45 protein-coding genes (1 of these 45 cut by a window edge) are annotated in these 57,671 nt (G+C 64.2%); 20 read left to right on the plus strand and 25 right to left on the minus strand.

Annotated features, from left to right (window positions below; translation table 11 throughout):
- The 11 genes from hutU to GGC65_RS08745 all read left to right on the plus strand — a co-directional run.
- A protein-coding gene (gene hutU / locus GGC65_RS08695; RefSeq protein WP_192646797.1) for a urocanate hydratase crosses the window boundary here: on the plus strand, positions 1 to 1,617 show its 3' portion. Its footprint begins 48 nt before the window's first position; only the last 1,617 of its 1,665 coding nucleotides appear in the window; the start codon falls outside the window, past its left edge; the stop codon is at positions 1,615 to 1,617.
- A 75-nt stretch (positions 1,618 to 1,692) separates the two neighbouring features.
- Positions 1,693 to 2,856, plus strand: coding sequence for an acyl-CoA dehydrogenase family protein (locus tag GGC65_RS08700; protein WP_192646798.1), 1,164 nt, complete (start codon positions 1,693 to 1,695; stop codon positions 2,854 to 2,856).
- On the plus strand, positions 2,856 to 3,692 hold the full coding sequence (locus tag GGC65_RS08705; RefSeq protein WP_192646799.1) for a MaoC family dehydratase N-terminal domain-containing protein: 837 nt from the start codon (positions 2,856 to 2,858) through the stop codon (positions 3,690 to 3,692). Before GGC65_RS08700 ends, GGC65_RS08705 begins: the two co-directional genes overlap by 1 nt.
- Positions 3,693 to 3,837: 145 nt before the next feature.
- Complete coding sequence (locus GGC65_RS08710; protein WP_318780143.1) at positions 3,838 to 4,440, plus strand: response regulator transcription factor; 603 nt, start codon at positions 3,838 to 3,840, stop codon at positions 4,438 to 4,440.
- Between the two features lie 145 nt (positions 4,441 to 4,585).
- Complete coding sequence (locus tag GGC65_RS08715) at positions 4,586 to 5,284, plus strand: response regulator transcription factor (protein WP_192646801.1); 699 nt, start codon at positions 4,586 to 4,588, stop codon at positions 5,282 to 5,284.
- 167 nt (positions 5,285 to 5,451) lie between these two features.
- Positions 5,452 to 7,110 (plus strand): ATP-binding protein, encoded by a 1,659-nt coding sequence (locus GGC65_RS08720; RefSeq protein WP_192646802.1) that lies wholly within the window; start codon positions 5,452 to 5,454, stop codon positions 7,108 to 7,110.
- A gap of 69 nt (positions 7,111 to 7,179) precedes the next feature.
- Positions 7,180 to 10,245, plus strand: coding sequence for a triple tyrosine motif-containing protein (locus GGC65_RS08725; RefSeq protein ID WP_318780144.1), 3,066 nt, complete (start codon positions 7,180 to 7,182; stop codon positions 10,243 to 10,245).
- A gap of 190 nt (positions 10,246 to 10,435) precedes the next feature.
- Positions 10,436 to 10,966 carry a hypothetical protein gene (locus tag GGC65_RS08730; protein WP_192646803.1) on the plus strand — a complete coding sequence of 177 codons (531 nt, stop codon included), beginning with the start codon at positions 10,436 to 10,438 and terminating at the stop codon, positions 10,964 to 10,966.
- An 83-nt stretch (positions 10,967 to 11,049) separates the two neighbouring features.
- Entirely contained in the window at positions 11,050 to 11,457 is a 408-nt protein-coding gene (locus GGC65_RS08735; RefSeq protein ID WP_192646804.1) for a hypothetical protein, read from the plus strand.
- 7 nt (positions 11,458 to 11,464) lie between these two features.
- Complete coding sequence (locus tag GGC65_RS08740) at positions 11,465 to 12,199, plus strand: C39 family peptidase (protein WP_192646805.1); 735 nt, start codon at positions 11,465 to 11,467, stop codon at positions 12,197 to 12,199.
- 8 nt (positions 12,200 to 12,207) lie between these two features.
- On the plus strand, positions 12,208 to 12,774 hold the full coding sequence (locus GGC65_RS08745; RefSeq protein ID WP_192646806.1) for a hypothetical protein: 567 nt from the start codon (positions 12,208 to 12,210) through the stop codon (positions 12,772 to 12,774).
- 111 nt (positions 12,775 to 12,885) lie between these two features.
- Here GGC65_RS08745 and GGC65_RS08750 read toward each other — a convergent pair whose 3' ends face one another.
- Both GGC65_RS08750 and GGC65_RS23710 read right to left on the minus strand, forming a co-directional pair.
- The gene (locus tag GGC65_RS08750) at positions 12,886 to 14,325 is read right to left on the minus strand and encodes a hypothetical protein (protein ID WP_225940735.1); all 1,440 of its coding nucleotides are present in this window, start codon (positions 14,323 to 14,325) and stop codon (positions 12,886 to 12,888) included.
- Positions 14,322 to 15,002, minus strand: a complete 681-nt coding sequence (locus GGC65_RS23710) for a helix-turn-helix domain-containing protein (protein ID WP_192646807.1) — start codon at positions 15,000 to 15,002, stop codon at positions 14,322 to 14,324. The genes GGC65_RS08750 and GGC65_RS23710 overlap by 4 nt, the downstream gene beginning before the upstream one ends.
- A gap of 306 nt (positions 15,003 to 15,308) precedes the next feature.
- Between GGC65_RS23710 and GGC65_RS08760 the strand changes: the two genes are divergently transcribed.
- A complete protein-coding gene (locus tag GGC65_RS08760) occupies positions 15,309 to 15,626 on the plus strand; it encodes a response regulator transcription factor (RefSeq protein ID WP_192646808.1) in 318 nt (105 codons plus the stop codon).
- A gap of 123 nt (positions 15,627 to 15,749) precedes the next feature.
- Here the strand turns inward: GGC65_RS08760 and GGC65_RS08765 are convergent, their stop codons facing one another.
- The 6 genes from GGC65_RS08765 to GGC65_RS08790 all read right to left on the minus strand — a co-directional run bounded on the left by GGC65_RS08765 (position 15,750) and on the right by GGC65_RS08790 (position 22,150).
- Positions 15,750 to 16,298 (minus strand): TetR/AcrR family transcriptional regulator, encoded by a 549-nt coding sequence (locus tag GGC65_RS08765; protein WP_192646809.1) that lies wholly within the window; start codon positions 16,296 to 16,298, stop codon positions 15,750 to 15,752.
- 31 nt (positions 16,299 to 16,329) lie between these two features.
- A complete protein-coding gene (locus GGC65_RS08770; RefSeq protein ID WP_192646810.1) occupies positions 16,330 to 17,490 on the minus strand; it encodes a thiolase family protein in 1,161 nt (386 codons plus the stop codon).
- Between the two features lie 111 nt (positions 17,491 to 17,601).
- On the minus strand, positions 17,602 to 18,261 hold the full coding sequence (locus GGC65_RS08775; RefSeq protein ID WP_192646811.1) for a response regulator transcription factor: 660 nt from the start codon (positions 18,259 to 18,261) through the stop codon (positions 17,602 to 17,604).
- 3 nt (positions 18,262 to 18,264) lie between these two features.
- Positions 18,265 to 18,648 carry a response regulator transcription factor gene (locus GGC65_RS08780; protein ID WP_192646812.1) on the minus strand — a complete coding sequence of 128 codons (384 nt, stop codon included), beginning with the start codon at positions 18,646 to 18,648 and terminating at the stop codon, positions 18,265 to 18,267.
- A gap of 70 nt (positions 18,649 to 18,718) precedes the next feature.
- A complete protein-coding gene (locus GGC65_RS08785) occupies positions 18,719 to 20,248 on the minus strand; it encodes a sensor histidine kinase (protein ID WP_225941098.1) in 1,530 nt (509 codons plus the stop codon).
- Positions 20,249 to 20,431: 183 nt separating this feature from the next.
- Positions 20,432 to 22,150: an arylsulfatase gene (locus tag GGC65_RS08790; protein ID WP_192646813.1), complete on the minus strand. Its 1,719-nt coding sequence runs from the start codon at positions 22,148 to 22,150 to the stop codon at positions 20,432 to 20,434.
- 226 nt (positions 22,151 to 22,376) lie between these two features.
- On the opposite strand from GGC65_RS08790, the gene GGC65_RS08795 reads away from it, so the two are divergent.
- Positions 22,377 to 25,187: a TonB-dependent receptor gene (locus tag GGC65_RS08795; protein WP_192646814.1), complete on the plus strand. Its 2,811-nt coding sequence runs from the start codon at positions 22,377 to 22,379 to the stop codon at positions 25,185 to 25,187.
- Positions 25,188 to 25,228: 41 nt separating this feature from the next.
- On the opposite strand, the gene GGC65_RS08800 is transcribed toward GGC65_RS08795, so the two are convergent.
- From GGC65_RS08800 to GGC65_RS08810, 3 genes are read right to left on the minus strand one after another with little or no spacing between them, the layout of a single operon-like run.
- Positions 25,229 to 26,704 (minus strand): sulfatase-like hydrolase/transferase, encoded by a 1,476-nt coding sequence (locus tag GGC65_RS08800; RefSeq protein WP_192646815.1) that lies wholly within the window; start codon positions 26,702 to 26,704, stop codon positions 25,229 to 25,231.
- A gap of 15 nt (positions 26,705 to 26,719) precedes the next feature.
- Positions 26,720 to 28,723 carry a sugar-binding domain-containing protein gene (locus GGC65_RS08805; RefSeq protein ID WP_225940736.1) on the minus strand — a complete coding sequence of 668 codons (2,004 nt, stop codon included), beginning with the start codon at positions 28,721 to 28,723 and terminating at the stop codon, positions 26,720 to 26,722.
- Positions 28,724 to 28,755: 32 nt separating this feature from the next.
- On the minus strand, positions 28,756 to 30,060 hold the full coding sequence (locus GGC65_RS08810; RefSeq protein ID WP_192646816.1) for an MFS transporter: 1,305 nt from the start codon (positions 30,058 to 30,060) through the stop codon (positions 28,756 to 28,758).
- 174 nt (positions 30,061 to 30,234) lie between these two features.
- Here GGC65_RS08810 and GGC65_RS08815 point away from each other — a divergent pair, with 174 nt between their 5' ends.
- Positions 30,235 to 31,389 carry a cellulase family glycosylhydrolase gene (locus GGC65_RS08815; protein WP_192646817.1) on the plus strand — a complete coding sequence of 385 codons (1,155 nt, stop codon included), beginning with the start codon at positions 30,235 to 30,237 and terminating at the stop codon, positions 31,387 to 31,389.
- Positions 31,390 to 31,400: 11 nt separating this feature from the next.
- Complete coding sequence (locus GGC65_RS08820) at positions 31,401 to 32,324, plus strand: family 43 glycosylhydrolase (RefSeq protein WP_318780145.1); 924 nt, start codon at positions 31,401 to 31,403, stop codon at positions 32,322 to 32,324.
- Position 32,325: 1 nt separating this feature from the next.
- Here GGC65_RS08820 and GGC65_RS08825 read toward each other — a convergent pair whose 3' ends face one another.
- Positions 32,326 to 33,057, minus strand: coding sequence for a FadR/GntR family transcriptional regulator (locus GGC65_RS08825; RefSeq protein ID WP_192646818.1), 732 nt, complete (start codon positions 33,055 to 33,057; stop codon positions 32,326 to 32,328).
- 136 nt (positions 33,058 to 33,193) lie between these two features.
- On the opposite strand from GGC65_RS08825, the gene GGC65_RS08830 reads away from it, so the two are divergent.
- From GGC65_RS08830 to GGC65_RS08840, 3 genes are all read left to right on the plus strand, one after another.
- A complete protein-coding gene (locus tag GGC65_RS08830; protein ID WP_192646819.1) occupies positions 33,194 to 34,717 on the plus strand; it encodes a sulfatase in 1,524 nt (507 codons plus the stop codon).
- Between the two features lie 101 nt (positions 34,718 to 34,818).
- Positions 34,819 to 35,739 carry a formylglycine-generating enzyme family protein gene (locus GGC65_RS08835; RefSeq protein ID WP_192649461.1) on the plus strand — a complete coding sequence of 307 codons (921 nt, stop codon included), beginning with the start codon at positions 34,819 to 34,821 and terminating at the stop codon, positions 35,737 to 35,739.
- 2 nt (positions 35,740 to 35,741) lie between these two features.
- Positions 35,742 to 37,304, plus strand: a complete 1,563-nt coding sequence (locus GGC65_RS08840; RefSeq protein ID WP_225940737.1) for a sulfatase — start codon at positions 35,742 to 35,744, stop codon at positions 37,302 to 37,304.
- A gap of 69 nt (positions 37,305 to 37,373) precedes the next feature.
- On the opposite strand, the gene GGC65_RS08845 is transcribed toward GGC65_RS08840, so the two are convergent.
- The 6 genes from GGC65_RS08845 to GGC65_RS08870 all read right to left on the minus strand — a co-directional run bounded on the left by GGC65_RS08845 (position 37,374) and on the right by GGC65_RS08870 (position 45,997).
- Positions 37,374 to 38,375, minus strand: coding sequence for a glycoside hydrolase family 43 protein (locus tag GGC65_RS08845; protein ID WP_225941101.1), 1,002 nt, complete (start codon positions 38,373 to 38,375; stop codon positions 37,374 to 37,376).
- A 98-nt stretch (positions 38,376 to 38,473) separates the two neighbouring features.
- Positions 38,474 to 41,263: a TonB-dependent receptor gene (locus GGC65_RS08850; protein WP_192646820.1), complete on the minus strand. Its 2,790-nt coding sequence runs from the start codon at positions 41,261 to 41,263 to the stop codon at positions 38,474 to 38,476.
- A gap of 194 nt (positions 41,264 to 41,457) precedes the next feature.
- On the minus strand, positions 41,458 to 42,882 hold the full coding sequence (locus GGC65_RS08855; protein WP_192646821.1) for a sulfatase-like hydrolase/transferase: 1,425 nt from the start codon (positions 42,880 to 42,882) through the stop codon (positions 41,458 to 41,460).
- Between the two features lie 24 nt (positions 42,883 to 42,906).
- On the minus strand, positions 42,907 to 43,536 hold the full coding sequence (locus GGC65_RS08860) for a 2-dehydro-3-deoxy-6-phosphogalactonate aldolase (protein WP_192646822.1): 630 nt from the start codon (positions 43,534 to 43,536) through the stop codon (positions 42,907 to 42,909).
- Complete coding sequence (locus GGC65_RS08865; RefSeq protein ID WP_192649464.1) at positions 43,533 to 44,411, minus strand: 2-dehydro-3-deoxygalactonokinase; 879 nt, start codon at positions 44,409 to 44,411, stop codon at positions 43,533 to 43,535. Before GGC65_RS08865 ends, GGC65_RS08860 begins: the two co-directional genes overlap by 4 nt.
- Positions 44,402 to 45,997 (minus strand): sodium:solute symporter family transporter, encoded by a 1,596-nt coding sequence (locus tag GGC65_RS08870; RefSeq protein ID WP_192646823.1) that lies wholly within the window; start codon positions 45,995 to 45,997, stop codon positions 44,402 to 44,404. The genes GGC65_RS08865 and GGC65_RS08870 overlap by 10 nt, the downstream gene beginning before the upstream one ends.
- A 127-nt stretch (positions 45,998 to 46,124) precedes the next feature.
- Here GGC65_RS08870 and GGC65_RS08875 point away from each other — a divergent pair, with 127 nt between their 5' ends.
- Positions 46,125 to 46,859 carry a FadR/GntR family transcriptional regulator gene (locus GGC65_RS08875; RefSeq protein ID WP_192649465.1) on the plus strand — a complete coding sequence of 245 codons (735 nt, stop codon included), beginning with the start codon at positions 46,125 to 46,127 and terminating at the stop codon, positions 46,857 to 46,859.
- An 18-nt stretch (positions 46,860 to 46,877) separates the two neighbouring features.
- On the opposite strand, the gene GGC65_RS08880 is transcribed toward GGC65_RS08875, so the two are convergent.
- Genes GGC65_RS08880 through GGC65_RS08890 form a run of 3 tightly spaced genes read right to left on the minus strand, consistent with a single transcriptional unit; the run spans position 46,878 to position 50,696 of the window.
- A complete protein-coding gene (locus GGC65_RS08880; RefSeq protein WP_192646824.1) occupies positions 46,878 to 48,017 on the minus strand; it encodes an aldose epimerase family protein in 1,140 nt (379 codons plus the stop codon).
- 13 nt (positions 48,018 to 48,030) lie between these two features.
- Positions 48,031 to 48,885 carry an SMP-30/gluconolactonase/LRE family protein gene (locus tag GGC65_RS08885; RefSeq protein ID WP_192646825.1) on the minus strand — a complete coding sequence of 285 codons (855 nt, stop codon included), beginning with the start codon at positions 48,883 to 48,885 and terminating at the stop codon, positions 48,031 to 48,033.
- Complete coding sequence (locus GGC65_RS08890; protein WP_192646826.1) at positions 48,885 to 50,696, minus strand: IlvD/Edd family dehydratase; 1,812 nt, start codon at positions 50,694 to 50,696, stop codon at positions 48,885 to 48,887. Before GGC65_RS08890 ends, GGC65_RS08885 begins: the two co-directional genes overlap by 1 nt.
- Before the next feature lie 111 nt (positions 50,697 to 50,807).
- Between GGC65_RS08890 and GGC65_RS08895 the strand changes: the two genes are divergently transcribed.
- Positions 50,808 to 51,725 (plus strand): Gfo/Idh/MocA family protein, encoded by a 918-nt coding sequence (locus GGC65_RS08895; protein ID WP_413052750.1) that lies wholly within the window; start codon positions 50,808 to 50,810, stop codon positions 51,723 to 51,725.
- 71 nt (positions 51,726 to 51,796) lie between these two features.
- Here the strand turns inward: GGC65_RS08895 and GGC65_RS08900 are convergent, their stop codons facing one another.
- The 4 genes from GGC65_RS08900 to GGC65_RS08915 all read right to left on the minus strand — a co-directional run bounded on the left by GGC65_RS08900 (position 51,797) and on the right by GGC65_RS08915 (position 57,611).
- Positions 51,797 to 53,704: a family 43 glycosylhydrolase gene (locus GGC65_RS08900; protein ID WP_192646828.1), complete on the minus strand. Its 1,908-nt coding sequence runs from the start codon at positions 53,702 to 53,704 to the stop codon at positions 51,797 to 51,799.
- The gene (locus tag GGC65_RS08905) at positions 53,701 to 54,822 is read right to left on the minus strand and encodes a hypothetical protein (RefSeq protein ID WP_225940738.1); all 1,122 of its coding nucleotides are present in this window, start codon (positions 54,820 to 54,822) and stop codon (positions 53,701 to 53,703) included. The genes GGC65_RS08900 and GGC65_RS08905 overlap by 4 nt, the downstream gene beginning before the upstream one ends.
- 22 nt (positions 54,823 to 54,844) lie before the next feature.
- Positions 54,845 to 56,422: a sulfatase family protein gene (locus tag GGC65_RS08910; RefSeq protein ID WP_225940739.1), complete on the minus strand. Its 1,578-nt coding sequence runs from the start codon at positions 56,420 to 56,422 to the stop codon at positions 54,845 to 54,847.
- 64 nt (positions 56,423 to 56,486) lie between these two features.
- Positions 56,487 to 57,611, minus strand: a complete 1,125-nt coding sequence (locus GGC65_RS08915; RefSeq protein ID WP_225940740.1) for a hypothetical protein — start codon at positions 57,609 to 57,611, stop codon at positions 56,487 to 56,489.
- Positions 57,612 to 57,671 lie beyond the last annotated feature (60 nt).

The following is a 57,671-nucleotide window of genomic DNA, read 5'->3' on the forward strand; positions in this document are numbered from 1 at the left end:
CCCGAGATCAGCGCAAAGAGCTGGCTCACCGAAGCGCCGATGCGGATGCTGATGAACAATCTCCACCCCGACGTGGCCGAGGCACCGCACGAGCTGGTCGTCTATGGCGGTATCGGACGCGCCGCGCGCGACTGGGAAAGCTATGACCGGATCGTCGAGACGCTGAAACGGCTCGAAGGCGACGAAACGCTGCTGATCCAGTCGGGCAAACCCGTCGGCGTGTTCCGGACGCACGAGAATGCTCCGCGCGTGCTGCTCGCCAATTCGAACCTCGTCCCCGAATGGGCGAACTGGGAGCATTTCCACGAGCTCGATAAAAAGGGCCTGATGATGTACGGCCAGATGACGGCCGGGAGCTGGATCTACATCGGCAGCCAGGGCATCGTTCAGGGCACCTACGAAACCTTTGTCGAAATGGGCCGCCAGCATTATGGCGGCAGTCTCGCGGGCCGCTGGCTGCTCACCGCCGGGCTGGGCGGCATGGGCGGCGCGCAGCCGCTCGCGGCGGTCATGGCGGGCGCGAGCTGCCTCGCGATCGAATGCCAGCCGAGCCGCATCGAAATGCGCCTGCGCACCGGCTATCTCGACAAGCAGGCAGGCAGCATCGACGAGGCGATCGCGATGATCGAAGCGAGCCATGCCGAAGGCAAGCCCGTCTCGGTCGGCCTGCTCGGCAACGCTGCCGAAACCCTGCCCGAAATCGTTCGCCGCGGCATCCGCCCCGACCTGCTCACCGACCAGACCTCGGCGCACGATCCGGTGAACGGCTATCTCCCCGCCGGCTGGACGCTCGACGAGTGGTTCTCGAAGCGCGAGAGCGACCCCGCTGCTGTAGCGAAGGCCGCCAAAGCGTCGATGGCGGTGCATGTGCAGGCGATGCTCGACCTGCAGGCCGCCGGCGTGCCGACGACCGACTATGGCAACAACATCCGCCAGATGGCGAAGGACGAAGGCGTCGAAAATGCCTTCGACTTCCCCGGCTTCGTCCCCGCCTATGTCCGCCCGCTCTTCTGCCGCGGCATCGGCCCCTTCCGCTGGGCCGCGCTGTCGGGCGATCCCGAGGATATTTACAAGACCGACGCGAAGGTGAAGGAGCTGCTCCCCGACAACGCACATCTCCACAACTGGCTCGACATGGCGCGCGAGAAGATCAAGTTCCAGGGGCTACCCGCACGCATCTGCTGGGTCGGGCTCGGCGACCGCCACCGGCTCGGCCTCGCGTTCAACGAGATGGTCGCGTCGGGCGAACTCAAGGCCCCCGTCGTGATCGGCCGCGATCATCTGGACTCGGGCTCGGTCGCTTCCCCGAACCGCGAGACCGAGGCGATGCGCGACGGATCGGATGCGGTCTCCGACTGGCCGCTGCTCAACGCCCTCCTCAACACCGCCTCGGGCGCGACCTGGGTGTCGCTCCACCATGGCGGCGGGGTCGGCATGGGCTATTCGCAACATAGCGGCATGGTGATCGTCGCCGACGGCACCCCCGAAGCGGCAAAGCGGCTCGAACGTGTGCTCTGGAACGATCCCGGCACGGGCGTGATGCGCCACGCCGACGCAGGTTACGACATCGCGATCGACTGCGCGCGCGAGAAAGGGCTCGACCTGCCGAGCATCTGACGTTTGTTTCAGTTGCGCCGAAACAGCTTCGCATTCTAAGGCTCTCCCCGAAGATCAGGGGAGAGCCGAACGCCGATGTCCGAAGCCCAGCCGCAGAGCTACCCTGAAATCCGCGAGGCGGTGCGCCGACTCTGCGGCGAATTCCCCGGCGAATATTGGCAGCGCCTCGACCGCGACCGTATCTATCCGACCGAATTCGTCCGCACGTTGACCGAGGCGGGTTTCCTCTCGGTCCTGATCCCCGAGGAATATGGCGGGTCGGGCCTCGGTCTCGGCGCCGCGACCGCCGTGCTCGAGGAAATCCATCGCTCGGGCTGCAACGGCGGCGCGTGCCACGCGCAGATGTACACGATGGGCACCCTGCTCAAGCACGGGTCGGAGGCGCAGAAGCAGGCCTATCTGCCCGCCATCGCCAGCGGCGAGCTGCGCCTGCAGGCCTTTGGCGTCACCGAACCGACTGCGGGCACCGACACCACGCGCATCCGCACTTTCGCCAACAGGGTCGGCGACAAATATATCGTCAACGGCCAGAAAATCTGGATCAGCCGCGCCGAACATTCGGACCTGATGGTCCTGCTCTGCCGCACCACCCCGCGCGAGCTATGCGCCAAGCCCTCCGACGGGATGAGCGTGCTGCTCGTCGACATGCGCGAGGCCGCAGGTAATGGCCTCACGATCCGCCCCGTCCGCACGATGCTCAACCATGCAACGACCGAACTCTTCTTCGACGACCTCGAAGTTCCCGCCGACAATTTGATCGGCGAGGAGGGCAAGGGCTTTCGTTACATATTGTCGGGCATGAACGCCGAGCGCATACTGATCGCGTCCGAATGTATCGGCGACGGGCGTTTCTTCATCGACCGCGCGACCGCCTACGCCAAGGACCGCTCGGTGTTCGGCCGCGCTATCGGCGAAAATCAGGGTGTGCAGTTCCCGATCGCGCGCGCCTATGTGCAGATCGCGGCGGCCGCCGAGATGGTCGACAAGGCCGCGCGCCTGTTCGACGTCGGCGCCGATTGCGGGACTGAAGCGAACATGGCGAAGATGTTGGCGTCCGAGGCGAGTTGGTACGCCGCCGACATGTGCGTGCAGACGCACGGCGGCTTCGGCTTTGCCGAGGAATATGACATCGAACGCAAGTTTCGCGAGACGCGGCTTTATCAGGTCGCACCGATCAGCACGAATTTGATCCTCAGCCATGTCGCAACCCACGCGCTCGGCCTGCCCAAGAGTTTCTGATGGACGATTATTCCGCCTGTGTCGGCCGCAGCGAAACGCGCGAGGATGTTGCCACCGCAGCACCGCTTGCGGGCCTTGCCGCGCTACTCGATCATGACGTCACGCCGTGGGTTTCGGGCGAGGTACCGCCGCTCGGCCACTGGCTCTATTTCCTGCCCACCGCGCCCCAGTCGGAGATCGGTGCGGACGGCCACCCGCGCCGCGACGGCGAAGGCTTGCTCCCGCCCGTCCCGCTGCCCCGCCGTATGTGGGCGGGCAGCCGCATCGAGTTCCTCGCACCAATTGCGGTTGGTGCCGCGTTGAGCCGCGTCACAACGATCGACGCGATCAAGCCCAAGCGGGGCGCGAGTGGCGACCTGCTCTTCGTGACGCTGCGGCACGACATTGCCGCCGACGGCGTCGCCGCGATCCGCGAAGAGCAGGACATCGTCTTTCGCGAACCCGCGCCGATGATCCCTGCAACCGCCGCCGCTCCCCTCGCGCCGCCCGAACCCGACCCCGCCGATGCGGTGCGCAGCGTCTCCCCCGACCCGGTTTTGCTGTTCCGCTACTCAGCGCTCACCTTCAACGCGCACCGCATCCACTACGACCGCGACTATGCCCGCGATGTCGAAGGCTATGCCGGGCTCGTCGTGCATGGTCCGCTTATCGCGACATTGCTGATGGATCATGCCCTGCGCGCGGGCCTCTCCCCCCGCTGCTTCGATTTCCGCGCCGAAGCGCCGCTGATCGATGGCGCCCCTTTCGACCTCTGCCTTGCGCACGACGATGGCGGTACGCGGATGTGGGCGCGCGACGCGACGGGACGCGCGACGATGCGGGCAAAATTGTCCTGATGGCGGAAATGACGCGCGAACTTGTCGCTGTTCCTTTGGCCCCGATCGGGGTAATATCGATGCACAGGGACTTACCCGCAGGTTGCCGGGGCCGCGGGGGTGGGACATTCGGGTCATGAGTGACAATCCTCCGGCTATCCGGATATTGGTCGTCGACGATCACCCCGTGCTTCGCGCCGGGGTCGCGGCCATGCTGGAGAACCAAAACGATCTCGCCGTCGTCGGCGAGGCGGCCGACGGCGCAGAGGCGCTGTCCCAATTTCGCGCCCTGCAACCCGATGTCGTCATCATGGATCTGCAAATGCCGCGCATGAACGGGATCGAGGCGACGATGGCCATTCGCGCGGAGGCCCCGTCGGCAAAGATCCTGGTCCTCACAACCTACGCCGGCGATGTTCAGGCGGTGCGTGCGCTTCGCGCCGGCGCCACGGGTTATCTGCTCAAGAACAGCCTGCGGACGCAGATCGTCGATGCGGTTCGCAGCGTGCATGCCGGCCGTCGACATATAGCGCCCGACGTGTCCGAACAGATTGCGCTGCACGTCACCGACGAACAGCTGACCGAGCGCGAGCTGTCGGTTCTCGAACTGATTGCACTGGGGCACGCCAACAAGGAGGCGGCGGCCGAACTCGGCCTCGCCGAAGAGACGGTCAAAGCGCATCTCAAGAACATTTTCCTGAAGCTCGACGTCAATGACCGCACGCGCGCGGTCACCGTGGCGATGGAGCGAGGGATTTTGGAAATCTAGCGCCACCCCCGAATGGGGCAGTGCGAACCCCCGACGTCGGGGATGGTGGACGAGCAAAGGCGGCCTATCCTGACCTCGGGGACCGTGCCCGTTTCGCGACCTCGCGCATGTGCGCGGCTACTCCCTGACAGGGCTGGAGGACGTCATGGAGGATGGTGAACCGCTCATCGTGATCGTCGACGACGACGACGCAATTCGCGACGCCGTGACCAATCTTCTTGCCTCTGTGGGCATCGACGCCGTCGGATTTGGGTCGCCGGTCGAGGCCGTTCAGGCGTCGCTGCCCGATCGGCCCGGCTGCTTCATCCTCGACGTCCGCATGCCCGGTGCGAGCGGTCTCGACTTTCAGCGCCAACTCGGCACCGGGCCGCACCGCGGAAAGCCGGTCATTTTCCTTACTGCGCATGGCGATATTCCAATGTCGGTACAGGCGATGAAGGCCGGAGCGATCGATTTTCTCACCAAGCCATTTCGCGACCAGACGTTGCTCGACGCGATCCAGACCGCGATCGAACGCGACCTCGCCCAGCGCAAGGCGAGCCGGATTTGCGACGACCATCTCGAACGGTTTTCGGCCCTGACGCCGCGCGAGCGCGAGGTCATGCGGCATGTCGCGATGGGGCGCTTGAACAAGCAGATCGCCTATGACCTTGGCATTACGGAGGTCACGATAAAATTGCATCGCAGCAACGTGATGCGGAAAATGAACCTCGCCTCGGCCGGCGATCTCGTCCGGTCGTGGGAAACCATGGCGCCCCACCTTCCGCGATCGGTGCCCGTGGAAGTGTCCGCCGCCGCCCAATCAGCCAATCCTCTGCGGCCTCACCGGGCTTACGGCACCTAGGCATTCTTCACCGGGGCAAATGCCCTCCCCGTTCGGGGCTCGAATTTTGCGGCAACCGGCCGCAGGATTGTCGAGGAACTCCATCGGATTCGAGATCGGAATGACGAATGGAAACCGCGGCGAAGCAACGAAAGCGCCGGGGCGGAGATCGGGCACCTGCGCCCAAGGTGCGTAAAGCCGCTACTGCGACAGTGCCGGGGCCAATCGATCATAACGAGCCGCACGGCTTCGACATCATCGATCAGGCGACACAGAGCATTATCGCCTATGAAGCCGACGGAACCGTTCGCACCTGGAATCCCGCTTCCACGCTGCTCTATGGCTGGCCCGCCAGCACCGCAGTCGGACATCGTCTCGACCCACTGGCGTTACGCGACTGGATCGACTGGGACGAAATCGGCGATCAAGATGAATGGTCGGGTACAACGTCCCGCCGCCGGATGGACGGCCTTTTCATGGACGTCCCGATACGGCTGATCCGGCGTTCAGGCGCGGACGGAAAAACCATCGGCTTTGTCGAATTTGGACCGGTCCCGGCGCTCGATGACCGGTCGCTCGTCGATCCGGACGCTACGCGCGACGCTCCAACCGAGGTCCAGCCGGGTGCGGTCGCGAGGGAACGCGGCGTATTCAAGCGACTACTAGAGCATATGCCGGTGCCGCTCTGGCAGGTCGACGCCCGAAGCCCCGGCCACGCATTCGAAGCATTGCGCGACCAGGGGGTTACCGACATCGAGGCGTATCTGGCCGAACATCCCAAATTCGTCGAGTTCGCGTGCAACACGGTCGTCGTGACCGATGTTAATCGTGCCGCGATCACGCTGCTCGGCGGCACCGAAGCGCAGTTTCTGAATCCCGTACGCTATATTTTCGAGGCGACGCCGAACGCGGCCGCGCGCGTGACCGCCGCCCATTACAACGGCAAATGCAATCATGCCGAAGAGATCAGGATCAACACTTTCGATGGCCGCACGCTCGACGTTCTGTTCCTGATCACTTTCCCCCAGCCGCCCGAGGATATGAAGACCACCTTCATCACGATGATCGACATCACCGATCAAATCCGCGCCGAAACGGAACTGCGCCAATTGCAGGCCGATTTTGCCCACGCCGCGCGGATTTCGACGTTGGGCGAGATGGTCGCGACGATCGCGCATGAAGTGAAGCAACCTTTGACCGCGATCGTCGCCAATGGCGGCGCCAGCATGCGTTGGCTTTCGCGCGGCGGCGCGCTCGACCGGGTCGCCGACCGGATCGAACGCATTATCGAGAGCGCCGAACACGCCAACGAGATCATCCTGCGCATCCAGCGCATGGCGGCAAATCGCGAACCGGCATGGACCAATCTCGACATGAACGACGTCGTCAGAGAGGCGCTTCGCTTTATGCAACGCGAAAGCCGGGAGAAGCGGATCAGGATCGGCACGCACCTCGATCCCGATCTGCCGACGATCAATGGAGACCGGGTTCAGTTGCACCAGCTTCTGATCAATCTGCTCGTGAACAGCTTTCAGGCGATCGACGCCGGGGCCGGTGACGAGCGGTGGGTCGATATCCACAGCGGCTGCAGTCCGGGATGGGTGGAACTCGCGGTGACGGATTCGGGGCCCGGCATTGCCGCCGAGCATATCGACAAGGTCTTCAAAGGATTTTTCACGACGAAAGAAACCGGAATGGGGATCGGCCTTGCAATCTGCCAGTCGATCGTGGGCAAGCATGGCGGCAGTATCGCGATCGAAAATCTGGATGGCGGCGGCGCCGCGGTTCGCGTCAAACTCCCCCTGAGCCGCGTCACCCCGCAAACACGGTGGCCGTCGCAAGTTTGATCCACACGCATTTTAGACTTCGCCCGCGCATCGCCCAAAGCTAGTGTCTCTCCTGTTGGAGGGGCCAGCGTGCGAAAATCGATCGCAATTTTGATCTGCATCCTGCTCGCCCTGCTGCCGGGTCGGGCGATGGCGGCGTTCGAGCGGTCGATCCTTCAATATCACCACCGCCACTGGAGCGAAGAAAGCGACGCGCCGAAACCGGTCTTCGCGGTGAAACAGGGCCAGCGCGGTTACATGTGGGTCGCCTCTGCGAGCGGCCTGTTCCGTTTCGACGGCATCCGATTCGACAATGTCAGCGACGGCATCGACCTGGTCCAGCACGGTCCGCCATCGGCGATCCTCGTCCGCCGCAACGGCGAAATCTGGACCAATTTCGAACGATCGGGGCGCTTCGCCGTCTATCGCGGCGGCCGCTTGCGCTTTCTCGACGCGCCGCGGTCGCCCGATCGGGTCCAAGCGATGCACGAGGCCGCCGACGGTACGATCTGGGTCCTGACCGAGCGAACCGGATTGCCGCTGCTGCGCTATCGCCACGGCAAATGGACGCAATTCGGGGCGAAGGCTGGCGCGCCGGTCGACAATCCCTTCAGCATGGTGGTGACGCGCGATGGCACCGTCTGGGTCTCCTTCACCGGATCGGTTGCCCGCTTGCGCGCCGGCGAAACGCATTTCGAGACGGTGCGAAGCAAGCTGCGCGCGCTCGGCCGCCTGTCGATCGATCCGCAGGAGCGCATCTGGCTGACCGAGATCGACGGCACCTATCCGATCACCGGCGTCGGCGGGCGCGGCGACCCGCCGCCGCTGCGCCACGCCTATGCGACCGACGCCGCCGAGATTCGCGGCTGGCCGATGTTCGATCGCGAAGGCAATTTGTGGATATCGACCTATTATGACGGGATCCAGCGCGTCGCCCGCCCCGATCCCCGCGGCGCGACGACCCGCGCGGAAGCCATCGCCCGCGTCGAGCATTTCACCGCGCGCGACGGGCTGTCATCGAACGCGACCACCGCGATCTGGCAGGATGACGAAGGCAATGTCTGGGCCGGCACCGAAAATGGCATCGACCGCTTCTGGCCGGCGACGCTTCGCTTTGAATCCGAACTGACCGACCCCGCGGCCTTTGGCGACCTGCTGCTTCAGGCATCGGACGGCGCGGTCTACATCGGTCAGGCGTCGGCCATTTATCGCGTCCGCCCCGGCGGCCACCCCGAGGTCATTTTCAAAACCCAGGGTGAGCCGAGCACCTTGTGCGAGGCGCCCGACGGCGCAATCTGGATCGGCGTCGGCCGCGAGGTCGTGATCTGGCGCGACGGCCGGGTGCGGCGGCTGCCTGGGCGCGTTCCGGTGAACCGGACAATCTATGACTGCGCGTTCGATGCGAACGGCGATTATTGGGTCACGGCGTCCTTCGGCGGCATGGCGCGCTTCCGGGCGGGCCGCTGGGACCAGCCTTTCGGACCCGCGCGCGGCGACTTTATCCCGAAATCGATGGTGGCCGACCGCAACGGCCGCATCGCCGTGCAGTGGACCAATCGCATGCTCGGCTGGATCGACGGCGACCGACGTCGCACCGTGCCGATCCCATGGGACGGCTATGAGCCCGACGATGCGGCATTATATGACGCACCCGACGGCGGCTTGTTCGTCGCCGGCCGTTTCGGCCTCGCGCGCTTTCAGGACGGACGCGTCCAGACGATATCGGCGCGCCGCGCGCCCGTGCTCAGCGGCGTCAACGGGATGGTCCAGACGCCCGATGGCGATAGCTGGCTCGCGGGTCCCGCCGGGATCATGCAGATCCCGTCGAGCCGTCTGGCGGCCGCCCTCGCCAATCCCGGTCCACCACCGGCGTTTCGGGTTTTCGGCGCGCTCGACGGCCTCAGAAGCCTGCCGCACGACCATAGCCGCCGCTCGATCGTTCGGGGCGGCGATGGCCGGCTGTGGATCGCGACGCAAACGGGAACGCTCTGGCTCGACCCGAGCGACATCGCGCGTAACCGCCGGCCGCCGAAGGTCCACGTCAGTGCGCTCTCCGCCGATCGGCTCTACCGCGATCCACAGCGCGTGAAGCTGCCCGCCGGAACGTCGGACATCGAGATCGACTTCGCGGTGCTCAGCTTCGCCAACCCGCGCGCGACGCGCGTGCGATACCGGATCGAGGGACAGGGCGTCGAATGGGTCGACGCCGGAACGCGGCGACAGGCCTTTTATACCAACCTTGCCCCCGGAACTTATCGTTTCCACGTTATCGCCGCGAACGACGATGGCGTGTGGAACGAAGCGGGCGCCACGGTCGCGTTCGAAATCCCGCCGACCTTTGTTCAGTCGCGCTGGTTCCTGCTGCTCTGCGTGGCGGCGGGGGTTCTTCTCCTGTGGGCGATATTGCAATGGCGCTATGCCGAAGCAATGCGGCGCATGCGCAGCCGGCTCGAAGAACGCGTCGGCGAACGCGAACGGATCGCCCGTGACCTCCACGACACCTTGCTTCAAGGCGTGCAGGGCCTTGTGCTGCAATTTCAGGCGATCGCCGACCGTATGCCGGGCAACAACGGTGAACGCGCCGCGCTTCAAAAAGCGCTGACCCTTGCCGACGACGTCATCCTCGAAGGACGCGAACGCGTTCAGGCGCTCCGCGGCCATCAGGACGCCACCGATCTGGAGACCGTCGTCCACAATCTCGTCAAGACGCATCCCTTTTACCCCGCGGTTGAGGTGCGGGTCGCGATAGAGGGCGCGGCGCGCCCCGTCGATCCGCTTGTCGCGTCCGAACTGGCGCTTATCGGTGGCGAGGCGCTCTTCAATATCGCGCATCACGCCGGTGCGACCGAAGTCGGCATCCTCGTCGACTTTGGGCGCGACGAGCTTTCGATCCGGTTTCGCGACAATGGCGCGGGGATCCCCGCCGATATCCTTCGCGAAGGGCGGCGCGAAGGCCATTTCGGGCTGGTTACGATGCGCGAACGCGCCGAGAGGATCGGCGGCAAATTCGCGATCGACAGCGCGCCCGGACAGGGAACGGTCGTGTCCGTCACTTTGGGGGCGAACCTCGCCTATGGCGGCGCGCGGCGCGCAAGCCTCTGGAAGCGCCTGAAGGATTATCTTTCCGGCGGCTCAGACCATCCCCGTCTCGATTGATCGCCAGCAAATCCACCCACAGAGATCATCTGGGTATTTCTCCGCCCCCGACATTGCCAATTCGCAAAGCGGGCCATGCCGGTGCGCATCATGATCACCTTGTTCGCACCGATGCGGACGGAGTCGGGGAGGATCCGCATCAGCAATGCCGTTCGGCATCGCGAGCCATCCCCTTTTTAGGAGAGAAGTCATGATGAAGAAAGTCATGCTGGCGGTGTCGACGCTGGCGCTTGCCGTCACGGCCGCACCTGCGTTCGCGCAAACTCAAGCCGAGAATGACGCCAACAACAATGGTGCTTCGGGGAACAACAGCGACAATGACACCGTCGTTGTGAACGATCTGATCGACCTGTTCGTTCAGGACAATGCCGCCGACACCTTCTCGGACGACGATCAGGACAATGACGGCAATGGCTCGTTCAACGGCAACAGCCTCGTTGTCGCGACCCAAACGCTGAGCGCCACCAACACCAACCAGAATCTCGACGAAGTCGTCGATATGGACGGTGAAGACGGCAGCGAAACGCCCGTCGGCTACAACAGCGGCAACAACTCGGTGCGCGGCAGCGCCTTTGCGGCCTACGCCGGCATCCTGAACGCCGCCTGGAACACGGGCATCAACGCCAACACCCAGGCCGCGACCAACATCGCTGCGAGCGGCACTGTCAGCTTCGGCGACAGCGGCAGCAACGGCGGCGCCGGTGGCGGCGGCGGCGACTGATCAAGTCCCCCCGGATGGCCGGCCCGGCTCCACTGACGGGCCGGCCATTTCCCAAAGTTTCGCGTTCAAGGAGCGTCCGTGTCATGAAACCCCCGATCGTCCCGGTCTTGCTGGTCCTGGCGGGCCTGTCCGCGCCCGTATCGGCGCAGTTGCCGCCACCCGATCCCGCCGCTCCCCTCGTGGCCGAGGCCACCGCGACCGAAGTTCGCGCAGCCCCGGCCCTTCCGGTGGCGCCCGAACGCAAATCGCCGATGCTGAAGGATACCGAGCTCGATACGCTGCGCGGCGGCCAGTCGCTCGTCATCACCAATCAGACGATGGACTCGATCGTCAGCGGCAACGTCCTCAATGGCGACTATACGGCGGGATCGGTCACGCTGAGCGACCTCGCGCTGTCCAATTTCAACGGTGTCGGCAATCTGCTGATCAACACCGGCGCGCAGGTCAGTGCCCAGAGCGGCATGAACCTGACCATCAACCTCGGCGACTGAGCGCACCATGCGGGCCCTGCGCACCTTGATCGCGGGTCTGCTGTGCGCCGCAGCCGCGGCGCCCGCTGCCGCCGAAGTCCGGCTGACCGGCCCCGAAACGGGCGGCAATTATCAGCTCCAGGTGATGACCTGGTGGGACATCCCCTTCCGTTCCGTTATTCGCCAACGTTATGATTTCAGCTGCGGCTCAGCCGCGATCGCGACCCTGCTAACCTATCATTATGGCGCACCGACATCGGAGACGATGCCCTTTCGCGCGATGTGGGAAAAGGGCGACCGCGAGGCGATTCGCAAGGTCGGCTTCTCGATGCTCGACATGAAAACCTACCTCGCCTCGCGCGGCTTTCGCGCTGAAGGCTTCCGGATCACCGCCGAGCAATTGAAACAGGTGAAGCGTCCGACCATCGTCCTGATGGATCTCAAGGGATTCAAGCATTTCGTCGTCGTCAAAGGCGTTCGCGGCGACCGCGTGCTGACGGGCGACTCGGTGCTCGGCCTCAACGAATATTCGCTCAGCGACTTCGAAAAACATTGGAACGGCATCGCGCTTGCGATCGTCGAGGGCGGCACCAAACGGCCCGCGTTCAACCTCGCTGGCGACTGGGGCCCCTGGTCACAGGCGCCGCTCGAAGCAGACGGGTCGCTTCACGTCTCGGTCGGCGATCTGACGACCAACCTGCCCCCCCAATATCAGCTGACGCCGCAGATCCTGCTCGATGTGCGCGTCGGCACCGTGAAATGAGGCCGACCATGTCCCCCCGCATCCTCCTGCTCGCCTTTGCGCCCATACTCCTCGCGGCGAGTGAGCCGACGGCCGACGATCCGCTCGCGGACGCCGAGACGGTGCCCGATGAGGTGCTGGCGACACAGCGCGGCGGCTTCGCTTTTCAGGGCATGGTGATCGCGTTCGGTGCAGACATTCGCAGCTTCGTGAACGACGAGCTTGCGCTGCGCACGATCGTCAGCTGGACCCCGCAGGGATCCTCGATCGAGCGCTTCGTATCGCCGGCGCTGACCGCGGTCGACGCCGCGCAGATTCAAGGCGGCATTTTGACAAGCGGCGGCATCACGATGCGCGTCGGCGACGAGCCGGTGTTCCTCGCGAACAATGGCCAGACGGCGCTGATCCAGAACACCGATGCGATCCAGAATATACTCGTCAACACCGCCAGCAACGTCTCGCTGAACCAACAGGTCGACGCCGTGCTCGATATCAGCGGTTATGAAGGGTTCCGCGATGGACTGGCCTCCACGCGTATGAGCGACGCGATCGGCGCCGCAATGGGTGCACAGACCCTCAGCGCGCTCGGCAACTGAACGACCCCCCGTCCCCGTTTCGACGGGGACGGTCACCTCGCCCCGCCTCTTTTGGCGGGGCTTTTCTTTGCGAGGATGGGCGTTTGCGAGAAGAGGCGGTCGGGAGGGGGGTTATAATTTCCCGCCAAACGGCATGCGCAGCGTGATCGACACGTCGGGCGCATCCTCGGTCACGCCGATTTCGAAGCCCATGTTCAGAACGTCGCGCTCGGTCAGGCGATAGGACATTCCGAAGTTGAGCGAACCGACGTGGATATAGTTGGATTTCTGCTGCGTATCGCCAATCTCGGTCTTGGTCGGGAAGATGTAATTGTGCCGATATCCCAGCGAGAAGGAAAAGCGCGGGTTGAGCGCGAAGCCGAAGCCGATATTGGCCGACACTGCATCGCCCGGGTCGACGCGTCCGATCAGCACGTCGCCGACCAATTTGTTCACGTCGCGCGGGATGTGATAAAGATAGGCTGCTCCGCCGTAAATCACCGCGGGATCCGACGGCATCAGGAAATTGACCCCCGGCTGAACCGCCCAGAAACCCGATCCGGTCGCGAGTCCGGTGGCAACGCCGAATTCGTCGTAGCCGATCTCGAACGGCCCTTTGCCCGTGTCCGATTTGACCCGCAGCGTTCCGACGAAGATCGGCTTTTGACCGACCGGGCGATTGAATTGGTACCGGAGCGAGAATTCGGCGTCGCCGACCCCGTCCTCGCGCAGCGCGATCGACCGGACGATGCCCTCGTCACGCTGCTGGACAACCTCGATCCGGTCGTTCCGATAAAGATAGGGTATGCGCACTTCGGCTTCGAGCCGGTCGGTAATTCCGTAGCGCATCGAGGCCGTTCCGACGAGCGTATCACGATCAGCGTCAGTCGCCTCGATCAGGCCAATCTGGATCCCCGGGATCAGTTCGATCCCGCGAAAGACGAGGCGGTTGGTCGACGAGCGCGTATATTCGAGCGAGGGTTCGAAAATGAGGTGGCCGGCGCGGGTCAACACGCCCTGTCCTTCGGGAACCGCCGCGACGCGTTCGGCGGTCGACTCGGTCGGTGGCGGGGCTTCGCCCACGGGCGCATCGGGCAAGGCGACCGCGTCGCTGCCCGGGCCGGGAAGCGCAGGGCCGGCAACGCCTTGTCCCCCCATGCCGGTGCCGCGGAACATCTCCAGCGGCGCCTCTGCGAGCGCGAAGGACGAGAGCCGGTCGATCTGCGCCTGCTGCGTGATAAGCTGCCCCTGCATCTTCACAATCTGCTGCCGCTGCTCCACCAGCATCGCATTTTGCTGGTCGATCAGCGCGCGCTGTTCGGCCAGGATTCGCCGCTGCGCATCGATCTCGCTCTCGACGCTCGCCGCCGGCGGGCTTTCGGCCGCAGCGCCCGCACCCGCGGCCGCGGCATTCCATGTCGGCGCAGTGTCGAGGAATGGCAGTGCGTCGCACAGGCATTCAAGCGCTGGCGTCTCGTGCGCCTTGGCCTGCGAAGGCGAAAAAACCGCGGACAGCCCGACGGCCGCCACGCCGACATGGCGCAGCACGGGCGGCGCTATCAAGTTGCTCATGCACCCGCCCCCTGCCCGGTAAAGCCTCGCCGCGACCGCATCGCGCCCATCTTGTCGATCGCCACGCCCATCTCTTCGCCGGCGATCGCGCGAAGCCCGTCGAGGTCGACCAGCCGGCACAATTGCGGCCCCTCCAGCTCGATCAGCCCTTGGCGGACAAAGCCCGAGATCGTCCGGCTGACCGTATGGATCGTGAGGCCCAGATGATCGGCAATATCGCCGCGCGTCATCGGCAGGGGGATGCTGCCAAGTGCCGACAGCCGCTTCGCTGCGATCAGCAGAAATGCTGCGACACGTTCGTTGGCGTTCCGCCGGCCGAGCAGGAATATGCACTGATTCGCGCTGTCTAGCGCCCGTTCGAGCGCGCGATTCTGTCCAAACGAATCGGGGTCGCCGTTCAGTGCCGGACGGCGCGTCAGGATCGTGTTGGTAACCGCTTCGGCGGCGGCATCGCGCGAGCCATATTCGACGCCGAACACGTCGCCCTGATAGAAGAATCCCGTCAACTGGCGGTGACCGTCAACGTGGAAATGGCATGTTCTCACCGTGCCCGAGATGACCTCGAACCAGCAATCGCCCGGATCACCCTGCGAAAAGATGATCTCGCCCTTACGAAATTTTAGAATCGTATCCTGCGGAATCGAACCGCGTTGAAACTCTGCCGAAAGCCCTTGCACGCCACGTCTCCAATCTCAAATTGGTATTTGCGGCGACCCCGTTTGCGAGTCTCATCTGCCTTTGTGGCGGCAGACGCCATCCGGGTAAAAACCAAGAAATTAGTGTGTATGAACAGCCTAGCAAAATCACTTACGTAATTTTCCTTAGCATTTCAGGAAAGATTAAGACTGAATTTCAGTAGCATAGATGTATTGGCACGCACCGTGCCGCTACATGCTTAATTAGCTTAGGTTAATTGCTAAACAGCGCGCAAAGGGATATCATCGGAGCCAGAGCAGGTGGGTTGCGGCATTGCCGCGCAAAAGATGCTCGTCGGTCGCAAAGTGTCTACGCCTTGGGTGTCAGGGGATTGCACCGTGCATCGAAACGCTTTGAACGTCGAACCGCATTTGACCTTTCGTGAGCATCAAATATTGGAATTGGTAGCAGTGGGCTGCTCGGCCAAGCAGATTGCGCTCGAAATCAATATCGCTCCACGAACCGTCGAACGGCATATCGAGAATGTGCGGCTAAAGCTCAATGCGCGAAACCGCGCGCATCTGATCACCCAGGCCATGCACCTCGGCCTGTTGGTCATCGAAACGCCGCCACCGGACGAACCGACACTCTTCGAACTCAAATGATGGCAAAAGCCCACCAAGCCTCGGTCGGGGCTCGCCAGTTCATCAGTTCGAATGAGCTGCCAATCCCGGGGCACCGTCAACAGGTCTGCGCCCAGCGCGGCGCGCAACGCGGTCAGATAGGTGCTAGTCGCCGTAACCCGACTGCAGAATTTCGGTCGCCAGCGAGGGGGATCGCACCGCACGTGCAAGGATCAGCGAGCCGATCAACTGCGCAATGACCCGAATCGCCCCTTCCCGGTCCTCGCCATCGGGAAGAACGGCCGATATTTGCGCGATCGAGGCTTCCAGCCCCGTCTCGAAAGCCGCTCCGAGCGCATCGGAATGCCGCGGCGCCTCGGCGGCGAGCGCAGCATAGGCGCAGCCGTTCGCGGGATGATCGCGGTGCGCCCCCGACAGATACCAGCGACGCAGCGCCGCCACCGGATCATCCGGCGCCTTCACCATCGCTTCGGCCCAATTTTCCTTATTGTCGGACAGCGCCCGCGCCGTCGCCTCGACCATCAGCGCATCCTTGTCGGCGAACAGCTTGTAGAAGCCGCCGTGGGTTCGCCCGGCGGCCTCCATCAACCCCGCGATTCCGACGCCGTCATAGCCAAATTCCCTGAACTGGCGCGCGGCGACACCGACGATCTTGTCGCGGTTTCGCGCGGCTTCCTCTCGGTTCATTCGCATGTCGCTCGTTCCTGCCTGTCTTTCCGGCCTGTCAGACGGCCTCGAGAATGGTCGCAATGCCCTGCCCGCCGCCGATGCACTGCGTGGCGAGCGCGTAGCGGCCGCCGGTGCGCCGCAATATCTGCGCCGCCTTCGCGGTGATGCGTGCGCCCGTCGCGCCGAGCGGGTGGCCGAGCGCGAGCGCGCCGCCGTCGATATTGACGATCTCGCGCGGGATTTCGAGCTCGTTCATGCAGGCGACCGCCTGACTGCCAAAGGCTTCGTTGAGTTCGACGACATCGAGATCGCCAACCGTCAGGCCCGCGCGCGCCAGCGCCTTGCGCGTCGCGGGGACCGGGCCGATGCCCATATATTCAGGTTCGACCCCGGCGACCGCGGTCGAGCGAATGCGCGCGAGGATATCGAGACCGTGCTTCACGGCGAATTCCTCGGACGTCACCAGCGTCGCCACCGCGCCGTCGGTGAGCGGCGACGAGGTTCCGGCGGTGACGAGGCCATCCTCACGAAACGCCGGCTTCAGGCCCGCCAGCACGTCGAGCGAGGTGCCGGGACGAATGCAGCCGTCCTGGTCGACGATCGTGCCGTCGGGCAGCACAACGGGCACAATCTCTTCGGCGAGCAGGCCTTCCGCCTGCGCCTTCGCCGCCTTGGCGTGCGATTCGACGGCGAGCAGGTCCTGCTCGGCGCGCGCGATATCGTAGCGCGCAGCGACATTTTCTGCCGTCTGCCCCATCGCGATATAGGCTTCGACGACCTGATCGGTGCCCGGCTCACCGCGGAACGGGAAACGCGGATTGGGCGAGAAGTTGAAGCCGCCCTGCGGCACCATCGTCATACTTTCGACGCCGCCTGCGATAAAGGCCTCGCCCGCGCCGATCGCGATCTGCCCGGCGGCGATATGGATTGCGTACATCGACGAACCGCAGAATCGATTGACCGTGCCGCCGCCCAGTTCCTGCGGAAGGCCAGCGAGAAGCGACGCAATTCGGGCGATATTATTGCCCTGCGCCGCCTCGGGATAGGCGCAGCCGAGCAGCACATCCTCGATCAACGCCGGGTCGAGCCCGCTACGATCGACCAGCGCACGGATCGCCAGCGCGGCGAGATCGTCGGGACGGCTGTCCTTGAGCAACCCCTTGCGCGAAAAATGGAACGGGGTGCGTGCATATCCCGCGATGACGGCGTGGGTCATGGTTCAAGCTCCTTCGGCATTCGACACAATTAGATGTCGATTATAATCTAAAACAATCTGGGAAGAGCGATGCGACGCGTCAAGAAGCGGCCGATGTTTTTTCCGCCGGCCTCAGCCGGGGCGATGGTAACGGGTGACGCTGGTGTCGCGCGCGCCGAGCGCCTCGGCCATCCGGACAAGGTCGGCGAGCGATCCGGCCGCCATCTTGCGCATCAGATTGCCGCGATGGATTTTCACAGTGATCTCGCTGAGCGACAATTTTCCCGCGACCTGCTTGTTCATCAGCCCTGCGGTCACCAGCGCCATGACCTCGCGCTCGCGCTCTGTCAGCGTGTCGAAGCGCAGGCGGACATTGCGGTCGCGCCCCTCGGAGTCGCGGCGGCGGCGGTCGACTTCGACCGCCTCACGGACGGCGAGCAGCAGCGCCTCCTCATCGAACGGCTTAGCGAGAAAACTGACAGCGCCGGCCTTCATACCACGAACGGTCTGGGGAATATCGCCATGCCCGCTGATCAGGATCACCGGCACATGAAATTCGCTGTCGAGCAGCGCCTGCTGGAAATCGAGGCCGTTGGCGCCCTGGAGCTGGATGTCGAGCAACAGGCAGGCGGCACGATCAGCATCGGCAGAGGCGAGATAATCGTCGGGCCCGGCAAAGGCGAGGACCGCGAAACCGGCGGAGCGCAGCAAGCTGTCGAGCGAACCGCGAACGCCGGCGTCGTCGTCGACGATGCAGATCAGGGGCGGCTGTTCATCGGCATGCTCGGTCATTGACTACTCCGTCGTTTCGCGGCCGCTCAGGATCGCGTCGATCCGTTCGAGCAATCCGTCCGGGTCGACCGGCTTCTCCAGAAAGGCCGCCGCGCCCAGCTCCGCCGAGCGCTCGCGCGCCGCCGCGGTCGGATAAGCGGTTATGACGATCACCGGGAATGCGCGCCCGATATGATTGAGTTGCTGCTGAAGCGCCAGCCCGTCCATGCCGGGCATGTGCAGGTCTGTGACGAGGCAGCCGGTCTCGCCGCGATCGGGTGATGCGAGGAAGCTGGCGGCGGACTCGAAGGTCCGCACCTCCCGCCCCGCAGCGCGCAGATAATTCGCGAGGCTGGAACGAACGCTTTCGTCATCGTCGATGACACAAATGACCGGGTATCGCTTCAAAACTCTGCTCCGTCCGGCCGTCGTTGGCCGGGATTCGCATCATGTTGCCGCGCGCGGGCCGGCATTTCCATCATACGGAGGTTTCGATCGGCAGTGTGAAGGCGATGGTGGCGCCGCGTTCGATATTGTTCGCCGCGGCGATGCGGCCGCCTTGCGCCTCGACGATCGACCGGCAGATCGACAGGCCAAGGCCCATGCCGTCGCCTTTGGTGGTGAAGAAGGGATCGAAAATCCGCGCCGGGTCGCCGGCGATGCCCACGCCGCTGTCGATCACCGCGAGGCGCACCGCATCCGCGTCCCGGTCCAGCCGAACCTGCAGCCGGCGCGGCGCGGGGCTCGCGCGCATCGCCTGGATCGCATTCACGAGCAAGTTGACGAGCACCTGCTGGACCTGGACGCGATCGCCGATCACATGCGGCACCGGTGCCCCATCGGCGATCTCCACCGAAACGCCCGCCGCGCCCGCTTCGCGAGCGACGAGGCCGGTCGCTTCCTCCACCAGTTCCTGAAGGTCGAGCGGCCCGGGTTCGGGCACGGTCTTGCGGGCTTGTGACCGGACGCGCGCGACGACCTCGGCGGCGCGATTGCCGTTGGCAACGATATGATCGAAACAGCCCTCCGCCTCGTCGATGTTCGGCACATCGCGCACCAGCCAGCGCTTGCCCGATTTGCCATAGTTGACGATTGCGGCGAGCGGCTGGTTGACTTCATGCGCGATCGAGGCGGCGAGCTGGCCGAGCGTCGACACGCGCGCGGCATGCGCCAGTTCGGCCATCGTCTGTTCGACCCGCGCGCGCGCCTCGTTGCGCTCGGTCACGTCGAGCGCGATCAGCAGCGCGCGCGACCAGGGATCGCCCTCGGCAATCAGCCGCACGCGCAGCACGACATCGACAGTGCGGCCGTCGCGCGTGACATAGCGCACGTCGTTCTCGGCCATCTCGGCGCCCTCGGCGAGCGATACCAATATGTCGACGAGCGCGGGCTCGGCACCGGGGGCATGCTCGCCGGCCTGGCTCTGCCCGACCATTTCGGCGCGGGTGCCGCCGAACAGGTCGGCCGCCGCTTGGTTCGCCTGACCGATGACGGCCTTGCCAACCGCAGCGCGCACGGCGTCCGGATGCGCGGCCAGCCAGGCGCGGCGATCGACGTCCGCGGGCACCGTATCGAGAAGATATTGCCGCGTCCCCGACCAGTCGGATTCCCAGATGGGAAAGCCCGCCCCGTCGAATATGGTGCGATAGCGCTGTTCGGATCGCCGCCGTTCGGCCTCGGTCCGCAATTGCCCGATCGACAAGAGCGTCGTTGCGGCGATCGCCACCAGGCTGACGCCCAGCCGGACATAAGCGGCGTCGATCGGGTCGCCCAGATGGTCGGCGGCGAAGGCGGTCAAGGCCAGCCCGGCGCAGACGGAGCCGGCGACGAACACCGCGCGCGGCCCGCACGCGCGGGCCACCAGCAGCACGACGATGATGTAGAGCACCGCCACCGCGCCCTGCAGCGGGCTGAGGAGATCGGCAACGAAGATTCCGAGCCCGATAAAAAAGGCGGCGGCGAGCGGTGCCCGGCGGCGTCCGGGCAAAGGCATCCATTCCTGATCCATCACGCGCGCTATGTCCCCTCCTTCGGATGGCTCGCCATCGGTCCGCGGACGATAGGCGGCATCGACGCGGCAAACCAGAGCGGGTGCGCCAACCTTCGTATGATTGAGGTTCCCCCTCCCCGATCCACTCCTTCAGCTTCCATGCGTCGAACGAGGCGTTTGCCGATCTGAAGGCGCGCTAGCCTAGCTTCCGTTCACCATCGCACCCGGTAATTGCGGGGTGTCGGCACCGCCCCAGATTTGACGCGCGCGTCCCTTGAGGTTGTTGTCATAATCGTCGCTCCACGCATCGACATAGCTGCGCGCCGCCCAATCGTCCCACTGCTGCGCCATCGTGCGCACGCGGTCCGGATGGCTGGCGGCAAGGTCGTGCATCTCGGCGCGATCGGACGTCATGTCGAAAAGCTGCCAGGGCTTCTGGAAACCCGCGACGAGTTTCCATTTTCCGTCGCGAACGGCGCGGTTTCCCTCGTGCTCCCAGAAGATCGGCTTGCCTCGCGTCAGAGCCTCGCCGCGAAAGGCAGGAGCCATCGAGCGTCCCTCCATCGGCAGGATGGCATGCCCGTTGAAATTCCGGGGATAGGTCGCGCCGGCGAGTTCGACGAGCGTCGGCATGACGTCGATCAGGTGTCCCGGCTCGCGGACGAGCGTGCCGCGCGTCTTTGCGGCGATCCCGCGCGGCCAGTGCGCGATCAGCGGCGTCGCGATCCCGCCCTCGTAAGTGTGGTGCTTGTAATATTGGAAGGGCGCGTTCTGCAGCGTCGCCCAGTTCATTCCGGTCCAGACGACCGACTGCGCGCTGCCCGGCAGTCCTTCGCCCCTCAGGCGGCCGTCGGGCCCGCTTTCTGCGGTGCCGCCATTGTCGCTCATCAAGAGGATCAGCGTATTGTCGAGCTCGCCCGATTGCCGCAGCCTTTCGACGAGCGTGCCGATCGCGCGATCGACGCGGTGGATAACCGCAGCGTAGACCGCCATCATCGTGTCGAAACGATCCTTCTCCTCATCCGACAATTTATTCCAGTCATAGCTGCCTGGCAGCGCGGCGGGCAGTTCGGCATCGGCGGCGATGATGCCGAGCTTCTTTTGCCGTTCGAACCGTTCGCGGCGGATGACCTCCCACCCACGCATGTACCGGCCCTTGAATTTTGCCACATCTTCGGCCGGGGCCATCAGCGGAAAATGGGCGCCGACGAAGGGCATATAGAGGAAGAAGGGCTTATGCTGTTCGCGCGCCTCGCCGATGAACTTCGTCTGCCAGTCGACGAACATGTCCGACGAATACCAGTTGCCCTTGCCGACGCGCGGCGAGCTGGCCGGAACGCGCTCGCCGTCGATATACACCGATTGCGCAAGCGGCTGGGGCTGGTCGGGATAATAGAGCTCGCCCGAGGGCGAAGCGAGCGACCGGTCGAAACCGCGCTGCCACGGTCCGACCCCGCGCGAGATACCAAGGTGCCATTTGCCCGCCATTGCAGTGAAATAGCCCGCCGACTTCATGACTTCCGCCAGCGTGACGACGCGGTCCGACAGCTTGCTGTGCAGCCCCTTCGACCCGGGCACTTCGACCGACTCCAAATGCCCCAATCCCGCCTGGTGCGGATAGGTGCCGCTCAGCAGCGAGGCGCGCGACGGGCTGCACCGCGCATTATTGTAGAATTGCGTAAAGGCGAGGCCTCCCTTCGCCAGCGCGTCGATGTTGGGCGTCGGGATTTCGCCGCCGAAGGCGCCCATGTCGGAAAAGCCGACATCGTCGAGCAGTATGACGACGACGTTGGGCCGGGTTGGCTGCGGGTGGGTCGGCGCCTCAGCCGCGATCGCCGCCGAAGGCAAAATGGTCGCCGCGAGGGTCGCAACGGCACAACTCGTATGGGTCAGCAGGCGGACGACGCGTTTGATATTCACCGGATTCTCTCCCTTTGGAATCGCGTTATAACCTATATATCATATATATATTGACTTTCTTTATCCGCTTGGTCAACTTCGCGGTCAAGGCGTCGACGAGAAGGTGCGGATAACTGCTCGAAATCGGGATCGCGGCCCGCGCGACACCGCCCGGCTTCCCGGCAGCCCTCCTCCTTCCCGACGCTTCAAGGGCAAAAATGCCCGATCGACGTTGGGAGAGGACAGGATGAGGAAGACAGGTTTTTCGGCCGCTGTATCGGTGCTCGCGCTCGTCGCGAGCGCGCCGGCATGGGGACAATCCACCGATACGAATGATGCGCCCGCCACCGATGCGGTCGCCACCGCGGCCCCGGAGGCCGACGATGCCATCGTCGTCACCGGGATCCGCCGCTCGCTCGAACGCGCCGCCGATATCAAGCGCGATTCGGTGCAGGTCGTTGACGCGATCGTCGCGCAGGACATCGGCAAGCTGCCCGATCCCACAACCGCCGCCGCCTTGCAGCGCGTGCCCGGCGTCCAGGTGTCGGTGAACCGCAACAACGAACTTGGCGACGTGCGCGTGCGCGGCCTTCCCGATGTGCTGACCACGGTCAACGGCCGCGAGGTGTTTTCGACCATCGGCCGCAATTTCGACCTGCAGGACATGCCCGCCGAGGCACTGTCGCGCGTCAACGTCTTCAAATCGCAGACCGCCGACCTGACCGAAGGCGGTCTTGCCGGCGTGATCGACCTCCAGCTCAACCGCCCGTTCAATTTCAAGGATCCGACCGTCGTGCTCGGCGGCCGCGCGAACTACGGCGACCGCGTCGACAAGATCAATCCGCAGTTCAGCCTGCTCGCGACCGACCGTTGGGATACGGGCATCGGCGAGATCGGCGCGCTGATCAACGGCACCTATTCGAAATCCGACTATTATCGCGCGACGACCGTGCTGTTCCAGCGGCGCAGCACCAATACCGCGCCGTTCAACCGGCCGGGATATGTCATCCCCGGCATCCTTCAGAATTTCCCCCAGCAGGGCTTTATCGAACGGCATCAACTCAACGGTGCGCTGCAATGGCAAGCGTCGTCGTCACTCGAAGCCTATGTCGAGGGTTTCTATACCTATTTCCGCGACCGCGGCAGCCGCAACGGCGCGAATATCCAGCCCTTCACCACCGGCACGACGATCACCAGCGTCACCCCCGGCGACAGCTGTATCCAGACGCGCGTCCGCCGCAACAACGGCAATAATCCGGTGATCCAGACCGATGCCGCGGGCAATCAGACGCTGACCCCCTATGACAAGGTCGAACTGTGCCAGCCCGAAAGCATGACCTTTGCCAATCTGGTGTCGAACCAGACGACGCAGGCGCGCGACCTCAACCAGCGCAACAAGCAGTTCGCGGGTGGCCTCAAATACAACGAAGGGGCGCTGAACGCGGTCTTCGACGTCGCGTATCAAACGTCGAAGTACAAGCTTCAGAACATCACGTCAGACATCGGGAAGCGGCTTCCGAGCCTGACCGTGACGATGGATGTCGACGGCCATGCCGAATATACGGTGCCGGGCGATGCGCTGCTCAGCCGCGACGGTCTCTACATCCGCAACGCGCTGATCCAGAATTTCACCGAGAATAGCGGCAAATTGTTCCAGGCGAAGGGCGATGTCGATTACGACCTCGATTCTTTCCTGTCGAACATCGCGGTCGGCGTCCGCTATGCGCACCGGTCGGCGGAGGAGCAGTCGGTCAACCTCAACACCGCGACTCCCGGCGGCAATATCGGCACCGGAAACGACGCAGCGGCGGTGCTGGTATCGAATACCGGCCTGCCCGAGGATTTCCTTGTACTCGGCTCCGCTGCGCCCGACCTAAACGGCGGATCGCGCTTCTATATCCCCAATCCCGATTTCCTGCTGTCGGAGGAAGGGCTCGACGCCGCGCGTGCCTATTTCCGCCTGCCCGCGGGACGTCCCGCCTACGACCCGGGACGCGCATTCGATGCAACCGAGGATTCGATTGCGGGCTATGTGCAGGGCAAATATGAGGCCGATCTGTCGAACAGCATCACGCTCGATGGCGTTGTCGGCGCGCGCTACATCCGCACCAGCCGGACAATCGGCACCAACGTTCCGGCCGGCGGCGGCGCCTTCGACCGGCTGACCGCAAAAACCGTCGATCACGACTGGCTGCCCAACGCAACCGCGCGTTTCCGGATCGGCGACGATATCCAGATCCGCTTCGGCTACGCAAAGTCGCTGCGCCGGCCCAATTTCGCGTCGCTCAACCCGGCGATCACACTCAACCAGTCGAACAACCCGCTCGTCCAGAGCACGGGCAATGCGGGCAACCCTGACCTCAAGGCGCAAAAGTCCGAAAGCCTCGACGCGACCTTCGAATATTATTTCCCGAGCGGCTATATCGCCGTCGCCGGCTATTACCGCGACATCACCGACCGCGTCATCACCAGCGGCGCGGTCGAAACGATCGACGGCGTCGACTATTCGGTGTCCCGCCCGCGCAACGTCGGGCAGGCAACGCTGAAAGGCATCGAACTCAGCACCCAATATTTCCTCGATTTCCTGCCGGGTGCGCTGTCGGGCCTCGGGGTGCAGGGCGCCTTCACGCTCGCCGATTCCAAGGTTGGCGGCGACGATCCGCTCGCGGGATATCCGCTACAGGGCGTGTCGAAATATAACTACACCGTCGGCCTCTTGTACGAAAAGAGCGGGGTCAGCGCGCGGCTGGTCTACACCTACCGTTCCAAATATCTGTCGCTCGACGCGAGCGGCGAACCGACGTTGCGCCCCTTCACCGACGAGACGATCGACGTCGTCGCGGTGCCCGCGCTCGTCACCTATGCGCGCGGCGCGGGGCGGCTCGACTTCAACATCGGCTACGACATCACCGACAAGATCCGCGTCGATGTCGGCGGCACCAATATCCTCGGCAGCAACACATCGACCTATTACGACTATCCCGGTTATACGAATATCAACAACGAGATGGCGTATGACGAGACGACCTGGTCGGCGGGCGTCCGGGTGAAATTCTGACAAAAGGGGGGTCCCCGCCGCGTTCGCGCGGCGGGGATATTTCATCGCGCCCGATATGGGGGCAGCGCCGCCATCCAGGCCTTGAGCTTGCCAAGCAGGCGGTCGCGGACCGCAGGCTCGCTCGCCGCGACATCGTTCGCCTCGACGGGATCGCTCGCAAGATCGAAGAGCTGGGGGCTGGCGCCGCCCGCTTCGGCGAGAAGTTTCCAGTCGCCCTCGCGGATCGCGAAGGGCGGCGCCTGGTCGCGTTCGAGCGCGGGCTGCGGCGGCTCCTTCGCCGCGCCTTCCTTGCCATAGGCCCAATAGAGGTCGGGCCGCCGCGGAACCGAGCGCCCCTCGATCACCGGCGACAGGTCGATCCCGTCGACGCCCGCCGGAACGCGCGCGCCGACGATATTTGCGAGCGTCGGGAGCAGATCGACGCCCTGCGCCACAGTCCGCTCGTCGCGGTGGCCGGCCTTGGCGTGACCCCGCCAGGAAAGGATGAGCGGCTGGCGGATGCCGCCTTCGTAGAGGCTCCATTTGCGCCCGCGCAGATTCTCGGTGCTGCCGGGTGCGACCTGCCCGTCCTTGTAATAGCGCTGCGCCGACGACGGGCCATTGTCGCTGGTGACGATGACCAGCGTGTTGTCCATCTCACCCATCTGGTCGAGGCGGTCGAGCAGGCGGCCGAGCGTCTTGTCCATCTTGACCAGCGAGGCGAGCATCCGGTCGTCGTCGGAGGATGTGCCCTTGCCCATGACGTCCGACAGGCTTTCGTCGTCGGGCGCCCAAGGGTCGTGCATGTCATTGAGCCAGAGGTTCACGAACCACGGTTTGTCGGCGTGCTGCGCGACGAAATCGACCATCATATTCGCATAGAGCGACGTGAGATTGGTCTTGATCTCCCAGAAGCGCGGACCTTCTCCGAGCTCGTCCGACTGCTGCGCGAGAAAGCGTTCCTCGTCGGACACGAGCACGCGCGGACCGAGCCCTTCGAAGGTCGTAAAGCTATGGTCGAAGCCATAGGCGGTCGGCCACGGCGCATCGCCGATGTCGCGCCCGCCGCCCAGGTGCCATTTGCCGATGTGCGCCGTCTCATATCCCGCCCCCTTCAGCAGCCGCGCGATATTGGGCAGCTTGGGGTCAAGCCAGTCGGCCTGCCCGATCGCCTTGTTATAGGCGCGGTCGCTGACATAGTTGATGAAACCGACCTCGGCGGGAAAACGCCCCGTGAGCAGCCCCGCGCGCGATGCCGAACAGATCGGCGCCGCGTCATAGAATTGCGTCATCAACACGCCTTCGCGCGCGAGGCGGTCGAGGTTCGGCGTCTGGACCTTCTTGTTCCCCATCACCGACAGGTCGCCGAAGCCCATATCGTCGACGAGGATGAACAGGATGTTGGGCTTGCCGGCCGGTTTAGCCGAAGCCGGCGGGGCGGCAGCGGGAGCCGCCATGCCCGCGGGCGCCGCGACGCCCATGAGCGCCGCGAGCATGGTGGTCGCGGCCCAGCGGGCCATCGCGGTGCGTCGTGCCATCGGCTTTCCCCTCGCCTATTTATCCTCGAACAACGGCTTTGCGATCTTCGCGAAGTCCTCGACCGGCAGCTTCGACACCGCACGGTCGTAGGTGAGAAGGCCGTTGAGTTCGCCTTCGACATCGCTCGTCTCGGTATAGACCGATGCGGCGAGCCCGACTTCCTTCGCCTGACGGATGATCTCGTCGAACTTGATCTTATAGCGGCGGCGATAATCTTCCTTGTCGGTCGCGAACTGATAGATGCGCGCGTCGCGATCGGTGAACCAGAGATGCCCGGGGATCGGCAGGCCGACGCCGCCGAACTCGCCGGTCACGATCGGGCGATCGGCCTGCGGTTCGGGGACCAGCGGCACCTCGTCATAGGTGTGGATGTCATAGACGTCCGACCCGCTGCCCGGCACGTCGAACCAGCCACTCGCATTGTTGACCAGGCGGCTCGGGTCCATATTCTTGGCGATGGCGCCGACGGTTTTAACGTCATACTGGCCCCAGCCCTCGTTGTTGGTCACCCACATGACGATCGACGGGAAGGCACGGAGCGCACCGATCATGCGCGCCAGTTCGGCCTGATATTGCGCCATGCCGCCAGAGGTGAAAGTCGCCTCGCGGTCGCTGGGTCGCCGCACGGCCTGATCGCCGAACGCGCCCGAGGGCATGTCCTGCCAGATCAATATGCCGAGCCGGTCGGCGTCGCGATAATATTGCGCGGGCTCGACCTTGATATGCTTGCGCAGCATGTTGAAGCCGGCCTTCTTCAGGAAGACAATGTCGCTGCGCGCCGCTTCCTCCGACGGCGGGGTCAGCAGGCTTTCGGGCCACCAGCCCTGATCGAGCGTGCCGTTGTGAAAGAGCGGCTTGTTGTTGAGCAGCAGCGCCATCTTGCCCGTCTTGGGATCGATGCCGGTCGAAATCTTGCGCATCCCGAAATAGCTTTTGACGCTGTCGCTGGGCGAGCCGGTTACCGTCGCCGCGGCATAAGCCTCCGCCTCGCGTCCGGTCATCGGCGGCAGCCCGGTGCGGTCGTTCCCCGCGCCCGTCGGCGGCGTCACCTTCACCAGTTCGGCCGACAGGTCATAAAGATAGGGATCGTCGGGCGACCAGAGCCGCGCCTTCGGAATCTTGAGCACGCCCTGCCGGTTGCCGCGGACGATCGTGCTCGCGATCACCTTGCCCTTGTCGCGCGCGGTGATGCGGACCGCGTCGCTCGGCGTAGCCGTGCTGCTGAGCGCGACATCGACCGTCAATTCGCCCTTGTCGATGTCGGGTACCGCACGAAGGTCGGCGATGTGGAGGTCGGCGACGGGCTCGAGCCACACCGTCTGCCAGATGCCGCTGACCGCGGTGTACCAGATACCGCGCGGTTCGAGCGTCTGCTTGCCGCGCGGCTGGTCGCCGGTCGAGGTCGGGTCGGTGACCTGTACGACCAGTTCGTTCGCGCCGGCGCGCAGATAGCGGGTGACATCGAAGCTGAACGGATCGGAGCCGCCCTTGTGGCTGCCGACCACCACGCCGTTCACGAGCACGGTCGATTCGAAATCGACCGCGCCGAAGTGGAGCAAAGTGCGCTGGCCCGGCCATTTCGTGGGCAGCGTGAAGCTGCGCTTATACCACAGCCGGTCGTCGGGCATCAGCTTGCGCGCGACGCCCGACAGCTTCGACTCGACAGCAAAGGGGACGAGGATCTTGCCGTCCATCGTCGCCGGCTGCGGCTCGTTCGCCGGGCGGATCGCATAATCCCAATGCCCGTTGAGGTTCATCCACGTGTCGCGTTCCATCTGCGGGCGCGGATAGCTGCGCCATGCATTTTCCGGCGTCACCTTGCGGCCCCACTCGGACATGATCGGTCCGACATAGGCGGGCCCACCCTCGGTGCTGCCCGGCGCAGTGTAGCCTGCGGTGTTGGTCGTCGAATTGGCGGGCTTCTTCGGCGGCGGCGCGGCGGTCTGCGCATAGGCGGCAATGCTGGCGCTACCCGCCAAGAGCGCGGCAACCACAAGCAACTTCGAAACAGGCTTCATCGGACCCTCCCAATTTATATGATCAATGTGTTTTATAAAGAGTCGCCGGACGTGGCAACCGGAAATCGGTCGCGCCCTCCGCGCGGAATATGGCGTTCGATCAGAAAGATCGCGGCGGCCGAAAAAGCGAGCATGGCAGCGAGGAAGGTCATCGGAGCAAGGTCGCTGCCGGTCGCATCATGGATTTTCGGCACGATCGCCTGCGCGACGAAACCGCCGAGATTGCCAACCGAATTGATCGCCGCGAAGCCCGCCGCCGCCGCCGCCCCGGTCAGGAAACGCCCCGGGAGCACCCAGAAAAAAGGCTGGCCGGCAAAGATCGCCGCGGCGGCGATACATAATGCGGTGAACTGCAGCACCGGCGACGGCAGCGCTGCGGCCAATACCAAGCTGAAGGCGCCCACCAGCGCCGGCCCCACCGTGAAGCGCCGCGACCCGGCACTGCGCGCCGCGAGGCGCGGGAGCCACCACAAGGCCGCCGCTACCGCGAGCCAGGGGATGATATTGAGCAGGCCGTTGGTCGCATCGCTCACGCCGAAACCGCGAACGATCGTCGGGAGCCAGTAGCTGAGGCCATAGGCCGAGAGCGGAAAGCCGAGGAAGGCGACGCAGAGCAGCAACACGCGCAGGTCGCCAAGCGCGCGTAGCGGATTGGCATGTTCGCGCGTGCCCCCCTCTGCGGCGAGGGTTGCCGCGAGCCACGCCTTTTGATCGTCGCTCAGCCATCGCGCCTCGGCCGGCCCGCGCGGCAGGCGCGTAAGCACGACGGGGACGAGCAGCAGCGCCGGGATCGCAGTGACGATGAACACCCATTGCCATCCGCGCAGCCCGGCGGTGCCGTCGAGTTCGAGCAGCAGCCCGCCAAGCGCCGCGCCCACGGCATTGGCGAACGCGCTGGCGATCAGGAAAAGTCCGATCGCCCGCGCGCGCTCCGCCTGCGGGAACCAGAGCGTGAGCAGATAGAGGACACCCGGAAAGAAGCCTGCCTCGGCCACCCCGAGCAGGAAGCGGAGGATGTAGAAGCTCGTCGGTGTCCATGCGAAACCGAGCGCGAGCGTCACAAGACCCCACGCCCCGATGATCCGCGCGAACCACAGCCTTGGCCCGATGCGCTCGAGGATCAGGTTGCTGGGTATTTCGAAGATGCAGTAGCCGAGGAAGAACAGCGCCGATCCCAATCCATAGGCGGCTTCGCTGAGGCCAAGGTCGCCGACCATCTGCAGCTTCGCATAAGCGACATTCTGCCGGTCGATATAGGCGACCAGATAGAGCAGGCAGAGCAGCGGCATCAGCCGCCAGGTGATGCGCCGGACCGTCGCCGCGCCGATGTCGTCCATATCCGCCTCTCCCCGTTTTCAATTGCGGGCCGTCGAGGCGGTTGGCCGCCTTCACATTAATTATACGATATATATGCTTCCTATCGGCGCAAATCGAATCTATCAATGGTCCATCGGTTGTAACGCGGGGGCGAACCGACTCCCGCCAAGGACACCAGAAGAGGGAGAAGAGAGATGATCCGCCGGAGCTTCCTGCTCACCGCCGCCGCCGTTTTCACCATCGCCGCCACCGCCGCCCAGCCTGCCATGGCGCGCGAGCAGTGGACGAAGGAACAGGCGAACAAATGGTACGACAAGCAGCCCTGGCTGATCGGTGCCAATTACAACCCCGGCTCGGCGGTAAACGAACTCGAAATGTGGCACGAGCCCACCTTCGACCCCGCGACGATCGACAAGGAACTCGGCTGGGCCGCGGGCATCGGCATGAACACGATGCGCGTCTTCCTGCACAACCTGCTCTGGGAAAACGACCCCGAGGGCACGAAGAAGCGGATGAACGAGTTTCTCGCCATCGCCGACAAGCATAAGATCAAGATCATGTTCGTGTTGTTCGACAGCGTCTGGGATCCCAATCCCGTTTATGGCCTGCAAAGCCCGCCGATCCCCGGCGTCCACAATTCGCGCTGGGTGCAGGCGCCGGGCGAAGCGCGGCTGAAGGACGCGAGCCAGTACGGCAAGCTCGAGGGCTATGTGAAGGACATCGTCGGCACCTTCGCCAACGACCCGCGCATCATCGCCTGGGACGTGTGGAACGAACCGAACAACAAGGGCGGCGGCAATTACGAGCATATCCCCGACAAGAACAAATATGTCGCGCTGCTCCTGCCCCAGGTCTTCGAATGGGCGCGCAGCGCGAACCCGACCCAGCCGCTGACCTCGGGCGTCTGGATAGGGCAAGATTGGGATAATCTGGACAAGGTCGACGCGGTCGAGCGCACGCAATTAACCCAGTCGGACATCAACAGCTTTCACGATTACAGCTGGCCCGAAACCTTCGAGAAGCGCGCGAAACAGATGTTGAGCTATGGCCGGCCGGTGCTCTGCACCGAATATATGGCGCGCGGTAACGGATCGACCTTCGACGGCTCGCTACCGCTCGGCAAGAAATATAATATCGGCATGTACAATTGGGGTTTCGCCGACGGCAAGACGCAGACGCGCCTGCCGTGGGACAGCTGGAAAAAGCCCTATACCTATGACGAGCCGACGATCTGGTTCCACGAGGTCTTCCGCGCGGACGGCAAGCCCTATCGCCAGGCCGAAGTCGACCTGATCAAGCGCCTTGCCGCCGCGCCCAAGGGCGTGGTCCCGATGGCGAACGCCAAGTGATCTGGCGGCCGGTGTCCCGCGCTCTCCTCGCCGCGCTGCTCGTCGGCGCGGCGGCGATGGCGGCGGAGGCGCCGGCCCCGCTCTCGTTCGACGGCGCCGATCCCGACATCGAAGCCGCCGACGGGCGCTATTATATCTATCCGACCAATTCGGGCGGGACGGGACAGTTGCACGTCTGGACTTCGCCCGACCGGCGCCACTGGCAAAAGGGCGCCGAGCTGATCCGGCTCGACCAGATCGGCTGGATCGGCGACGACGGCGCGCCGCGGCATGCCTTGTGGGCGCCCGACATGGTCGCGGCAAACGGGCGTCACTATCTCTATTTCTCGGTCGGCCCGCAGAATCCGACGCCGAGCCGGATCGGCGTCGCAAGCTGTGCGAGCCTCGAAGGGCCGTGCACCGACAGCGGCAAGCCGCTGATCACTGGCGGCACCGGATTCGAAGCGATCGACCCCGCGGTCTTCGTCGATCCGGCCACCAAAACACCCTATCTTTATGCGGGCGGCAGCGCAGGCGCGAAGCTGCGCGTCTGGGTGCTCAAACCCGACATGGTGACGATCGATCGCGAAATCCCGGTCGAAACGCCGCCGCACTTCACCGAAGGCGCGTTCGTGCACGAACGCGGCGGCACCTATTATCTGTCCTATTCGTCGGGCAGTTATCGCCACGACAGCTATCAGGTCCATTATGCGACCGCACCGTCGCCGACGGGCCCCTGGACCTGGCGCGGCAAGGTCGTCGAGAGCGACGCGCGCTTCAAGGGCCCCGGCCATCATGCCTTTCTGCACGATCCCGCCGATGGCCGCTGGTATATCGCCTATCACCGCTGGGAAGGACAGACTGGCCCCGGTCCGTACAAGGGCAGCCGCAAATTCACCGTGCAACCGATCGCCTATCGCGCCGATGGCACGATCGCCCCGCTGGACATGCGCTAGGCTATTTCTCCGCGTCGTCGATCAGCGTCAGCACGTCGCCGATCAGGTGGCGCATCGCGCTCCGCGCCGCATCCGGATCGTGCGCCGCGATCGCGTCGCGCACCGCGGCATGGTCGGCCACGCTCGCGCTGCGCCCCTTGATCCGGTTGGTAAAACGGATCGAGGTGCGCAAGGCGGTGCTGACCACGTCGCGAAACTGCGCATAAAAGGGATTGTTCGACGCGCGCAGGATCGAAACATGAAAGGCGATATCGGCCTCCAGCGTATCATCCTCGCCCCGCTCGGCCGCCGCCATACGGTCGAGCCCGTCGCCGATGCGCTTGAGCTCTTCGGGGCGCCCGAATTGCGCCGCGAGCGCCGCCGCTTCGGGTTCGATCGCGACCCGCAGCTGGTTGAACTGCTTGAGCAGCTCGATCGAAAATTGCCTCTCGAGCAGCCAGCGCAGCACGTCGGTGTCGAACAGGTTCCACGACGAAGTCGGTTGCACCACGGTTCCCTGCCGCGGCCGCGCGCTGAGCAATCCCTTCGCGGTCAGCATCTTCACCGCCTCGCGCGTCACCGACCGGCTGACGCCATGGCGCTTGGTCAACTCGGCCTCGGTCGGGAAGGCTTCGTCGTCGAACTGGCCGGTGACGATCGCCCGCCCAAGATTGTCGAGCAACCCATAGGTCAGGTTGCGCCCGAGCGAAGCCGGCGCGTCGCCATGATCAAGTCCCGATTGTTCGAACGACACGGTCAGCGTCTCCTTATGCGTGGCCGCAAATCGACCTTGACTCCGATGGTAAACCCAACAGAAAACTAGACAAGCCTAATTAATACGATAAATATACATAAATGCCTCGACGGGAACCGGGAGGCTGGGAGAGAATATGTTCTATCGGTCATCCACCGCCCCCACATCGCTCGCTGGAAAGAAGCGCGGCCAAGCCGGTTCCGCCGCGACCAAGCGATTTTTCGCGACGGCGGCGATGGGGTTGGCGGCCATCGCGACACTGCCGTCCACGGCGGCTCTGGCGCAGACATCGCCCCACGCTCCCAAGGCAGCAGCGCAGGCCGAACGTCGCCCGAACATCCTTTTCATCCTCGTCGACGACATGGGCTTTGGCGATCTGTCGGTGATGGGGAACAAGAAGGTCGCGACGCCGAACCTCGACCGGCTTGCCCGCGAGGGCGTGCTGCTCACCAAATTCTACGACGCCGCACCGATCTGTTCCTCGTCGCGCGCCGGTTTCCTCACCGGGCGGTTCCCGGCGGACGTCGGTTTCGTCGGCATCACGGCGGCGCGCGCGCGCAATGCCGAAATCGGACAGGTCGACTGGCTCGATCCGCAGCTGCCGACGATCGCGCGGCTGCTCCAGCAGAACGGCTACAAGACCGCGCATATCGGCAAATGGCATCTGGGCGGCGGCCGCGACATCGGCGATGCACCGTGGCCGACGGCGTATGGCTTCGACAAGAGCTTCACGACCTTCGAGGGGCTCGGGCCGCGCGTGCTTGTTTCCGACGAGGAACGGTCGTTGGCCCAGCAGTCGGACAAGCTCGGCGAAGGGCCGCGCTTCTGGGAAATCAAGACCAACCTTACCGGGCTGTACGCCGACATGACGGTCGATTTCGTCGCACAGAATTCGGACAAGCCCTGGTTCGTGAACCTCTGGCTCAACGACATCCACGATCCCTGGGCGCCCGACGACGAAAGCCTGTCGTACGTCATGGGCAAGGGCGCGTCGTCCGACGACGACCAGATGCTCGCTTCGCTGGTCAAGATGGACAAGACGCTCGGACGTCTGCTCGAACGCCTCGATCAGATGGGCGAGCTGGACAATACGCTGGTCCTCTTCACTTCCGATAACGGACCGTCGTCGCTCGCGCGTTATCACGAGCGCGGCGAAACCGCGCCGGGGAGCACCGAGGGTCTGCGCGGCCGCAAGTTCAGCCTTTACGAAGGCGGTATCCGCCAGCCTTTGATCATGCACTGGCGCGGCCATATGAAGGCGGGAACGCGCGACGAGCAGACGGTGGCGCAGGGCGTCGACCTGCTCCCGACCTTCGCCAGCATCATCGGCACCAAGAAACCGGCGGGTGCCGCCGGAATCGATCTGTCACCGGCTCTGCAAGGCCAGCCGGTCACCGGCCGGCCCGACCTGTTCTGGGCCTATGGCAAGGAAGGCCGCCCCATGTTGGGCAAACCCAGCCAGCCGATCGACGTGTCGCCGCGCTTTGCGGTGCGCGAGGGCGACTGGAAGCTGCTCGCGAACGACGGCGGCGCCGACGTCGAACTCTATGACCTCGCGCGCGATCCGATGGAAAAACAGGATCTGGCGGCGAGTGAACCCGAAGTGCGCGGGCGGTTGCTCGCCAAGCTCAAGAAATGGCTTGCCCAGCTGCCCAAATGATCGTGCAGCAAAGCACCGAGCCACCACCGAACGAGACGCCCCCGACTATGAAAGCCGCTTCGCGCACCGCCGCCCCAGCCCCCGCCCCGTCGCACGAAGGAATGCGCTTCATCGAAGGCGGCGCCTTCACCATGGGCTCCGATCGCTTTTATCCCGAGGAACAACCGCAGCGCCGCGTCAAGGTCGACAGCTTCTGGATCGACGAGACGCCGGTGACCAACCGCGCTTTCGCCGAATTCGTCGCGGCGACGGACTATCGCACGCTGGCCGAGCTGCCGGTCGACCCGAAGCTTTATCCCGGTGCAGACCTCGAAGGCGTCGAGCCCGGATCGCTCCTGTTCCGCAAAGCCGACGGGCTGATCCCACTCGACGATCCGTCGGGATGGTGGGCCTTCGTCCCCGGCGTCGACTGGCGCCATCCGACCGGCCCCGAAAGCTCGATCGAAGGGATGGAGGATCATCCTGTCGTCCATGTCGCGCATTGCGACGCCGAAGCCTATGCGAAATGGGCCGGCAAGTCGCTGCCGACCGAGGCCGAATGGGAATATGCGGCGCGCGGCGGAGCCGATGGGCAGGAATATGCCTGGGGCGACGAGCTGGCACCCGACGGCGCGATCCTCGCCAACTATTGGCTCGGCCTGTTTCCCGTTTCGACGACCAAGGCCGATGGCAATTATCGCACAACGCCGGTCGGCAGCTTTCCGGCCAATGGCTATGGCCTCGTCGACATGATCGGCAATGTCTGGGAATGGACCCGCGACTGGTATGCTGCGCCGCAAGCGGCGAAGACCCGGTCGCCGTGCTGCGCGATCGCCAACCCGCGCGGCGCGACGCTCGCGCAAAGCTATGATGGCAGCGCCCCCGGCGCGCGCATCGGCCGCAAGGTCCTGAAGGGCGGTTCGCATCTTTGCGCCGTCAACTATTGCCAGCGTTACCGCCCGGCGGCGCGGCATCCGCAACATGTCGACAGCGCAACGAGCCACATCGGCTTTCGCTGCGTGTCGCGACGAAAGGGAGAATGAACATGCCACGTACCACGCACTGGACCCGCAGGGCCATGCTGGCCCTGCTGATCACTGCGACGTCGGCATGCGCGCAGGCGCCCGCGCCCCGCGCGGGCCTCCCTGCGCCGGCGCCAGCGACAGCGCAGAGGCCCAACGTCCTGCTGATCCTGATCGACGACCTCAAGCCCGCACTCGGCACCTATGGCGACCGCACTGCGATCACCCCCAACATGGACCGGCTCGCGGCGCGCGGCGTGCGCTTCGACCTCGCCTATGCCAACGAGGCCGTATGCGCCCCGAGCCGCATCAACCTGATGAGCGGGGCACGCTCGACGAGCAGCGGCATCTATAATTTCGGGATGAACCTGCGCGACTATATGCCCGACGCGGTGACGCTGCCCGACTATTTCATGCGCGCGGGCTACCACACCGAAAGCATGGGCAAGGTCTATCATATCGGCCACGGCACCGTTGGCGACACCGCCGGCTGGTCGGTCCCGCACCACAAGGAAAAGGTGATCGAATATGTCGATCCCGCGAGCACTGGCGGGAAGCCGACGCAGGAAGAGGCGCTGTTCGAGGAAATCCCGGTGCCCGAGGGCAACCCCTTCGCCTATGCGCGCACGCTCGCGCGCGGCGCGGCGTGGGAGATGCCCGATGTCGCCGACGACGCCTATGCCGACGGCCGCACTGCCAAGCGCGCGGAAGAACGGCTGAAGGCGCTGAAACAGGGCAACCAGCCCTTCTTCCTCGCCGTCGGCTTCGCGCGCCCGCACCTGCCCTTCTCGGTCCCCAAAAGCTATTGGGACATGTATGATCCCGCGAAGCTTCCGATGCCGGGCTTCGAACAATTGCCCGAAGGCGCACCCGCCTACACCGACAAGCAGGGCGGCGAGATCAACGCCTATCGGGAGCCGCCGCAAAATGTCCGCGGCGACCAGTTCTCCCCCGAGATGAAGCGCCAACTGCTCCATGGCTATTATGCCGGGGTGTCCTATGTCGACGTCCAGATCGGCAAGGTGCTGAAAGCGCTCGAGCGCGAAGGCCTCGCCGACAATACGATCGTCGTTCTGTGGGGCGACCATGGCTATCACCTCGGCGATCATGGCATCTGGACCAAACACACCAATATGGAGCAGGCGACCCGCATTCCGCTGATTTTCGCCGGCCCCGGGATCGTGCGCGGACAAGGCACCCGCCAGCTCGCCGAAACTGTCGATATCTATCCCACGCTCGCCGCGCTCGCTGCGCTGCCCGCCCCCAAGGGACCGCAGCCGATCGACGGCACCTCGCTCGCGCCCGTCCTGCACGACCCCGCGGCACGGGTGCGGGGCTATGCTTGTCACGCCTACCCCCGCCCCGGGCGTCTCGGCCAGGCAATCCGTACCGACCGCTATCGCCTCGTCCGCTGGACCGAGGAAAAGACCGGCGCGCGCGACTATGAGCTCTATGACCTCGTCGCCGATCCCGAAGAGACGCGCAATCAGGCGAGCGCGCTGCCCAAGATACGCGCCGAACTCGACGCGATCCTCGACAGCCAGCCCGCGGCACGGCCGATCAATGGCAAACCTCGCAAAAACTGAGACGAGCTCGGAGACAAAGAAAAGGCCGCGGTCAACCCCGCGGCCTTTTTTGTTACACGAATAAGGGCGTTAGCGGCCGCGCGATGGAACCGGAAGCGGGGTATCGCCGGCAACGGGCTCGCCAAACTCGGGCCAGCCTGCGTCGCTCCATCCGAAACGCTGGATATGCGGCGCACGCGCGGGCGTGCATTTCATCCCCGGCCCCGGGTTGGCGTGATAGATGATCCAGCTTTCCTTGCCGTCGGGCGAGGTGAAAAAGCCGTTGTGCCCCGTCGCATAAACGCCGTTCGCGCTCTTGAAGACCGGCTGCGCGGTCTTTGTCCATACCTTTGGATCGAGCACATCGGACCCCGCAGGCGCGTGGAGCAGGCCGAGCGAATAATCGTCGGACCAGCAGGCGCTCGCCGAATAGGTCAGGAACAGATCGCCCTTCGGCCCGCGCAAAAACTCGGGTCCTTCGAGGATCTGGCGCCCGCCCTGTTTTTCCCAGGCCTTGTCGGGCATGGCGATCACGCTTTCACCTCCGGTGAGCGTCCAGGGATTGCTCATCTCCGCGATCGCAAGCCCGCTGTCGGAACCGATATAGGGCGAGTAGGCGAAATAGCGCTTGCCGCCATGTTCGAACACGGTGCCGTCGATACCCGCCCGCGCCGTGTTGACGCGTCCACGATCGACCCACTCACCCTGCATCGGATCGGGGCCGGCATTTTCGAGCACGAAGACTGCGCGGTGCGCATCGTCCTTGAAGCCGCTCGCGGTCGCCGAATAATAGAGATACCATTTGCCGTCGAGGCGGTGCAGCTCGGGCGCCCAGATGCTGTGCGCGTTCGCACCCTTGGCAGGCGGCGTCCACACGACGCGCTTCTCCGCCTTCGCGAGGTCGGCGATATTGTCGGTGCGCCATAGCATCAGGCGATTGCCGAGCGTGTGCGTGTAATAATAGACGCCGCCCTCCTGCGTGATCCATGGATCGGGCCCCGACGTCAGCAGCGGGTTGGTGAAGGTCGGGGCGGCTGGAACCTCCGCCGCGCCGGGCCCGCTCAACCCTGCGAGCAAGGCGGCCGCCAGCAGCGCAACCGGGCGCAACCGGCGCCCGTCATTCTCTATGCCGGCGCGGCGGATCGACCCCGCCGCGCCCTGCTTCCACCAATTTTTCACTAAACCTCCCGTCAGAATTTCACGCGCGCACCGATGCTGTAGACTGTCTCGTCGCCGTTGAGCTGGAACACGACGCGCTCGTCGCCCCAATAGGTCGACGTCTTGTTGCGCAGGATATTCGTCCCGCCGATGTCGAGCCGCAGCGCCTCGGTCACGTCGTAACCGACGCTGAAGTCGAGGCGGCCGGCGGGCCGGACATAGGACAGGAAGACCGGCACATAGGCCTCGTTCACCCGGTCCGGATCGAAGGGACGCAGCGCGACACCGCCGGTATTGTCGGCGTTGATATATTTCGAGCGGAAGGTGTAGATCAGGCGCGCGCTGAGCCCCTTCTTGTCGTAGAGCAGCCCGGCGGTGTAATTATATTTGGACACGCCGACGAGCGGGTTGCCCGCGAGCGGGTCGTCGCCCTTGATCGTCGAATCCGCGAGCGTGAACGCCCCCTGCACCCCGAAACCGGAGAGCGCGCCTGGCAGGAAGTCGAAGAAATATTGCGCGCTGACCTCGATCCCCTTGAGGTCGACCGAGCCGACGTTGCGCGGGCTGGAAATCAGGAAGTTGAGCCCATCGATCGTTTCCTGCGTGTTCGAATTGACGACGCGATCCTTGATCGAGCGATAATAGCCGGTGACAGCGATATAGCCGCTCGGGAAATAATATTCAGCCGTCGCGTCAAAGCTGTCGGACTTTTGCGGACGAAGGTCGGGGTTCCCGCGTGTCCCGTTGTTAAGCAGGAACACATTCCCGACCAGTGTCAGCGACTCGCTGGGATTGAGAGATGCAAAGTCGGGGCGCCGCATCGAGCGCGAGTAAGTGAAGCGCGTCTGGAACGATTCCCCGAACTTGAGCCGCGCCGTCGCCGACGGCAGGATGTCGGTATCCGACCGCTTGGCAACGATGGGAGTGAAGGTCTTGCCCGTCCGCTCGAATCCGGAGATCGTGCGATCGGTGCGGATGATACGCGTGCCGATCACGCCGTCGAGCGTCAGCGAGCCGAGCGGAATCTCGTAGCTACCCTCGACATAGCCGGCGTAGGTCGTCTCGTCCGCATTGAACTCCTTCGTCGGATCGAAGTCGGGCTGGCGCAGCGGCAGGTTGAATAGTGCGCGCAGTTCGTTCCGCCCGCGCTCCGAGCGAAGATAGGCCGGATTCACGCCAAGAAATGCCGATCCGCCGTTGAGCCGCGGCGCGACCCCGATCACGCCGAGGAAATCGGGCGAGAGCGGCAAGCTCGAAATCAACCGCGCATTGGCTTCGGTCGGCGTCCCGATATTGCCAAAGCCGATCGACTGCACCGTGTTGGTCTGGCGCACTTCCTGGAACCGTGCCTCGCGCTTGGCGTAGCGGAGCCCTGCCTTGATCTTGGGCAGAATGCCGCCGACTTCATATTCGCCGTCGGCGCGCGCCTGCAGCAGATTGCCTTCGCCCAGCGTATAATTCTGGTTGATCGAATTGCGGAGCGACAGGTTGGTCGAGCTTAAGGGAATCGACGGATCGATTGTGAAGGACGGCCCATCGTTATCGTTGAATTCGACGAACACCGTCGGAACACGCTGGCCGACCTCGGCGTTGAAATTCTGGAGGAAGGACCGCGACGTCTGATAGGCGGCATCGACGGTCAGCTTGAGGCGGTCCTGTTCAAAAAGGGCACCGCCTGCCACCATCTTGTTCTTTTGCGTAATGTCTTCCGACGAACTGTTCTGATTGATCACGACATTGTCGAAGCGGGCGCTCTTGATTTCGCACAATCGCTGGACGGTGAACGGCTGGATCCCGACCGTGCCGTCGGCATTGTTGACCAGCGTCGGGTTGGTGCCGCCCGAATTGACGCGCGCGTCGAAGCAATAGTCGCTCGCCGTGACTTCCGACATCCGCGAATTGTTGGTGAAGGGCTGTGGATTGAAACCGGCGAAGCCGGTCGTGCTCCGGAAATAGGTGTAGAGGCCGTCGACATAAAATTGCAGTTCGGGCGTTGCCTGCCATTGCAGCGCGGCATTGGCCTGGAAGCGCGTGATGTCGCCGACGTCGGGCATGTTACGCAGAACCTGCGGCACCAGATAGCCGGGGGTGTTCAACGGCGTGCCGCTCGACGAGCGGCGCTCGCCGAGGTTGGTAACGCTGCGGATATTCTGGGCCTCTGAATAGGTCACATTGACCAATGCCCCGAACTCGCCGATCGACGTCTCGGTCTTGCCAGCGGCGAGAATGCCGAACTGGGGATTGCTCGCATCGGCGATCGTCGCATAATTCTGGCGTGCGGTCAGGACCAGTGTCGGGTCGCGAAAGCTGAAGGGGCGGTTTAGCCTGAGGTCGAGCGTGCCCGCGACCCCGCCCTCGATCTGGTCCGCGGTCTGCGATTTGAACGCGTCGATCCGCGCCAGCGCTTCGGCCGGCACATCCTGCAGGTCGAAGCCGCGACCGGTGGTGGTCGCGACCTCGCGCCCGTTCACCGTTGTCAAAATGTCGGTGAGACCACGGATGCGGACGGTGGACAGTTCGTTATTGCGGTCGTTCTGGACCTGGATACCGGGCACGCGCTGCAGCGCCGCGGCGACGGTGGGATCGGGCAGCTTGCCGATATCGGTCGCAACGATCGAATCGACCACCTGCACCGCGGTACGCTTCACCTCTGCTGCGCGTTCAAGCGACTGCCGGACGCCAGTGACGATGATGTCGCCATCGGTGCTGTCCGCCTGCTCCGTGGCGTCCGCTGTTTCCGACGGTGCAGTTTCCTGCGCGGCGACCGGCATCGAAACAAAAATCGCCGTTACCGATACGGCGCCCAACAAAGCCTTGCGCATAAACCCTCTCCCTATGTGGCGCGTTTCGCGCGCTCGTTCGCCGCCGCTGGTCGGGTGGCGATTCTTGAAACGATAAATAAGATAAAACAGAGAAACGATCAACGGTCTATCGTCGCGTTGGGTGATTCGACCAAAAAAAACCGCACCGGAACGTGCGTCCGGTGCGGTCGTCGTTCTGCGAAGCTCGTGGCCGGTCAGTCGCCCTCGCCGCCCATTGGTCCGCGCTCGAAGCGCGGCTTTGCGCTGACCTGCCCGGCATCGCCTTGCGACTTGCGCCAGGCCGCCAAGCGGCTGCGAAGCTCCGCCAATTCCTTGGCATGGCGCGGATCCTTGGCAAGATTCACCTTCTCGTCAGGGTCGGCCCGCAGGTCATAGAGTTCCTCCGCGGGACGCTTGTAATAGCTGTCGACGATCGCCTTTGCGGCGGGATCCTTTTCGGCCGCCTCACGCCATGACGGAAAATAGGCACCCGAGTCCGTCCGCATCACCTTGAGGTCGATGTGCGTCGTGTAGGTCCAGTCGGGATGCAGATTCTCGATATATTTCCAGCGGTCGGTGCGAATGCTGCGCATCGGATAGACGTTGACGCGCACGTCATTGTTATGCGTCGTGAAAATCTCCTTGCGCCCGGTAGTCGCCGGTCCGACGCCAAGCAGGCCCGCGAAGGAGATCCCGTCGATGCCCTGGGGCGCCTTGCCGCCGGCGAGCTGGACGAGCGTCGGCAGCACATCGACCCAGCTGACCATCGCATCGGTCCGCGTGCCCGGTTTCACATGACCGCCCCAGCGGACAACCATCGGTACGCGGGTGCCGGTGTCGTAGAGGTTCCATTTGCCGAACGGCCACTGCGTCCCGTGATCGGTCGAATAGAGGACGAACGTATCCTTGCCGAGCACGGCGTCGACCACATCCATCGTCGAGGCAAGATCCTGGTCCATCCGCGTCACTGCGGCATAGAAGCGCGCGCGCGCATCGCGCGTGATCGGCGTGTCGACCGTCTTGGGCGGCAGTTTCATCGCCGCCGGGTCATAGCCTTCGGTCGTCCGCGGCCATGGCACATGCGGCCAGTTGGTGCCGACAAACAGCGCGAGCGGACGCTTGTCCTTGCGCGCCTTCAGCCATTCGGCGGCCGCAGGGATGCCCTTGTGATCGTGGAAGGTGTCGTTGGCATAATAGTCGAAGCCATAGGTTCCGGTGTGCTGGTAATGCGCGACCTTGCCAAAGGCGACGACTTCATAGCCCTGTTCCTGCAGGTAGGAGGGGAGCTTGCGGATCGTGGCATTCGCCCGGTCATGGTTCGCCTCGGCGCCGTTGTGCGCGGGCATCATACCCGTCAGCAGCGCGGCGCGGCTCGGCGCGCATGCAGGCGATGCGACGAAGGCGCGGTCGAACGACATCCCTTCGGAAGCGAGACGCTGCAGTGCCGGGGTGCGGACATTCGCATCGCCGCCGAGCGGAACGTCGGCGTAGCTGAGATCGTCGGCGAGGAAGATCACGATATTGGGCTTCGCAGCCGCCTGGCCGCCATCACCCTGCGCCTGCCCCGGCACAGCCGAAGCGAAGGAAAAAGCGATGACGCTCGTCGCAAGGACGAGGTCGCGCCGGTTGAATTTGAACATCGATTATCTCCCGGATTATGATTTTTATCGGCCTAGCGCGGCAATGAAGGCGCGCGCGCGGTCGCCAACCTCGTTCGCGCTCAATCCCGGCCGGTAGAGCGCCGACCCCAGGCCAAAGCCGGCCGCACCTGCGGCAAGCCATGGCGCCATCGTCTCGGGCGCAATCCCCCCGACGGGCAGCAAGCGCGTCCCCGGCGGAACGACCGCTCCGAACGCCTTGAGCACGGCCGGGCTGGCCGCTTCGGCAGGAAACAGTTTCAGCGCGGTGGCGCCCGCGCGGAGCGCGGCAAAGGCTTCGCTGGGGGTCGCAAAACCCGGGAGCGAGACGAGACCCGCACTTGCCGACGCCGCGATGACGTCGACGTTGGTGTTGGGCGAAATGATCATCGTCCCGCCGGCGTCGGCTACGGCAGCGACATCGGCCGTCGTCAGCACGGTGCCGGCGCCGATGACGGCGCGCCCTTTCAGCCGATTAGCAAGGCGGCCGATGCTGTCCAGCGGATCGGGCGAGTTCAGCGGCACTTCGATCAGGGCAAAACCGGCGTCGGCCAATGCCTCGCCAATCGCCTCGACCTCGTCCGGCTTCACGCCGCGCAAGATCGCGATCAGCGGACAGCGCGCGAACGCGGCATCGAAGGCGGCAACATGGGTCATAGGGCTTTGTCTCCAATCGCAAGGATGCCGCGCGCAAAAGCGCTGTGGCTGTCGACGATCACCGGCTCGCGGCCGGTCGCCGCGACGGCGGCGGCGTAAAGATTGCCGAGTTCGGGATCGGCAAGAATGTGGATCTGCTCGAACGCGCAATCGTCCATGCGTGCGGCGACGTCGCTGCCGATCAGCACGCCGCTCGCGAAGGACGCCGCATCGGCATCGTCGCGCAAGCCCAGCACCGAAGCCGCGCGGATACCAAACAGCGACGCGGCGAGATCGCGCCGTGCGCCCTCGGCCAACCCTTCGCGAAATGCGTCGCCGTCCGTAACATTGGCGGTCAGCGACCCTGAGAGCAGGCTATGCCCGCGAAGCAGGGCGAACAACTCGCCCGTCATCGCGGTGGTGAAGCTGGCGATGCGCCCATTTTCCATCCTGGCCCATTTGCAATGGGTCCCGGGCTGCGCGAGCAGCGCATCGGGCGGCACCATCCAGCCCGCGACAGCGCCGAGCAACTGCACTTCCTCGCCGCGCATCACGTCGGCGCGGCCGTTCTTCGAACAGGAAACGCCCGGAACGATCGCCGTGCGGTCGTCGATCCAGTCAAGCCCCGCGACAAGTTCGTCCACCCCCGCGGGTGCCGCGACATAGGGAACCACGCGCCAGCCGACGGTCGAGCCGACCATGCCGGCAAGCAGCATCGGCAGGTCGCCGAAGCGTTCACGGATCGCGGCGACCTCGCCCGCGAAGTCGGTGACCGACGCGGCGCCGCGACCATCGCGCTCGGTATGCGCGACGGCGCCGTCCTCGAAGCGGAACACACGCCGGTTGGTGGTGCCCCAGTCGACGGCGAGAAAGGCCGACGGCGCGCTCACCACCAGGTCGCGTACAGCGCGATGAGGACGAGGATCACACCGACGCCCGCGACGTTGAACATCGTGGGGGTCGCGAAGCTGACGCCCTGCATCGTGATGCGATTGGCATCGCCGCGGCCCTTGAACATAAGGCTGATCCCTACCGCGAGCGCGAGGCTGATCAGGAAGACGAGGCCCATGCGATTCATGAACGGGAAGTCGGGCATACCGATCTTGAAAGCGTAGGACAGGGCGACCGACGCGACGGCGGCGGCAATGGCCCCTGCCTCACTCGCCTTTTTCCAGAACAGGCCGAGCAGGAAGATCACCGTGATTCCGGGGGTGAAGAAGCCCGAGAATTCCTGGATGAACTGGAACGCCTGATCCGAATTGCCGAGCAGCGGGCGGGCGGTAAGCAACGCGATCACGACCGCCAGCGCGGCGGCGATGCGGCCGACCAGCACGAGATGCTTTTCGCGGCCGCCGCGCTGTCCATCCTCGGCGTCGCTCGAAAGGCCGCGCGCCTTGGCATAGAGGTCGAGCGTGAAGATCGTCGCGATCGAATTGATCTTGCTCGCGGTCGACGCGATGATCGCGGCGATCAGTGCGGCGAAGACGAGGCCGAGCAACCCGGGGGGCAGCAGGCGCATCATCGTCGGATAGGCCTCATCGGGCTTGGCAAGATCGGGCGCGAGGACGACTGCGGCGATGCCGGGCAGCACGATGATGACGGGCATCAGCAGCTTCAGAAACGCAGCGAAGATCACGCCCTTTTGCGCTTCGCCGAGGTTCTTCGCGGCGAGTGCGCGCTGGATGATATATTGGTTGAAGCCCCAATAGCTGAGGTTCGCGATCCACATGCCGCCGACGAGCACGGCAATGCCGGGCAAATCCTTGTAGAAGGGATGATCGGGCGCGAGGATCATGTCGAAATGGCCGGGGACGCGCTCGGTCAGGATCGAGAAGCCCGCCATCACGCCCTGCCCGCCGCTGATTTCGTTGAGCGTCAGATAGGAAATGATGAGGCCGCCCATGACGAGCAGGGTCACCTGCACGATATCGGTGAGCGCAACCGCCTTCAGCCCGCCGTAGAGCTGATAGAGCAGCGCGAAGGCACCAAGCACGATCAGCGCGACATTCTGGTCGACGCCCGCGACCTTGTTCACCGCGATCGAACCGAGCCAGATGATCGAGGTCAGGTTCACGAAGACATAGAGCGCGAGCCAGAAGACTGCCATGATCACCGGCAGCGTCTTGCCGTACCGCTGCTCGAGGAACTGCGGCATCGTATAGATTTCATTCTTGAGGAAGATCGGCAGGAAATATTTGCCGACGATCAGCAGCGTCAGCGCGGCCATCCATTCATAGGAGGCGATCGCAAGGCCGAGCGCATAGCCCGATCCCGACATGCCGACGATCTGTTCGGCCGAGATGTTCGCCGCGATCAGCGACGCGCCGATCGCCCACCAGGGCAGCGATTTCGAGGCAAGGAAATAGTCCGACGTGTCTTTCGCATGCCCGGCTTTTTCGCGGCTTACCCATTGCGCGAGGCCGAAAATGCCGATGGCATATATGACGATGACGATGATATCGATTTGCGACAGGCCCGCCATGCGAACTCTCCCCTTGGCTGCTTATTGAAATCACATTTATCTTATTTAAACTGCTTGTCTAGCTTCCTGTGCAGGATCGGTGATAAGGCCGGGCAAAATATATAGCGTGGAGACGAACGTGGCGAACATGTCGGGATTGGGTATCGAGGATGCGGGGCCGCAGCTTGGCCGGAATTTGACCTATGGCATGCTCGACGCGATCGGGCGCGCGATCGTGGTCGGTGACTATGACGGCGCGATTTTTCCGACCGAGGCCGAGCTCGCCAAGCAGCATGGCGTCAGCCGCTCGGTGACGCGCGAGGCGGTAAAGATGCTGACGGCGAAGGGGCTGCTGAGCGCGCGCCCGCGACAGGGCACGATCGTCCAGCCGACGACGTCGTGGAACCTGTTCGACACCGATGTCCTTCGCTGGTTGCTCGAGCGGCAATTTTCGATCGACCTGCTGCGCCAGTTCAACGAACTGCGCGTCGCGATCGAGCCCGAAGCGGCGGCGCTTGCCGCGCGCGTCGCGACCGCCGACGATATCGAGCGGGTGAACGCGGGTTTGAAACGGATGGAACGGGCCGAGCGCGGCGAGGACGATACGCTGGAAAGCGACATCGCCTTTCACATCGCGGTGCTCCGGGCCTCGCGCAATCCCTTCTACGTCCAGTTCCGCGAAGTCGTCAGCACCGCATTGCGCACATCGATCCGCTTCACCAATCGCGTCAAGGGCCGTACCGCCAACGTTGCCGATCATGCCGCGGTGCGCGACGCAATCGTAGCGGGCAATCCCGACAAGGCGCGCAAGGCGATGCGGGCGCTCATCAGTGACGTGCTCGACCTGATCGATGCCGCCAACCCCGATGGCGCCGCCGGATAAGGGCGGCGCCGTTCGTGGCTATCGCTTGGCCCCGGTGGTCAGGCGATAGGTCATCACATTGCGATAGGTTTCGCCCGGAGCCAGACGCGCGACCGGGAAATTCCTCTGGTTCGGGGCGTCAGGGAAAATCTGCGGCTCCATCACGAGCGCGTCGCCGATGCGGTAGATTTTCTTGTCCTTGCCGTGGGTAGTCGCATCGAAGAAATTGCCCGAATACATCTGCAATCCCGGCTGGTTCGACCAGAGTTCGAACCCGCGTCCCGATGCCGGATCCTCGACACGCGCCATCAGATGCTGGTCGGCGGTCACCTTGCGCCCGATGACCCAATTATGGTCGTAGCCGCGGCCGAAAACGATCTGTTCGTCGCGCGCGTCGCGAACGCGGTCGCCGATCGCGGTCGGCTTGCGGAAATCGAATACGGTGCCGGCGACAGGGCGATATTCGCCCGTCGGGATCGCCCCCGAATCGGTCGGCAGATAGCTTTCCGCCGGGATCGTCACGACATGGCCCATCGCGCCGTTCGCCGAGCCTTCGCCCGACAGGTTCCAATAGGCGTGATTGGTAATGTTCGCGATCGTCGGACGGTCGGTCGTCGCGACATACTCGATCCGGAGGTCGTTCTTCTCGTCGAGCGAATAGATCGCATCGACCGTCATCGTGCCGGGATAGCCCTGGTCGCCGTCGGGGCTGACATAACGCAGCGTGACCGACGCAGTCGGCCCGCTCTTGACCGAGGTCACTTCCCACAAGACCTTGTCGAAGCCGAGCGTACCGCCGTGCAGCGCGTTCGCGCCATTGTTGACCGGCGTCTGCCACGTCTTGCCGTCGAGCTTGAAACGCCCGCCCGCAAGCCGGTTGGCGAAGCGCCCGACCGTCGAGCCGAAATATTGGGGCTTGTCGATATAGTCGGAGAGATTGTCGTAACCAAGCGCAACGTCGGCCTTCTTGCCGTCGCGATCGGGCATCACCACCGATTGCAGCGTCGCGCCAAGCGCGATGACCGTTGCCGAAATGCCATTGGCATTGGTCAGCGTCACCGCGGGAACGCTGCGCCCGTCGGGCATCTTGCCGAAGGTCGATTGCGTTGCTTCCGCACCAAGCGCCGGCGTCGCCGCGACCAATGCCGCCGCCGCTGCGCCCCAAGCCAGTTTCGTCATCTTCTTCACTCCTCTATCCCCTATATTTCAGCGTCGGCAGGCCGCGGCACCCCGGATCGACCTCGAACAAGGCGCCGCCATGCTCCTCGGTCACGCCATCGGACGCCGAGGTGACAAACATCCGGTCGAGATCCGGCCCCGCAAAGGTGCAACTGGTGATTTGCGATGCCGGCAGCGCGATGTGGCGATCGGGCGTCCCGTCGGGGGCGAAGCGCGTCACGCGCGAAGCGCCCCAACAGGCAACCCACAGACCACCATCGGCATCGAAGGTCATCCCGTCGGGATTGCCCCAATCCTTTTCAAAGACAATGAAGGGCGCAGCCTCGCCGAGCGATCCGTCGTCGTGGATGTCGAAGCGAAAGATCGTCCCGCGCGCAGTATCGGTGTGGAGCAGGAAGCGCCCGCCGGGATCGATCGCGGGACCATTGGCGATCGTGTAGGGCCCGTCGACCTGCGTCAGCGCGCCATCGGGATCGAGCCGGTAGAAAGCGCCCGAGGGACGGTCGCAGGTAACGGGCATTGTCCCGGCCCAGATTCTCCCCTTCGCGTCGGCCTTGGCATCATTGAGCCGGTTTGCGGCATTGCGCGGATCGACCGACGCAATCGGTTCGCGGACATCGCCATCGAGATCGATGCGGACGATGTCGCGGCCGATACCCGCGACAAAACCCGCGTCCTCGCGCTCGATGATCCACGCCGCGTAATGCGGCTGCTCGAAGCTTTCGACATGCTTGTCGGACAGCGTCATGCGGTTGATCCGGCGACCGAGGATATCGACCCAGAACAGCGCGTCGTGCCGTGCGGACCACAGAGGCCCCTCGCCCAGCCGGTCGCGCCGGTCGCGCGCAATCACCCGCACGTCCGGCATCAGTGGCTGTCTCGCGGCAATCCGTGCGCCTGTGCGACACGCTGATATTTGACTGCCATTTCGAGCACCGCGCCGCCGTCGAACTGCCCGGTCAGCGCGCGATGTATTTCCTGCCACGGCGTCTGCGCGGGCGGCATATAGTCGGGGTCGGCCTTGAGCCCGGCGCGGCGGCGCTCGAGCTCGGCATCGTCGACCAGCATGTTGGCGGTACGTTTCACAAGGTCGATGCGGATGCGGTCACCCGTCTGCACCAGCGCCAGTCCGCCGCCGACGACCGCCTCCGGCGCCGCGTTCAGGATCGACGGGCTGCCGCTCGTCCCGGACTGACGCCCGTCGCCGATGCACGGCAGGGCATGCACGCCCGCCTGGATCAGCGCCACCGGCGGCCGCATGTTCACGACCTCGGCGCCGCCGGGATAGCCGATCGGCCCCGCGCCGCGCATGATCAGGATCGAATTGGCATCGGCGCCGAGCGCCGGATCGTCGATGCGGCTGTGATAATCCTCGGGCCCATCGAACACGATCGCAACGCCCTCGAACGCATCGGGGTCGGCCGAATTGCTGAGATAACGTTCACGGAACTCGGGCGAAATAACGCTGAGCTTCATGACGGCATTGTCGAAAAGGTTGCCGCGCAGCACGGTCAGTCCCGCCGCAGGCTTCAGCGGCGCATCGAGGGTGCGAATCACGTCGACGTCCTGCGTGTCGGCCTCGCCGATATTCGCCGCTATGGTCTGGCCGTTGGCGGTCAGCGCCTCGCCCTCGATCAGCCCCGCACGGAGCAATTGCCCCATCACCGCGGGGACGCCGCCGGCGCGATAGAAGTCTTCGGCCAGATAGTCACCCGCGGGCTGCAGGTTGACGATCAGCGGCACGTCGGCGCCCTGCGTCTCCCAGTCCTCCAGCGTCAACTCGACGCCGATATGACGCGCGATCGCGTTCAGGTGGATCGGCGCGTTGGTCGATCCGCCGATCGCCGAATTGACGCGAATGGCGTTGAGGAAGGCTGTGCGCGTCAGGATGTCGCTCGGCTTGCGGTCGGCGTGCACCATCTCGACGATCTGGAGGCCGGTGCGATAAGCGCATTCCTGCCGGTCACGATAGGGCGCGGGAATCGCGGCCGATCCGGGGAGCGACATGCCCAGCGCCTCGGTCAGCGAATTCATCGTCGTCGCGGTGCCCATGGTGTTGCACCAGCCGGTCGACGGGGCCGACGAGGCGACGAGTTCGACGAAGCCCTTATAATCGATCTCGCCCGCGGCGAGCATTTCGCGCGCGCGCCACACGATCGTGCCCGATCCGGTTCGTTCGCCCTTGAACCAACCGTTGAGCATCGGGCCGACCGACAGCGCGATCGACGGGATATTCACCGTCGCGGCAGCCATCAGGCACGCGGGCGTCGTCTTGTCGCAGCCGACAGTCAGTACGACGCCATCGAGCGGATAGCCGTAAATCGCCTCGACGAGACTCAAATATTGGAGGTTACGGTCGAGCCCCGCGGTCGGACGCTTGCCCGTTTCCTGGATCGGATGCGTCGGGAATTCGATCGCAATGCCGCCCGCGTCGCGAATGCCGTCGCGCACACGCTTCGCGAGTTCGAGATGGTGGCGGTTGCACGGCGTCAGGTCGCTTCCGGTCTGGGCGATACCGATGATCGGCCTTCCCGCCTGCAATTCGTCGATACTGAGACCAAAGTTCAGATAGCGTTCGAGATAGAGCGCCGTCATATCCGGGTTGTCCGGATTGTCGAACCAGGCACGCGACCGCAGCCCTCCTTTGCCTTCCGGCCGCGTATTCGCCCCTTCTCCCATATATTTCCTTCTCGATGCACATTTCAGCCTCAGGCCGGAATCGGTTGATAACGCGAACTGTGGCGGATAGGAAGCATATATATCAGATAAATGAAAATGGGATAAAGAATGATGATTCGCCTGGGATTGGTCGGAATTGGGAAAATCGCGCGGGACCAGCATCTTCCGGCTATCCGCGCCGACGATCGGTACGAACTCGTCGCCACCGCCAGCCGTCATGCGCAGATCGATGGCGTGCCGGGACATGCCGATATCGCGGCGATGATCGCGGGGAATCACGGACTCGACGCCGTTTCCATCTGCACCCCGCCCGTCGGCCGCCACGCGATCGCGGCGGCCGCGATCGACGCGGGGCTGAATGTCATGCTCGAAAAGCCGCCCGCCGCGACGACGACCGAGATCACGGCGCTCGTCGATCTGGCGCAGGAACGCGGCGTCAGCCTGTTCGCGACCTGGCATTCGCGCGAGGCCGCCGGCGTCGCGGGCGCGCGCGAATGGCTTGCCGACAAACATATCCGCGCCGCGCATATCCGGTGGAAGGAAGACATCCGCCGCTGGCATCCGGGCCAGGAATGGATTCTCGAAGCAGGCGGCTTCGGCGTCTTCGATCCCGGTATCAACGCGCTGTCGATCATGACCGCGATCCTCCCGGCGCCGCTGTTGCTCGACGCGGCGCAAATCGACATTCCCGAGGGGCGCAGCTCGCCGATCGCCGCGACGATGGCGATGCGCAGCGGCGACGCCGCGGTCACCGCCGAGCTCGATTTCCTGCAAACCGGGCCGCAAAGCTGGGACATCGAGGTCGAAACCGACGAAGGCACCCTGCGCCTGTCGATGGGCGGCAGTGTGCTCGAACTGCCGGGCGCCGATCCCGTCACCCGCGAAGATCGCGAATATCCGCGCCTCTATGCGCGTTTCGCCGACCTTGTCGAAGCCGGCGAAAGCGATGTCGATATCCGCCCGCTCCAGCTTGTCGCCGACGCCTTCCTGGTCGCCGAGCGGCGCACCGTCGCCCCGTTCCGCTTCTGACCAGCAAAAAGCCCGCCATCCCAGATGGAATGGCGGGCATGCGGAGAGCAGAGGAAAAAGGCCGCCTGCGCCTAGTCGCGCGCGGCGTCGATCCGCGGGAGGCCGATCGATTCGGCGTCGCCGATATCGATCGGCACCAGCCCGAATTGCATGCGCCAGGGCGCGGTCGGATCGTTACCGAACATCGTGTACCAGTAACGGCCCTCCTTATCGCGGAACGCAGTGCCGTGCCCGCCGTGCGGCGCGCCCATGCGGCGCTGCGTATAGGGACCGAACAGGCTCTTCGACGTGCCGTACATCATGTCATAGGTGCCGTGCGTGCGCAGCGGGCCGTGCCATTCGGCACCGGTCAGGAAATAGACGCCGTTCGTCTTGATCAGGCCGTTGCCTTCATAGCCGACATGATCGCCGTCGACGTCGACCAGCTGGCGTACCGGCCCCTCGAAACCGCTACGCGCGGCGTTGAGCTTGGCGATGCTACCGCCGCCCCACAGGAAATAGAGCCCGTCGTCATCCTCGAACGGAAAACCGTCGATGCCTTTGACGAAGAAGCTCTTGGTCACATTCTCATAAGGGCCCTCGGCCTTGCCCGTCTTGGAGCGATAGAGCCACGTCTTGCCCCCGACGCCTTTCTCCATCACCGAGAAAGCGAGATAATAGGTCTTGTCACGCGCCGACCACATGATTTCGGGCGCCCAGAGTTCGGCGATATTCTTGCCGAAATCATAGCCCATCCCTTCCCATTTCCAGATGAAGCCGACCTCGTCCCACTGCTTGAGGTCCGACGAGCGCCACAATTTCACCCCGCCGTCGGGCTTGTGATAGCCATAGCCGTCGAGCGTGCCGACGAGATAATAATGGCCGTCGCCGCCGAGCGCGACCGACGGGTCGCGCATCGTCTCGCTCGTCACCAGCGCCTTGCGCGCTGCGACCGCGCTGTCCTCGGTGATCACCGACGCCGCCTGCCGCAACCGTCCGTCCGGTGCGCGTTCGAGCGGCACGAGTCCGACCTGCTCGCAGAACATCGCGAAGCCGTCGTCGCATTTCGGATTATAGGCGGCCGCGAGCTTGCCGTCGTCGGTGCGGACGAGCGAGCCGCGACCCGCGTGCGGCACCGCGAGCGCGCGCATCGTGAACGGGCCATAGGGCGTCGGGCCTTCCGCCACGAATAGGTCCTCGGTCGCGGTCCGCATCCGTCCGGTAACCTCGCTCGCGGCGAGAATATAGCGGTCGCCGTCGCGGACCATCGTCGCGCCGCGTGTGCCGACGCGGGTGCGCACGGGCCAGTCCTTGCCGACCGGCGGGTGCTTGGCGAACAGCGCCTGATCGGGCTTCAGAAGGCGCGGCGCTTCGGCAAGCTTCGAAAAGCCCGGTGCCAGCTTCGCGATCATGCCGCCGCCCCAGATCAGATAGCCGGTGCTATCCTCGTCTACGAACAGGGTGACGTCTGACGCATCCTCGACAAGGCAGGGCGAAGCCTTGAACGCGCCGCCCGGCTGCGCCGCCAACCCTGTCGCGATGCGCGCGCATCCCATCTTGTCGGAGAATGCGAGATAAAGCTTGTCGCCCGCGACCGTGACCGACGGCGCCAGATAGCGTTCGGACATGTCTCCGGAAGCGATGCCCTCTCCCGAAATCTTCGCCGGCCCGACACGCGTCCATTTCTTCGCGTCGGGCGAGGTCCAGAGTTCGACTCCGTGCCGCGCGCCGCTGCGCAGCGAGGTGCCGGTCAATATCCAGCCGCCGTTCGTCAGCCGCGCGACCGAAGCGTCGCCGATCGGCCGCTCGGAAAAGATCGGCGCCACAGGCTTCGCATCGGCCGCAGGCATCACTGTCGCATTCTTGTCCATCGACGGATGATCGGCGAAGATATCGTCGGCGACGGCCGCCTTCAGCTTCTGCTGCGCGTCGGCTGCCGGCGCCAGCGACAGCACCGCCAACGTCAGGCCGGTAATCCAGGTCTTCGTCTGCACGGTCATTTACCCTTCTGGAGCGCCTTGAAGTCGTCGAAAATCGTGTAGTTGGGAGCGGCGCTGCCGTCCGCATTCTTGCGGACCGTCGCCGGCACAAACACACTGTTGATCAGCCACGGCGTCTTGTCGGGACCGAAATTGTTCGACATCGATCGTCCCTGCTTAAAACCATAAGTGGCTACCGCCAGCCGGCCCGTATCGCGAAACATCTTCATCTGGTTCGCGACATAATGTTTGCGGTTTTCGAACCACGGACTCATCCGCAGGAAATCGTCCCATTGCTCCTTGGGGAAAGGCGTCTCAAGCGCCGCCTTGATGATCTGCCAGTTCTGTGCGGTGCGCGGTGCCTGATATTTCTCAGCGAAGGTGGGGTTCACGACGCCCTTCATATTCTGCTGCCACCACCAGACGAGCGAGAATTCGGTGACGATGAATTTCTGTTCGGGCCGCATCCGCGGCAGGATATAGTCGAGGAAGGGCTTCGACGCCTGGATCGCCGGGATATGCGGGTGGATGTTGACCCCGTCGAGTTCGGGCGTCGCCTTGACAAAGGCCATCCATCGCTCGGTCGATGCCGTCTGGTTCTTCTTGAGGTCCATGCGGTTGAGCGCGCCCATATAGAGGCGCGTCTTGCAGTTGCCGGGACACGCCGTGGCGCGGTAGTCGATCACGCGCTTCGCCATCGCCTCGTAAAAGGCGTTTAGGTCGAGATCGCGATCCTTCTCGCGGCTTTCGATATAGGGTTCGTTGCCGACGACGAGGATGTCGACCTTGCCGACCACAAGCGGCAGCAGCGCATCGACACGCGCAAGTTCGCGCTCGAAAGCGGGCGTACCTGTTTTGGGGAAGTCGCCGCGGTTATAGGGGAATTTCAGCGTCAGAATCGTCTTGTAGCCGCGGCCATGCGCATCGAGGATCGCCCGAACCGCACCATGCTCGCCGGCCCCGCGGTCGAGCTGCGGCATCGGCACGAACAGGCGGACCCAGCGTGCATCGGCCTTTTCGAGGTCGCGATAATCGACGTCCTCATAATGCTCGTTAAAATTCGCCCCAAGCGCCCCTTGCGCCTGCGCTACGCCCGGCAGGCAGCCGATCGCTGCAACGGCGGCCAATAATCCCCGCATCCTCATCTCCTCTTGATCCTGATCATGGCCGGCTGCGACCGTCCTTTTCGATTTTGTCGAGCCGCGCTGCGAGCTTCGCAGTAAGATCGGGCCTCTTCGCGGCCAAATCTTCTAGCTCGCCCGGGTCATTCGCCAGATTGTAGAGCTGGTGCCGCGGCAGCGTGCCGATCGCATTGCCGTGGAACTCGTGTGGCTCCGTGCTGCCGCGAATGAACTTCCAGTCGCCGGTTCGCAGCGCAAGGATGCGCGCGCCGCTGCTCGCAACGGTCGCGCCCGTCGTTACCATCAGCTTGGTATCCTCGACCACATGCTCTCGCCCACGCTCGCTCCGCCCCATCAGCGGCATCAGCATATCGAAGCTGTCGACCGCGGCGTCACGCGGCAGCGCCTGCCCCACCAGCGCGGAGAGTGAGGCGAGCATGTCGACATGGTCGACCAGCGCCGCCGACACATGGCCTTCGCGAACATGTCCCGGCCAGCTCACGATCATCGGAACGCGCGTGCCGCCTTCGTAGATACTGTATTTGCCGCTGCGATACGGCCCAGCCGGCTTGTGGTTACCCGAGAGTTCCACCGCCCGATCCTCATAACCGTCAAACAGGATCGGGCCGTTGTCGCTGCTGAGGATGACGAGCGTGTCGTCCGCGATGCCAAGTTCGGCGAGCTTGTCCATCAGTGCACCAACCGTCCAGTCGAACTGGACGATCGTGTCGCCGCGTGGCCCCATGCCCGATGCCCCGACGAAACGCGGATGCGGCGCGCGCGGAACGTGCGGCTCGTTCATCGCGAAATAGAGGAAGAAGGGCGCGTCCCTGCGCGCGCTCACGAAATCGACCGCCTTGCCCAGCAGCTGGTCGGTCAGTTCCTCGTCCTTCCAACGCGCCGCCCTGCCCCCGGCCATATAGCCGATCCGGCTGATCCCGTTGACGATCGTGTTCGAATGTTCGGGATCGCCCTTGAACTTCAGCTGTTCGGGATGCTCGGTACCGGTCGGTTCGTCACCGACCTTGGCCTTGTAGTCGACGCGGATCGGATCCGCTGGATCGAGGTTCACGACGCGCCGGTTCTCGATCAGCACCGTCGGCACCCGATCGAGCGTCGCCGGCATGAAATACCCGTAGTCGAAACCGACATCGAGCGGTCCCGGCGCAATCTCGCCATTCCAGTCGACCTTGCCGTCGCCGAGGCCGAGGTGCCATTTGCCGACGACGCCGGTGGCATAGCCCGCCTGCTTCAGCATATGCGGCAAAGTGAATTGACCGGGGCGGATCAGTGCGGGGGCGTCACCGGGCAGGATCTGCGTTCCCGAAGCGCGCCAGGCATAGTCGCCGGTCAGCAAGGCATAGCGCGAGGGTGTACAGGTCGCCGAAGGTGAATGCGCATTGACGAAACGCGTGCCACGCGCCGCAAGACGGTCGACGTTGGGGGTCTTGAGCGCCTTCGCGCCATAACAGCCAAGGTCGCCATAACCGAGATCGTCGGCGTAGATGACGATGATATTGGGCATCGAGCGCGACGGCGCCGCCAACGCGACCCGCGGCAGCGCAGCCAGCCCCGCGCCCGCCAGCAGCAGCGCCCGACGCGACAATATCGACTTCAAAGCCCTCTCCTATCCACTTGAGTAGGATATATCTGATTTATTCGAAACACGCAACGCGACCGCGCTATTTTGCCTGCATGCGCCGGAAATCGTCGATCCAGGCATAGTTGAATGCCGTCGTGCCGTCGGGATTGGGCCGGATCGTGCGCCCGGCATAGACACTGTTGAGCAGCCAAGGCGTCTTCTTCGGGCCGAAATTGGTCGACATCGAACTGCCCTGCTTGAAGCCATAGGTCGCCACCGCCAGCCGGCCGCTATCGCGGAATATCTTCATCTGGTTGGCGAGATAATGTTTCCGCCCCTCGAACCACGGGCTCATCCGCAGGAAGTCATCCCACTGTTCCTTGGGAAATGGCGTTTCGAGCGCGGCCTGGATGATCTGCCAGTTCTGCGCGGTACGCGGCGCCCGATATTTGTCGGCAAAGGCGGGCGCGACGGGCTTCTCCAGATTCTGCTGCCACCAGCCGACAAGCGAGAATTCGGTGACGATGAATTTCTGCTCGGGCCGCATCCGCGGCAGGATATAGTCGAGGAAAGGCTTCGACAGTTCGATCCGGGGGACATGTGGGTGGATGTTGACGCCGTCGATCTCGGGCGTTGCCTTGACATAGGCCAACCAGCGCTCGGTGGAGGGCGTGATATTCTTCTTGAGGTCGAGCCGGTTGAGCGCGCCCATATAGAGCTTCGTCTTGCAGTCGCTGCCGCAGTTGGCCTTGCGATAGGCGATGATCCGACCCGCCATCGCCTCGTAAAAGGCGTTGAGGTCGAGATCGCGATCCTGCTCGCGCGTTTCGAAATAGGGCTCGTTGCCGATCACCAATATGTCGACCTTGCCCATCACCAGCGGCAGCATGGCGTCGAGCCGCGCGAGTTCGCGGACAAACGCGGCGCTTCCCGCTTTGGGAAAGTCGCGGTCGCTTTGCGGCCATTTGAGCGTGAAGATCGTCTTATACCCGCGCGCGCTGGCCTCCAGCGTCGTGCGGATGGCGCCATGCCGCGCCGCGCCGCGGTCGACTTGCGGCATCGGCAAGAACAGGCGGATCCATTTCGCCCCCGCGCGGTCGAGCTCGCCATAGTCGACATCCTCGAAATGCTCGTTGAAGTTCGCACCCAGCGCGCCCTGCGCCGAAACGGTGCCCGGCTGAAGCGCGACAGCGGTCCCCACCACAAAAATCCAGCTCTTCCGCATCTGTGATCCCCCGTTCAGGCTGCAACCTTGACTCATCTTAATTATACGATAATACAGATA

Source organism: Sphingopyxis sp. OAS728, assembly GCF_014873485.1.
Classification (GTDB): domain Bacteria; phylum Pseudomonadota; class Alphaproteobacteria; order Sphingomonadales; family Sphingomonadaceae; genus Sphingopyxis.

What these genes read in the sequence shown, in the direction of transcription:
- GGC65_RS08700 (WP_192646798.1), top strand. Translation starts at nt 1,693, where the DNA reads ATGTCCGAAGCCCAGCCGCAGAGCTACCCTGAAATCCGCGAGGCGGTG.
- GGC65_RS08705 (WP_192646799.1), top strand. Translation starts at nt 2,856, where the DNA reads ATGGACGATTATTCCGCCTGTGTCGGCCGCAGCGAAACGCGCGAGGAT.
- GGC65_RS08715 (WP_192646801.1), top strand. Translation starts at nt 4,586, where the DNA reads ATGGAGGATGGTGAACCGCTCATCGTGATCGTCGACGACGACGACGCA.
- GGC65_RS08730 (WP_192646803.1), top strand. Translation starts at nt 10,436, where the DNA reads ATGATGAAGAAAGTCATGCTGGCGGTGTCGACGCTGGCGCTTGCCGTC.
- GGC65_RS08735 (WP_192646804.1), top strand. Translation starts at nt 11,050, where the DNA reads ATGAAACCCCCGATCGTCCCGGTCTTGCTGGTCCTGGCGGGCCTGTCC.
- GGC65_RS08740 (WP_192646805.1), top strand. Translation starts at nt 11,465, where the DNA reads ATGCGGGCCCTGCGCACCTTGATCGCGGGTCTGCTGTGCGCCGCAGCC.
- GGC65_RS08745 (WP_192646806.1), top strand. Translation starts at nt 12,208, where the DNA reads ATGTCCCCCCGCATCCTCCTGCTCGCCTTTGCGCCCATACTCCTCGCG.
- GGC65_RS08750 (WP_225940735.1), bottom strand. Translation starts at nt 14,325, where the DNA reads ATGAGCAACTTGATAGCGCCGCCCGTGCTGCGCCATGTCGGCGTGGCG.
- GGC65_RS08760 (WP_192646808.1), top strand. Translation starts at nt 15,309, where the DNA reads ATGCTCGTCGGTCGCAAAGTGTCTACGCCTTGGGTGTCAGGGGATTGC.
- GGC65_RS08765 (WP_192646809.1), bottom strand. Translation starts at nt 16,298, where the DNA reads ATGCGAATGAACCGAGAGGAAGCCGCGCGAAACCGCGACAAGATCGTC.
- GGC65_RS08770 (WP_192646810.1), bottom strand. Translation starts at nt 17,490, where the DNA reads ATGACCCACGCCGTCATCGCGGGATATGCACGCACCCCGTTCCATTTT.
- GGC65_RS08775 (WP_192646811.1), bottom strand. Translation starts at nt 18,261, where the DNA reads ATGACCGAGCATGCCGATGAACAGCCGCCCCTGATCTGCATCGTCGAC.
- GGC65_RS08785 (WP_225941098.1), bottom strand. Translation starts at nt 20,248, where the DNA reads ATGGATCAGGAATGGATGCCTTTGCCCGGACGCCGCCGGGCACCGCTC.
- GGC65_RS08795 (WP_192646814.1), top strand. Translation starts at nt 22,377, where the DNA reads ATGAGGAAGACAGGTTTTTCGGCCGCTGTATCGGTGCTCGCGCTCGTC.
- GGC65_RS08800 (WP_192646815.1), bottom strand. Translation starts at nt 26,704, where the DNA reads ATGGCACGACGCACCGCGATGGCCCGCTGGGCCGCGACCACCATGCTC.
- GGC65_RS08805 (WP_225940736.1), bottom strand. Translation starts at nt 28,723, where the DNA reads ATGAAGCCTGTTTCGAAGTTGCTTGTGGTTGCCGCGCTCTTGGCGGGT.
- GGC65_RS08810 (WP_192646816.1), bottom strand. Translation starts at nt 30,060, where the DNA reads ATGGACGACATCGGCGCGGCGACGGTCCGGCGCATCACCTGGCGGCTG.
- GGC65_RS08815 (WP_192646817.1), top strand. Translation starts at nt 30,235, where the DNA reads ATGATCCGCCGGAGCTTCCTGCTCACCGCCGCCGCCGTTTTCACCATC.
- GGC65_RS08830 (WP_192646819.1), top strand. Translation starts at nt 33,194, where the DNA reads ATGTTCTATCGGTCATCCACCGCCCCCACATCGCTCGCTGGAAAGAAG.
- GGC65_RS08835 (WP_192649461.1), top strand. Translation starts at nt 34,819, where the DNA reads ATGCGCTTCATCGAAGGCGGCGCCTTCACCATGGGCTCCGATCGCTTT.
- GGC65_RS08840 (WP_225940737.1), top strand. Translation starts at nt 35,742, where the DNA reads ATGCCACGTACCACGCACTGGACCCGCAGGGCCATGCTGGCCCTGCTG.
- GGC65_RS08850 (WP_192646820.1), bottom strand. Translation starts at nt 41,263, where the DNA reads ATGCGCAAGGCTTTGTTGGGCGCCGTATCGGTAACGGCGATTTTTGTT.
- GGC65_RS08855 (WP_192646821.1), bottom strand. Translation starts at nt 42,882, where the DNA reads ATGTTCAAATTCAACCGGCGCGACCTCGTCCTTGCGACGAGCGTCATC.
- GGC65_RS08860 (WP_192646822.1), bottom strand. Translation starts at nt 43,536, where the DNA reads ATGACCCATGTTGCCGCCTTCGATGCCGCGTTCGCGCGCTGTCCGCTG.
- GGC65_RS08870 (WP_192646823.1), bottom strand. Translation starts at nt 45,997, where the DNA reads ATGGCGGGCCTGTCGCAAATCGATATCATCGTCATCGTCATATATGCC.
- GGC65_RS08875 (WP_192649465.1), top strand. Translation starts at nt 46,125, where the DNA reads ATGTCGGGATTGGGTATCGAGGATGCGGGGCCGCAGCTTGGCCGGAAT.
- GGC65_RS08880 (WP_192646824.1), bottom strand. Translation starts at nt 48,017, where the DNA reads ATGACGAAACTGGCTTGGGGCGCAGCGGCGGCGGCATTGGTCGCGGCG.
- GGC65_RS08885 (WP_192646825.1), bottom strand. Translation starts at nt 48,885, where the DNA reads ATGCCGGACGTGCGGGTGATTGCGCGCGACCGGCGCGACCGGCTGGGC.
- GGC65_RS08890 (WP_192646826.1), bottom strand. Translation starts at nt 50,696, where the DNA reads ATGGGAGAAGGGGCGAATACGCGGCCGGAAGGCAAAGGAGGGCTGCGG.
- GGC65_RS08895 (WP_413052750.1), top strand. Translation starts at nt 50,808, where the DNA reads ATGATTCGCCTGGGATTGGTCGGAATTGGGAAAATCGCGCGGGACCAG.
- GGC65_RS08900 (WP_192646828.1), bottom strand. Translation starts at nt 53,704, where the DNA reads ATGACCGTGCAGACGAAGACCTGGATTACCGGCCTGACGTTGGCGGTG.
- GGC65_RS08905 (WP_225940738.1), bottom strand. Translation starts at nt 54,822, where the DNA reads ATGCGGGGATTATTGGCCGCCGTTGCAGCGATCGGCTGCCTGCCGGGC.
- GGC65_RS08915 (WP_225940740.1), bottom strand. Translation starts at nt 57,611, where the DNA reads ATGCGGAAGAGCTGGATTTTTGTGGTGGGGACCGCTGTCGCGCTTCAG.